The 56,075-nt window shown below is 64.4% G+C and carries 58 protein-coding genes and 1 pseudogene (2 of these 59 running past the window's edge); 26 read left to right on the top strand and 33 right to left on the bottom strand.

Annotated elements, in window-relative coordinates; genetic code table 11:
* Window positions 1–941 carry the end of an efflux RND transporter permease subunit gene (locus VEIS_RS11005; protein ID WP_011810007.1) on the top strand. 2,224 nt of this gene lie to the left of the window's left edge, so only the last 941 of its 3,165 coding nucleotides appear in the window; the start codon falls outside the window, past its left edge; it ends in the stop codon at window positions 939–941.
* A complete protein-coding gene (locus tag VEIS_RS11000) occupies window positions 934–2,397 on the top strand; it encodes an efflux transporter outer membrane subunit (protein ID WP_011810006.1) in 1,464 nt (487 codons plus the stop codon). The genes VEIS_RS11005 and VEIS_RS11000 overlap by 8 nt, the downstream gene beginning before the upstream one ends.
* Window positions 2,398–2,600: 203 nt before the next feature.
* Here the strand turns inward: VEIS_RS11000 and VEIS_RS10995 are convergent, their stop codons facing one another.
* The 23 genes from VEIS_RS10995 to VEIS_RS28635 all read right to left on the bottom strand — a co-directional run bounded on the left by VEIS_RS10995 (window position 2,601) and on the right by VEIS_RS28635 (window position 26,009).
* A complete protein-coding gene (locus VEIS_RS10995) occupies window positions 2,601–3,566 on the bottom strand; it encodes a GlxA family transcriptional regulator (RefSeq protein WP_011810005.1) in 966 nt (321 codons plus the stop codon).
* 87 nt (window positions 3,567–3,653) lie between these two features.
* Entirely contained in the window at window positions 3,654–3,806 is a 153-nt protein-coding gene (locus tag VEIS_RS28640; RefSeq protein WP_157048478.1) for a hypothetical protein, read from the bottom strand.
* A 30-nt stretch (window positions 3,807–3,836) separates the two neighbouring features.
* Window positions 3,837–5,207, bottom strand: coding sequence for an MmgE/PrpD family protein (locus VEIS_RS10990; protein ID WP_011810004.1), 1,371 nt, complete (start codon window positions 5,205–5,207; stop codon window positions 3,837–3,839).
* 3 nt (window positions 5,208–5,210) lie between these two features.
* Window positions 5,211–5,636, bottom strand: coding sequence for an enoyl-CoA hydratase/isomerase family protein (locus VEIS_RS10985; RefSeq protein WP_011810003.1), 426 nt, complete (start codon window positions 5,634–5,636; stop codon window positions 5,211–5,213).
* A complete protein-coding gene (locus VEIS_RS10980; RefSeq protein WP_011810002.1) occupies window positions 5,633–7,249 on the bottom strand; it encodes a class I adenylate-forming enzyme family protein in 1,617 nt (538 codons plus the stop codon). The genes VEIS_RS10985 and VEIS_RS10980 overlap by 4 nt, the downstream gene beginning before the upstream one ends.
* 45 nt (window positions 7,250–7,294) lie before the next feature.
* The gene (locus VEIS_RS10975) at window positions 7,295–8,467 is read right to left on the bottom strand and encodes an acyl-CoA dehydrogenase family protein (protein WP_011810001.1); all 1,173 of its coding nucleotides are present in this window, start codon (window positions 8,465–8,467) and stop codon (window positions 7,295–7,297) included.
* A 9-nt stretch (window positions 8,468–8,476) separates the two neighbouring features.
* Window positions 8,477–9,325, bottom strand: coding sequence for a nitrilase-related carbon-nitrogen hydrolase (locus tag VEIS_RS10970; RefSeq protein WP_011810000.1), 849 nt, complete (start codon window positions 9,323–9,325; stop codon window positions 8,477–8,479).
* Between the two features lie 22 nt (window positions 9,326–9,347).
* A complete protein-coding gene (locus VEIS_RS10965; RefSeq protein WP_011809999.1) occupies window positions 9,348–10,247 on the bottom strand; it encodes a glycine betaine ABC transporter substrate-binding protein in 900 nt (299 codons plus the stop codon).
* A gap of 14 nt (window positions 10,248–10,261) precedes the next feature.
* A complete protein-coding gene (locus tag VEIS_RS10960; protein ID WP_011809998.1) occupies window positions 10,262–10,993 on the bottom strand; it encodes an ABC transporter permease in 732 nt (243 codons plus the stop codon).
* Window positions 10,990–12,102 (bottom strand): ABC transporter ATP-binding protein, encoded by a 1,113-nt coding sequence (locus tag VEIS_RS10955; protein WP_011809997.1) that lies wholly within the window; start codon window positions 12,100–12,102, stop codon window positions 10,990–10,992. The genes VEIS_RS10960 and VEIS_RS10955 overlap by 4 nt, the downstream gene beginning before the upstream one ends.
* Entirely contained in the window at window positions 12,099–12,788 is a 690-nt protein-coding gene (locus tag VEIS_RS10950; RefSeq protein WP_011809996.1) for an ABC transporter permease, read from the bottom strand. Before VEIS_RS10950 ends, VEIS_RS10955 begins: the two co-directional genes overlap by 4 nt.
* A 752-nt stretch (window positions 12,789–13,540) precedes the next feature.
* Window positions 13,541–15,079 (bottom strand): phosphoric/sulfuric ester hydrolase PehA, encoded by a 1,539-nt coding sequence (gene pehA / locus VEIS_RS10945; protein ID WP_011809994.1) that lies wholly within the window; start codon window positions 15,077–15,079, stop codon window positions 13,541–13,543.
* 64 nt (window positions 15,080–15,143) lie between these two features.
* Window positions 15,144–16,067 (bottom strand): ABC transporter permease, encoded by a 924-nt coding sequence (locus VEIS_RS10940; protein ID WP_011809993.1) that lies wholly within the window; start codon window positions 16,065–16,067, stop codon window positions 15,144–15,146.
* A gap of 3 nt (window positions 16,068–16,070) precedes the next feature.
* Complete coding sequence (locus VEIS_RS10935) at window positions 16,071–17,003, bottom strand: ABC transporter permease (RefSeq protein ID WP_011809992.1); 933 nt, start codon at window positions 17,001–17,003, stop codon at window positions 16,071–16,073.
* Window positions 17,004–17,009: 6 nt separating this feature from the next.
* Window positions 17,010–18,230, bottom strand: a complete 1,221-nt coding sequence (locus tag VEIS_RS10930; RefSeq protein ID WP_232287898.1) for an ABC transporter ATP-binding protein — start codon at window positions 18,228–18,230, stop codon at window positions 17,010–17,012.
* On the bottom strand, window positions 18,227–19,210 hold the full coding sequence (locus VEIS_RS10925; protein WP_011809990.1) for an ABC transporter ATP-binding protein: 984 nt from the start codon (window positions 19,208–19,210) through the stop codon (window positions 18,227–18,229). Before VEIS_RS10925 ends, VEIS_RS10930 begins: the two co-directional genes overlap by 4 nt.
* Window positions 19,207–20,859, bottom strand: a complete 1,653-nt coding sequence (locus tag VEIS_RS10920; RefSeq protein ID WP_011809989.1) for an ABC transporter substrate-binding protein — start codon at window positions 20,857–20,859, stop codon at window positions 19,207–19,209. Before VEIS_RS10920 ends, VEIS_RS10925 begins: the two co-directional genes overlap by 4 nt.
* A gap of 149 nt (window positions 20,860–21,008) precedes the next feature.
* Complete coding sequence (locus VEIS_RS10915) at window positions 21,009–21,845, bottom strand: NUDIX hydrolase (protein ID WP_041950756.1); 837 nt, start codon at window positions 21,843–21,845, stop codon at window positions 21,009–21,011.
* A gap of 128 nt (window positions 21,846–21,973) precedes the next feature.
* Window positions 21,974–22,957, bottom strand: coding sequence for a quinone oxidoreductase family protein (locus VEIS_RS10910; RefSeq protein ID WP_041949969.1), 984 nt, complete (start codon window positions 22,955–22,957; stop codon window positions 21,974–21,976).
* A gap of 99 nt (window positions 22,958–23,056) precedes the next feature.
* On the bottom strand, window positions 23,057–24,025 hold the full coding sequence (locus VEIS_RS10905; RefSeq protein ID WP_011809986.1) for a DMT family transporter: 969 nt from the start codon (window positions 24,023–24,025) through the stop codon (window positions 23,057–23,059).
* 265 nt (window positions 24,026–24,290) lie between these two features.
* A complete protein-coding gene (locus tag VEIS_RS10900) occupies window positions 24,291–24,917 on the bottom strand; it encodes an argininosuccinate lyase (RefSeq protein ID WP_011809985.1) in 627 nt (208 codons plus the stop codon).
* A 71-nt stretch (window positions 24,918–24,988) separates the two neighbouring features.
* Window positions 24,989–25,825 carry a hypothetical protein gene (locus VEIS_RS10895; protein WP_157048476.1) on the bottom strand — a complete coding sequence of 279 codons (837 nt, stop codon included), beginning with the start codon at window positions 25,823–25,825 and terminating at the stop codon, window positions 24,989–24,991.
* A gap of 16 nt (window positions 25,826–25,841) precedes the next feature.
* On the bottom strand, window positions 25,842–26,009 hold the full coding sequence (locus VEIS_RS28635; RefSeq protein ID WP_157048475.1) for a hypothetical protein: 168 nt from the start codon (window positions 26,007–26,009) through the stop codon (window positions 25,842–25,844).
* Window positions 26,010–26,076: 67 nt separating this feature from the next.
* Between VEIS_RS28635 and VEIS_RS10890 the strand changes: the two genes are divergently transcribed.
* The 5 genes from VEIS_RS10890 to VEIS_RS10870 all read left to right on the top strand — a co-directional run bounded on the left by VEIS_RS10890 (window position 26,077) and on the right by VEIS_RS10870 (window position 32,077).
* Window positions 26,077–27,120, top strand: coding sequence for a sugar-binding transcriptional regulator (locus VEIS_RS10890; protein WP_198137986.1), 1,044 nt, complete (start codon window positions 26,077–26,079; stop codon window positions 27,118–27,120).
* 275 nt (window positions 27,121–27,395) lie between these two features.
* Window positions 27,396–28,727, top strand: coding sequence for an NAD(P)H-dependent oxidoreductase (locus tag VEIS_RS10885; RefSeq protein ID WP_011809983.1), 1,332 nt, complete (start codon window positions 27,396–27,398; stop codon window positions 28,725–28,727).
* The gene (pdhA, locus tag VEIS_RS10880) at window positions 28,724–29,764 is read left to right on the top strand and encodes a pyruvate dehydrogenase (acetyl-transferring) E1 component subunit alpha (RefSeq protein WP_011809982.1); all 1,041 of its coding nucleotides are present in this window, start codon (window positions 28,724–28,726) and stop codon (window positions 29,762–29,764) included. Before VEIS_RS10885 ends, pdhA begins: the two co-directional genes overlap by 4 nt.
* Window positions 29,754–30,752, top strand: coding sequence for an alpha-ketoacid dehydrogenase subunit beta (locus VEIS_RS10875; RefSeq protein ID WP_157048474.1), 999 nt, complete (start codon window positions 29,754–29,756; stop codon window positions 30,750–30,752). Before pdhA ends, VEIS_RS10875 begins: the two co-directional genes overlap by 11 nt.
* Window positions 30,753–30,754: 2 nt before the next feature.
* Window positions 30,755–32,077, top strand: coding sequence for an acetoin dehydrogenase dihydrolipoyllysine-residue acetyltransferase subunit (locus tag VEIS_RS10870; protein ID WP_011809980.1), 1,323 nt, complete (start codon window positions 30,755–30,757; stop codon window positions 32,075–32,077).
* A 55-nt stretch (window positions 32,078–32,132) separates the two neighbouring features.
* On the opposite strand, the gene VEIS_RS10865 is transcribed toward VEIS_RS10870, so the two are convergent.
* Complete coding sequence (locus VEIS_RS10865) at window positions 32,133–32,771, bottom strand: hypothetical protein (protein ID WP_011809979.1); 639 nt, start codon at window positions 32,769–32,771, stop codon at window positions 32,133–32,135.
* 186 nt (window positions 32,772–32,957) lie between these two features.
* Between VEIS_RS10865 and VEIS_RS10860 the strand changes: the two genes are divergently transcribed.
* The 8 genes from VEIS_RS10860 (at window position 32,958) to VEIS_RS10825 (ending at window position 40,204) form a co-directional block, all read left to right on the top strand.
* A complete protein-coding gene (locus VEIS_RS10860) occupies window positions 32,958–33,350 on the top strand; it encodes a transcriptional regulator GutM (RefSeq protein WP_198137985.1) in 393 nt (130 codons plus the stop codon).
* Between the two features lie 86 nt (window positions 33,351–33,436).
* Window positions 33,437–33,991, top strand: coding sequence for a PTS glucitol/sorbitol transporter subunit IIC (gene srlA / locus VEIS_RS10855; protein WP_011809977.1), 555 nt, complete (start codon window positions 33,437–33,439; stop codon window positions 33,989–33,991).
* 158 nt (window positions 33,992–34,149) lie between these two features.
* Entirely contained in the window at window positions 34,150–36,180 is a 2,031-nt protein-coding gene (gene ptsP, locus VEIS_RS10850) for a phosphoenolpyruvate--protein phosphotransferase (protein ID WP_011809976.1), read from the top strand.
* Window positions 36,181–36,337: 157 nt separating this feature from the next.
* A complete protein-coding gene (locus VEIS_RS10845; protein WP_011809975.1) occupies window positions 36,338–37,747 on the top strand; it encodes a PTS galactitol transporter subunit IIC in 1,410 nt (469 codons plus the stop codon).
* Window positions 37,748–37,823: 76 nt separating this feature from the next.
* Complete coding sequence (locus tag VEIS_RS10840) at window positions 37,824–38,282, top strand: PTS sugar transporter subunit IIA (RefSeq protein WP_041949965.1); 459 nt, start codon at window positions 37,824–37,826, stop codon at window positions 38,280–38,282.
* 15 nt (window positions 38,283–38,297) lie between these two features.
* A complete protein-coding gene (locus VEIS_RS10835) occupies window positions 38,298–38,585 on the top strand; it encodes a PTS sugar transporter subunit IIB (protein WP_011809973.1) in 288 nt (95 codons plus the stop codon).
* Window positions 38,586–38,731: 146 nt separating this feature from the next.
* The gene (gene srlE / locus VEIS_RS10830) at window positions 38,732–39,736 is read left to right on the top strand and encodes a PTS glucitol/sorbitol transporter subunit IIB (RefSeq protein ID WP_011809972.1); all 1,005 of its coding nucleotides are present in this window, start codon (window positions 38,732–38,734) and stop codon (window positions 39,734–39,736) included.
* A 90-nt stretch (window positions 39,737–39,826) separates the two neighbouring features.
* Window positions 39,827–40,204 (top strand): PTS glucitol/sorbitol transporter subunit IIA, encoded by a 378-nt coding sequence (locus tag VEIS_RS10825; protein ID WP_011809971.1) that lies wholly within the window; start codon window positions 39,827–39,829, stop codon window positions 40,202–40,204.
* A gap of 140 nt (window positions 40,205–40,344) precedes the next feature.
* On the opposite strand, the gene VEIS_RS10820 is transcribed toward VEIS_RS10825, so the two are convergent.
* The 4 genes from VEIS_RS10820 to VEIS_RS10810 form a co-directional block, all read right to left on the bottom strand.
* Window positions 40,345–42,051 (bottom strand): acyl-CoA dehydrogenase family protein, encoded by a 1,707-nt coding sequence (locus VEIS_RS10820; RefSeq protein WP_011809970.1) that lies wholly within the window; start codon window positions 42,049–42,051, stop codon window positions 40,345–40,347.
* On the bottom strand, window positions 42,029–42,439 hold the full coding sequence (locus VEIS_RS27670; protein WP_011809969.1) for a hypothetical protein: 411 nt from the start codon (window positions 42,437–42,439) through the stop codon (window positions 42,029–42,031). The genes VEIS_RS10820 and VEIS_RS27670 overlap by 23 nt, the downstream gene beginning before the upstream one ends.
* On the bottom strand, window positions 42,349–42,642 hold the full coding sequence (locus VEIS_RS28630) for a hypothetical protein (protein WP_083758606.1): 294 nt from the start codon (window positions 42,640–42,642) through the stop codon (window positions 42,349–42,351). The genes VEIS_RS27670 and VEIS_RS28630 overlap by 91 nt, the downstream gene beginning before the upstream one ends.
* A 79-nt stretch (window positions 42,643–42,721) precedes the next feature.
* On the bottom strand, window positions 42,722–43,474 hold the full coding sequence (locus VEIS_RS10810) for an IclR family transcriptional regulator (protein WP_011809968.1): 753 nt from the start codon (window positions 43,472–43,474) through the stop codon (window positions 42,722–42,724).
* A 100-nt stretch (window positions 43,475–43,574) separates the two neighbouring features.
* On the opposite strand from VEIS_RS10810, the gene VEIS_RS10805 reads away from it, so the two are divergent.
* Both VEIS_RS10805 and VEIS_RS28625 read left to right on the top strand, forming a co-directional pair.
* Complete coding sequence (locus VEIS_RS10805) at window positions 43,575–44,894, top strand: IS4 family transposase (RefSeq protein ID WP_011809967.1); 1,320 nt, start codon at window positions 43,575–43,577, stop codon at window positions 44,892–44,894.
* A 27-nt stretch (window positions 44,895–44,921) separates the two neighbouring features.
* Window positions 44,922–45,119 (top strand): hypothetical protein, encoded by a 198-nt coding sequence (locus tag VEIS_RS28625; RefSeq protein WP_157048473.1) that lies wholly within the window; start codon window positions 44,922–44,924, stop codon window positions 45,117–45,119.
* A 108-nt stretch (window positions 45,120–45,227) separates the two neighbouring features.
* On the opposite strand, the gene VEIS_RS10800 is transcribed toward VEIS_RS28625, so the two are convergent.
* Window positions 45,228–46,178 carry an IS110 family RNA-guided transposase gene (locus VEIS_RS10800; RefSeq protein ID WP_011808093.1) on the bottom strand — a complete coding sequence of 317 codons (951 nt, stop codon included), beginning with the start codon at window positions 46,176–46,178 and terminating at the stop codon, window positions 45,228–45,230.
* 230 nt (window positions 46,179–46,408) lie between these two features.
* On the opposite strand from VEIS_RS10800, the gene VEIS_RS30480 reads away from it, so the two are divergent.
* The 9 genes and pseudogenes from VEIS_RS30480 (at window position 46,409) to VEIS_RS10765 (ending at window position 53,020) form a co-directional block, all read left to right on the top strand.
* The gene (locus VEIS_RS30480) at window positions 46,409–47,560 is read left to right on the top strand and encodes a tripartite tricarboxylate transporter substrate binding protein (RefSeq protein WP_011809965.1); all 1,152 of its coding nucleotides are present in this window, start codon (window positions 46,409–46,411) and stop codon (window positions 47,558–47,560) included.
* Window positions 47,561–47,580: 20 nt separating this feature from the next.
* Window positions 47,581–48,459, top strand: coding sequence for an SDR family oxidoreductase (locus VEIS_RS10790; RefSeq protein ID WP_011809964.1), 879 nt, complete (start codon window positions 47,581–47,583; stop codon window positions 48,457–48,459).
* Window positions 48,460–48,462: 3 nt separating this feature from the next.
* The gene (locus VEIS_RS10785; protein ID WP_011809963.1) at window positions 48,463–49,611 is read left to right on the top strand and encodes an acyl-CoA dehydrogenase family protein; all 1,149 of its coding nucleotides are present in this window, start codon (window positions 48,463–48,465) and stop codon (window positions 49,609–49,611) included.
* A gap of 75 nt (window positions 49,612–49,686) precedes the next feature.
* On the top strand, window positions 49,687–49,959 hold the full coding sequence (locus tag VEIS_RS28610; RefSeq protein WP_011809962.1) for a hypothetical protein: 273 nt from the start codon (window positions 49,687–49,689) through the stop codon (window positions 49,957–49,959).
* A gap of 29 nt (window positions 49,960–49,988) precedes the next feature.
* Window positions 49,989–50,300, top strand: a pseudogene (locus VEIS_RS28605) (acyl-CoA dehydrogenase family protein); the annotation flags it as partial.
* Window positions 50,301–50,377: 77 nt separating this feature from the next.
* The gene (locus tag VEIS_RS10770; protein ID WP_011809960.1) at window positions 50,378–51,205 is read left to right on the top strand and encodes an enoyl-CoA hydratase/isomerase family protein; all 828 of its coding nucleotides are present in this window, start codon (window positions 50,378–50,380) and stop codon (window positions 51,203–51,205) included.
* A 65-nt stretch (window positions 51,206–51,270) separates the two neighbouring features.
* Window positions 51,271–51,402 carry a hypothetical protein gene (locus tag VEIS_RS31125; RefSeq protein WP_265259640.1) on the top strand — a complete coding sequence of 44 codons (132 nt, stop codon included), beginning with the start codon at window positions 51,271–51,273 and terminating at the stop codon, window positions 51,400–51,402.
* Complete coding sequence (locus tag VEIS_RS28600; RefSeq protein ID WP_157048472.1) at window positions 51,402–51,785, top strand: hypothetical protein; 384 nt, start codon at window positions 51,402–51,404, stop codon at window positions 51,783–51,785. Before VEIS_RS31125 ends, VEIS_RS28600 begins: the two co-directional genes overlap by 1 nt.
* A gap of 14 nt (window positions 51,786–51,799) precedes the next feature.
* Complete coding sequence (locus VEIS_RS10765) at window positions 51,800–53,020, top strand: CaiB/BaiF CoA transferase family protein (protein ID WP_011809959.1); 1,221 nt, start codon at window positions 51,800–51,802, stop codon at window positions 53,018–53,020.
* A gap of 144 nt (window positions 53,021–53,164) precedes the next feature.
* Here VEIS_RS10765 and VEIS_RS28595 read toward each other — a convergent pair whose 3' ends face one another.
* From VEIS_RS28595 to VEIS_RS26020, 4 genes are all read right to left on the bottom strand, one after another.
* Complete coding sequence (locus VEIS_RS28595) at window positions 53,165–53,536, bottom strand: hypothetical protein (RefSeq protein WP_157048471.1); 372 nt, start codon at window positions 53,534–53,536, stop codon at window positions 53,165–53,167.
* Between the two features lie 419 nt (window positions 53,537–53,955).
* On the bottom strand, window positions 53,956–54,432 hold the full coding sequence (locus tag VEIS_RS10760; protein ID WP_011809957.1) for an SEL1-like repeat protein: 477 nt from the start codon (window positions 54,430–54,432) through the stop codon (window positions 53,956–53,958).
* Entirely contained in the window at window positions 54,429–55,424 is a 996-nt protein-coding gene (locus VEIS_RS31120; RefSeq protein ID WP_011809956.1) for a tlde1 domain-containing protein, read from the bottom strand. Before VEIS_RS31120 ends, VEIS_RS10760 begins: the two co-directional genes overlap by 4 nt.
* Window positions 55,425–55,500: 76 nt before the next feature.
* Window positions 55,501–56,075 carry the 3' portion of a sulfite exporter TauE/SafE family protein gene (locus VEIS_RS26020; RefSeq protein WP_011809955.1) on the bottom strand. The gene runs 181 nt beyond the window's last position, so only the last 575 of its 756 coding nucleotides appear in the window; its start codon lies beyond the right edge, outside the window; the stop codon is at window positions 55,501–55,503.

The raw sequence follows: 56,075 nt of genomic DNA, 5'->3' as shown, positions 1-56,075 counted from the left end.
TCGATGCCATCAACTCGGCACTGTCCACGACCTTGGGCGCGAACTATGTGAACGACTTCCCGAACCAGGGCCGGTTGCAGCGCGTGGTGGTGCAAGCCGATGCCCCGGCCCGCATGCAGCCGGAGGATCTGCTGCAGATCAACGCCCACAACCGCCAGGGCCAACCGGTGCCGCTGTCCGCTTTTGCCAGCACCCGCTGGGTGACCGGCGCGCAGCAGACCGTGCGCTACAACGGCTACGCGGCAATGCGCATCTCCGGGTCCGCAGCCCCGGGCTATAGCACCGGCGCGGCGATGGCCGAGATGGAAAGACTCGCCGCCCAGTTGCCCGCAGGATTCGGCTTCGAGTGGACCGGACAGTCGCGTGAAGAAAAGCTGGCCGGCGCGCAAGCGCTGATCCTGTACAGCTTTTCGATCCTGGCGGTGTTCCTGTGCCTGGCCGCGCTGTACGAGAGTTGGTCGATTCCGCTGGCCGTGATCCTGGTGGTGCCGCTGGGCGTGCTGGGCGTGCTGCTGGCCACCTTGCTGCGCGGCTACGCGAACGACATCTACTTCCAGGTGGGGCTGATCACCATCATCGGCCTGTCGGCCAAGAACGCCATTTTGATCATCGAATTTGCCAAGGACCTGCAGGCCCAGGGTCAGGGCTTGATCGAATCGGCGCGGGCCGCTGCCCGGTTGCGCTTTCGCCCCATCGTGATGACCTCGATGGCCTTTGGCTTGGGCGTCATGCCGCTGGTCATCGCCTCGGGTGCCGGCTCGGCCAGCCAGCGCGCCATCGGCACCGGCGTGCTGGGCGGCATGATCACCGGCACGGCGCTGGCCCTGTTCTTCGTACCCTGGTTCTTCGTCATGGTCCGCGGCCTGTTCAAAGGCAGCGCGCGCCAGCAGCAAATGAACCGCCGCCACGCGCAAGCCGCAGGAGTCGAAACCCATGATTGAACGCCGCCAATCCATTGCCGCCACTGCCGCCATTGCGGCAACGCGCACATTGCCGCTTCGCCTCTGCGCCGTCGCGCTGCTGATGACCCAGGCCGGCTGCTCGGTCATGACCACCGCCTACGAGCGCCCTGCGGCACCGGTGCCGGCGAGCTACGCATTGGCAGCGGCAGACGCCCCGCAAGGCGCTGCCAGCCTGCTGCCTTGGCAGGACTACTTTGCCGACCCGCGGCTGCGCCAACTGCTGGACATTGCGCTGACCAACAACCGCGATTTGCGCGTGGCGATGCTGAACGTCGAACAGACGCGCGCCCAGTTCCAACTGCGCCGCGCAGACCTGTACCCCGGCGTCGACCTGAACGCCAAGGCCAGCCGCGCGCGCGCCACGGACGGCAAGCCGAACCCGTCGTTTGGCCTGGGCCTGGCCGTGACGGCCTGGGAGATCGACTTCTTTGGCCGCATCGCGCGCCTGAAGGATCAGGCCCTGGCCCAGTATCTGGCCAGCCAGGAGGGGCGCAACGCCGCGCAACTCAGCCTGGTAGCGTCCGTGGCCAACGGCTGGCTGAACCTGCTGGCGGATGAAGAACTGCTCGGCCTGTCGCGCCAGACGCTGGCCTCGCGCGAGTCCTCGGCGCGCCTGACCCGGATGCGTCTGGATGCCGGCGTGGTCTCGGAACTCGACTGGCGCCAGGCCGAGTCGCTGACGCAGGACGCCCGGGCCACATTGGCCCAACAGCAGCGGCAGCGAGCCGTCGACGAAAACGCCCTCGCCCTGCTGCTGGGCCAGGCCTTGCCGGACGACATCCGCGCCAGCCTGGCGCGCAGCCGGCTGGCCGATGCGCCGGCGCTGGTGCCACTGCCAGCGGGCCTGCCGTCGGAACTGCTCACGCGCCGCCCGGACATCCGCCAGGCCGAGCAGCAGCTGATCGCGGCCAAGGCCAGCATGGATGCTGCGCGGGCAGCATTCTTCCCGCACATCACGCTCACCGCCCAGGCCGGCACGGCCAGCGACGCGCTATCGGGCTTGTTCCATGGCGGGTCGTGGGGATTCTCGATCGCGCCGTCGCTGCTGCTGGCACTGTTCGACGCCGGCCGCAACCAGGCCCAACTCGAAGTCTCCGAGGCCGTCCGCAGCATCGCCGTCGCGCAGTACGAGAAAGCCATACAGACCGCTTTCCGTGAAGTGTCCGACGCGCTGGCCGGCCAGGCGACGCTGGGCGAACAGGTTCAGGCCCGGCAAAACCAGGCACAGGCGGAGGCGGCGAGCCTGCGGCTGGCCGAACTGCGCTACCTCAATGGCGTGGCCAGCCACCTGGACCTGCTCGACGCCCAGCGCTCCCTGTTCAGCACCCAGCAGGCCGTGGTGCAGACGCGGCTGGCGCAGTTGCAAAACCAGGTGACGCTGTACAAAGCGCTGGGCGGCGGCGCCCCGGATACGGTTGCCAAGGCGCCCTCCTGAGCCGAGGTTTACCCACACAAATACAGGCCCATTCACAGGCCCATTCGTTTTGTCTGGAGATGCGGTGCATTTCAGTGCATTCGTGCAAGGCAAGAAATTCACGCCACATGGCCGTGGGCACTGGAAGGTGGTTATCCTGGAAACGGCAGTCGAACGCGCCCGAGTGCGCCGTCATCGGCGCGCCGAAGGCGGTGCATGCCCTCTCAACGGGGCGTAGCGTTGCGTTCTTCGCCCGGTGTGCGATCAAATAATTTCCGGTAGCAGCGGCCAAAATGGGATGCTCCGGTAAAGCCGCAGCGCATGGCGATGTCGAGCAGCGACCAGGTCGATTCGTGCAGCAGTTTTTGCGCCGCCTTCAAGCGCAGCTCGATGTAGAACTGCGATGGGCGCATATTGAAGTGCTTCCACCACATCCGCTCAAACTGGCGCGGCGAGATGCCGACCAGAGAGGCGATGGTTTTCATCGGAATGGGCCGCTCGATGTTTTGTTCCATCAGCGTGATGGCGTTGACGATGCGCCGGTCTGCAACGCCGTAGCGCCATTCGATGGCCATCTTCTGGCTTTCTGCGGCGCTGCGTATGCGCGTGTGCAGGAACTGGTCGGCCACTTCGACGGCGAGTTGGCGGCTATGCTGGCGGGCGATGAGTTCCAGCATCAGGTCCATGGCCGCCGTGCCGCCGGCGCAGGTCAGGCGGTTGCCGTCGACGCAGTAAAGGTCGCGGCAGACCTCGATTGCCGGGAACTCGTCGGCCAGCGCTCTCAAGGCTTCCCAGTGTATCGTGCAACGCCGCTGGTCGAGCAGCCCGGCCCGCGCCAGGATCATGGAGCCAAGGCTGATGCCGCCGAGTGGCCGCCCGCTGGCGGCATAGCGCCTCAAGAACTGAAACACTTGCTGGTTGCGATAATCCGCCACGCCAATGCTTGCCACGACAAAGAAATGGCTAAATTCCGGCGCCAGGGTCATGGCAAATTCGGGCAGCAGGGCAAAGCCGGAGCTCGAGGGTACCGGCTCGCCGTCGGCACTGACCAGGTGCCAACTGTAGAGCGGCTTGCCTGCCACCCGGTTGGCTGCGCGCAGCGGTTCGGTGGCGGAACTGAGGGCCATCATCGAAAAATGCGGCACCAGAAAGAAACCCATGCGTTGGGTCAGGACTGGGTCGGGTTTCATGAGCGCGTGTTGGAACAAAGTCGTCTGCAGATGGCGCAGACTCTCACAGACGCCCGCGCAATGGGCGAAGGGGCGAAGGGGCGAAGGTCAAAAAACAAAGCCCTCCGCAATCACGAACACCGGTCGCGATCGAAGAACAGCCTCGATATCGAGAACCGTATGAACCACTGTCAACGCCATGTCATCTGCATCAATCTGCGGATGAATCGATTTTCCAATCCGCAGATGACGCAGGTTCACACAGATTTGGAAACGGGCTGCGCTGAATTTTTATGTCATCCCTCGATGCGAAGATCGATGGCGCTGAAGTTCGCCAAGCACCAGGTCGAGCAGGGGCGCGATCGGGGTGTCATCCGCGCCTAGCCGTTCAACCCGGTTTGCCAATTCCTGCGGTTTGCTGTGCACGCCTTCGGCAAAGCGCCAGAATTTTTGCCGAATCGCGCTGGCAGCAAGCGGCAAGTCCGGGTCGCCTGATGCCTGGGTCGGCCCGGAGTCGAAGTGGCGGCCATCGAATAGTTCGATCCTCACGTCGGCTACGCGTTGCTCGGGAAAGCGCGCACTGAATTCGGCGCGTTCCTCTGCGCGAATGGCGTGGCTCAAGCGCAAGACTTCGGCATCCTCGAGGGCCTCGCCTGTCAGCGCGTCGAATCTGACCGCGCCGTATTTCAGCGCCACTGCCACCGGGAAGGGCAGGCTGTATTGCGCCTGTTCGGTCGTGGCCGGCTGCGGGTGGGACAGTCGCGTTGCATGGTGAAAGGTGGCGATGCGCACCGAGCGGATCTGCTCGCTCGCAAGGCCGTGCCGGCGCCGCAGCGCCTGTGCCGCATCGATGGCGGGATGCGCCCAGCGACAGACCGGCTGCGGCTTGAAGTATTGCTCCAGGATGCGCCAGCGGGTGCCGAGATCGTCCCAATACACCTGGGCTGCGGGCTGCTCGAGGGTGAGCGCGGGTGCGCCGGTAAAGCCTCGCTGCGCCAGAAAGCCTGCGCTGAGTCCCGCCATGCAGCCCCAGCCTGAGCCATCCTTGACCATGGTCGGGTGGTCGATGCAGCGCATCATCTGGCTGCGCGGCCCGTGGTATTCGGCAATGCCGAGCGCCTCGCGGGTCTGTTGGATGTCCAGCGGCAACAGGCGGGCAGCGAGCGCGGCGGCTGCCAGCGCGTTCCAGGCGCCGGACGTGTGGTAGTCGCAGGCGCTGGCATGCAGGGCAATGCCGGCGCGCGTGCCGATCTCGTAGCCCAGCACCAGCGCGGTGAGAAATTCCCTGCTGCCCATGGCTGGCATGGCAGGCATGTCATGGCGCCGATCGGCCAGCGCCAGCAATGCCGGCAGCACGGTCACGCCGACATGCCCCTTGGTTTGCGCATGGCCATCGTGGCCGTCGCAGCTATCGATGGTCATCGCGCCCGCCATGCCTGCGCCGACAGGACTGGCGCTGCGCCCGTCGAAGAGAATGCGCGAGCGCAGCTTGCCAGCGCCAAAGAATTCGACCGCATGGTCGCTGGCGATGCGCGACAAGGCGGTCTGCCGGCCCGCCAGCGCCACGCCCAGGAGATCGAGCAGGCACAGCCTGCCTTGCTCGACGACCGCTGCGGGTAGGTCCTCGAATGCCAGGCGATGGATGAACGCGGGCGTGTCCATGCGCTAAGTCTCCGGCACGCATCGACGGGCGTTTTTGAAACGTCGCGGCGAGCGCCGCACGGTGGTCTGCCGTGCGGTGCGCAATGCCTTGAAATGCGGCTGACGATTCCAGCAGGCTGGGCAGGTCCATCCGCTGCCCTTCCCGCATGGGCCGTTTGGACATGCGCAAGACGCCGGGGGATTCTCGGCAATCGTTTGCAACAGGCCAAGCGCGTCGCGCATGTGCTCGATGTTGCCGCCCGACGAGAAGGCTGGCCCGGCGCCGGTCGGCACGATCATGCGCACGCGGGCATCGGCCTGCGCGCAGGACAGGCGCGCCGCCAGCGCATCGATCATCTCCATGTCGGTCAGGGCATTGCGCGTGGCTGGCCGGTGGAGGGTCGGCGTGACGATGGCTGCATCCTGCTCGTACAGCACAGCTTGGCTCATGCCGAGACTCCCGGTTGCGGTGCCAGTTCCCTGCGCAATATCTTGCCACTGGGGTTGCGCGGCAACTGGTCGAGGAAGAACACTTGTTTCGGGCATTTGTACGACGTGAGGCTGGCCTTGCAGAAGGCGATGACCTCGGCGGCAAGGAGATCGATATCGCTCTTGACCACGAAGGCCGTGACGGCCTGCCCCCATTTCGGGTCGGGCAGGCCAATCACGGCGGCCTCTTGCACGCCGGGGCAGTGGTACAGGACTTCCTCGATTTCGCGCGGATAGATGTTTTCGCCGCCGGACACGATCATGTCGTCGGCGCGTCCATGAAAGTGAAAATATCCGGCGTCATCGACGCTGAAAAGGTCGCCTGTGTAGAGCCAGCCATCCCTGAATTTTTTTTCCGTTTCAGCGGGGTCGTTCCAGTAGCGGGCAACCAGTTGCGGGCCTCGCACGATGAGTTGTCCGACCTCGCCGGCAGCCAGGGTCTCGCTGGCGGCGACCCTGCGTTCAGGGTCGTTCCTGATGACGCGGCAGGTGCTGATCAGGGTCGGCTTGCCGCAGGAGCCGAGATGCGCCAAGGCATCGCGCGGATGCAGCAGCAGGGTCAGACTGGCTTCGGTCATGCCATAGCCGTTGAAGACGCGGGGGCAAAACTCATGGATGACGCGCTGCATCGTGGCCGCAGCAATGGCGGCGCCGCCTGTGGTGATCATGCGCAGGCTGCTGACATCCATGGCGGCGAAGTCGGGGTGGAACAGCATGTCCTGAATTTGCGTGGGCACTGCGAACAAGGTGGTGACGCGATGGCGCGCAATCGCCTCCAGCGTGGTCAGCGCTGTGTAACGCGGCAAGATCACGTTGGCAGCGCCCACCACCATGTGCGGCAGGAAATAGGCTTGCATGCCGCCGACGTGATACAGCGGCGCGATATGCAGCGCCACGTCGGTGCAGGTCAGGCTGTACTCCATCACGCAGTTGGTCGCAATCGCCACATCATTGCCGTGGGTGTGAATCGCGCCTTTCGGACGCCCGGTCGTGCCGGAGGTGTAGACGATGGCCGAGATATCCTCCGCGCCCGGTTGCGGCAGCGGCGCATCGAGCCGTGTGGCGCCATCGATCAGCGCCTCGAAGCAATGATGGTGTTTTGGCAGGCCGGGCGCATCGGGCGCACCGGACGCACCGGACGCACCGGACGCACCGGACACATCGGACACATCGGACGCTGCGCTGCGCACGCGGATGAAGGTGCGCAGGTCCGGCAGCGCCAGCACCATCTTGCCCATGAGCGGCAGCATCGCATCGTCGTAGATCACGGCGCGGGCGCCGGCATCGCGCAGGATGTAGGCCGCCTCATCGGGCGAGAGCCGATGATTCATCGGCACGGCAATCGCGCCGAGCAACTGGCAGGCCATGTACGCGGTCGGTGTTGCCTCGGAGGTCTTTTGCAGGATGGCAACCCGGTCCATCTGGCGCACCCCCAGGTTGAACAGGGCTTGCGCAAAGCGTCGGACACGCGCATTCCAGGCGGCATAGGAAAGTGTGCTGGCGCCGCAGGCGAGGGCCGGGCGGTCGGGGTATTTGCTGACGGTGTTTTCAAAGAGGGAGGCGATGGTGGGCATAAAACGGCATAAGCTGAGTAATGAGCAGGGTGATGAGCCGGGTATTCAGAGCGTGATCCGCAGACCGGGCAAATCACGGCTGGCGATCAGGTACTTGGCCATCTCGGAGGTGCCGCCAACGATGGTGAGCGCGCGCGCGTCGCGGTAAATCTGTTCGGCGCGACCGAACTCCTTGGTGATGCCGTCGCCGCCGAGAATCTGCACGGTTTCATTGGCGCAGAAGTTTGCCGTTTCGGTGGCGACCAGTTTTGCCATGGCAGCTTCCTTCATCAGCGCCTTGCCGTCGCTGCCGGCGTCATACATTTTGCTGGCCCGATAGGTGAGCAGCTCTGCCGCATCGATTCTCCAGCTCATCTGCGCGATCTTGTCCCAGATCAGTTGTTTGCAACCGAGCGCCTGGCCGAAACTCTGGCGCTGCTGCGCATGCGCCACCGCGATATCGAATGCGCTGCGCGCAACGCCAAGACCTGAGCCGCCGAGGATGACGCGCTCGAAATTGAACATGCCGCGCATGATGCGCGACCCGCCGCCCGGCTCGCCGAGCAAGTGCTCAGCCGATACGCGGCAGTCCTTGAATTCAACTTCGCCCACGAGAGAGCCGCGCCGCCCCATGAAGGTGTAATTGCGCGGAAACCGGATGCCGGGCGCATGGCCCGGCACGGCAATGGCCGTCATCCCGGCGCTTGCCATGCCATAGACGATATACACATCGGCCACGGAAGCGTTGGAGATATAGCGCTTGAAGCCATCGATGACCCATTCATTGGTCTTGGCGTCAAACACCATGCGCGTTTCCATGCCTGCCGAATCGCTGCCGACATTGGTTTCCGTCACGCAGATGGCGCCAATCGCGGCGCCATCGAGAATCGGCGCCAGATAGGTGTCGCACAGGCGGCGGCTGGCATGGCGATGCAGGGGGTAGGCGCAACTCAACGCCGTTGCGATGGTGGTCTCGAAGGCGTAGTTGAGGTAGGCGGCTTCTTCGGAAAGCACGGTTGCATGGGTGAGGCCGGGCTGGGCCAGGCTGCCCTGGTACAGGTCGGCAAACATCAGCCGCAGGTAACCGGCCGCGCCAAGTGCGCGCACCACTTGCTTCACGGCAGACCAGTCTTGCCGGTCTTCGATGGCGACCGCTCGTGGCGCCAGTTCGCGCTGCAAAAAGGCGCGGACTTCGGCGCGGAACATCCGGTCGGCATCATCGAGAAGAAAATCCTGCATCGCTGTCTCTCAGTCCTGGGCCAGGGCGTGTTTTGCGGCCCGCTGGCGCAAGGCGCGCGCATCCCGCACGGTGGGCAACAAAAAGCGCGCCTGGCGCACCGACTCATAGTCGATCTCACCGATGATCAAGCCCTCTTCACTGGCGCTGCCAAGCGCGACCGTCTGGCCGAAGGGGTCGAGGATGCGCGAGCCGCCCCAGAAGCTCATCATTCCCTCGCTGCCTACGCGGTTGGCCATGACGATGGCTACGCCATAGGTGAGCGCGTAAAAGCGCAGGTTGATGTCCCAGGCGGAGGGATTGTCGAAGCCGGCTCCCACCGCTTCGCGGGCGGAACTGACCGGCGCTGCGAGCAAGGTGGCGCCATCGCAGGCGAGCGCGTGCACCAGCGCCGGGTTCCACAAATCCGCGCAGATGGGCGTGGCCATCTGCCAGCGCGCATCGAGCGGAAAACTCCCGCACACCGTGCCGGCAGCGTAGTACAGCCCATCCCTCAACTTGCCGTAGGTTGCCAGTTGCACCTTGCGGTGCACATGGATGAGCTTGCCATGGGCGACCGTCGCCTGGCTGTTGTAAAACTGGCCGGCGGGGGCTTCCTCGATGAAGCCGAACACGGTGTGCAAATCCGTGCTCGCCTCTGCAAGCGCGGCAATCACCGGGTCGTCGCGGGTCATGGCCAGCCTCAAGGCATCCTTGCCGGCGCTGTGCCCGCACAGCGACAGCTCAGGAAAGACCAGCAAGCCCACAGCGCCGGCGCGGGCCTGCGCAATGAGGCCGAGGTGGCGGCTCAGGTTTGCGCCGATATCGCCATAGGCGCCGTCGATCTGCGCTGCGGCGACCTTGATCAGGTTCTGGTTCATGATGATTTGCGTTGCAGGGTCTTCATCCGATCAGGCCCGACTGTTTCAGGAAGTCGCGGGCGACCTCGCGCAATGATTTGCGGGAGACATCGACACTCGCGTTCAGGCGCGCCATGGTGGGGGCATCGAGTTTTTCGGACAGTGCATTCAGAATGGGGGCCAGCGAGGGATTGGCGTCGAGCACGACCTTTCTGACCACCGGCGTCAATGCATAGGCCGGGAAAAAGCCCTTGTCGTCCTTCAATATCACAAAGTTGAAGGCAGGCACACGGCCATCGGTGGCAAAGACCAGCGCAATATCCACCTGGCGGTCTTTCAGGGCCTGATAGGTCAGGCCGGTGTCCATGCGCTTGAGCTTGGCGCGCGCGAAGTCGAAGCCATAGCTCTTTTCCAGCGGACGCAAGCCATCCGGGCGGGCATAGAACTCGGAATTGCAGGCGAAACGGAGCGCCTTGCCGCTGCGGATGGCCTGTGCCAGATCGCTGATGCTGACAATCCCCTGCTTGTTCGCCTCGTCTGCATTCATGGCGAGCGAGTAGGTGTTATTGGCGCGCGACGGGTTCAGCCACACCAGGCCCTTGGCCGCATCGAGTTCCTTGACCTTCCGGTAGGTGTCCTCCGGGCTGAAGCGTTCGCTCACTTTGTTGTAGGTGATGAGCGAGGTGCCGGTGTATTCCCAGTACAGATCGATCTGGCCGTTCTCCTGCGCCTGCCGCAGCACTGCGCTGCCCATGCCATCCTTCTTGACAATCTCAAAGCCCTTGGCCTCCAGCAATTGCGTGGTTATCTCCGTCATCAATTGCTGCTCGGTGAAATTCTTGCCGCCGACCACGATCGGCGCTGCTGACGAGGGGGTGCTCCAGAACGCCGTCAGCAGCACGCAGGTCAAGGCGAAGGCGCGTGCAAGCAATGGATTTTTCATGGTTTCCTCAACTTTCAGTTTTTTCCGTCGCAGGGGGTGACACCACGCGAGACCAGCTTGCGTTGCACCAGTCCAAGGACTGCATCGGTAAGGATTGCCAACAGGGCAATGGGTATTGCGCCTGCCAGCAACATGGTGAAATCGTTGAGATCGATGCCGGTAAAGATCAACTCGCCAAGTCCGCCGCCACCGATCAGAAAGGCGAGCGGCGCCGTCCCGACGGTAATGGCCAGCGCCGTCCGAATGCCGGCAAAGATGACGTACAGCGCATTGGGCAACTCGACGCGCCAGAGAATCTGCAGCGGCGTCATGCCCATTCCGGTGGCCGCCTCGATCAGTGCGCGCGGCACCGCCCGCAAGCCTTCATAGGTGTTTTGCGCGATCGGCAACAGGGTGGCCACCCACAGGCCAAAAATCGCCGGCACCGTGCCGATGCCCAGCACGCTCATCGCCAGCGCCAGCAGTGCCAGCTTGGGAATGGCCTGCCCGACATTGAGCACCTGCATGATGACGGCTGCGCGGCGCTGCGCTGGCCGACTCATGCAGATGCCGAGCGGCACTGCCGCCACGATGGCAAGCGCGCCGGCGATGGCAACCATCGTCATGAGCTGGATGGACTGGTACGCGATGTCGCTGCGAAATTGCATCAATCCGTCAACGATGTCCCGGCCCGCCGCATGGGCCGGCGTGCACACCGCCAGCGCAGTGGCCAGGCAAGGGCGCCAAGAATACTGCGCCAGTTTCATGTCTGCCCTCTGATGCGCAGCAACTCGACGACGCGCGCCTGACTGACATAGCCGACAAACCGGCCATCGTCGTCCACCGTGGGCAAGCACGCAGTGCCGCTGGCGAACATGGACGACACCACGGAACGCAGATCGTCGCCGGAATGCGCCATTTCCTGCATCGGGATGGCGTACGCAGCGCTCAGGGCGCCATCGGGCAACCCGGCGCGCGTCAGGCAACCCAGGGGCTTGTCGTCTTCGTCGAGAAGCACGATCTGGTCGCTGCCAAGCAGCGATGCGAATTCGGCCATCAGCGCCTTTGCGCGCGCGCTGCTCTGGCCGATGCGCAGCGCGCAATGGCAGGCCGTCAGCGCATCGCGGGCGCGCAGCAGGCGCAAGCGCTTGAGTGCGCGGTCGGCGCCAACGAAGTCGGCAATGAACGGGCTGGCCGGTCGCGCCAGGATGTGGTCGGGCGTATCGAACTGCTCGAGCCGGCCGCCACGGAAAATGGCAATCTTGTCGGCCATCTTCACCGCCTCGTCGATGTCGTGGCTGACAAAGAGGATGGTCTTTTTGACCTGCCGCTGAATCTGGAGAAATTCGTCCTGAATCAACTCCCGGTTGATCGGATCGATGGCGCCGAACGGCTCATCCATCAGCATGAGCGGGGGATCGGCGGCCAGCGCCCGCGCCACGCCGACGCGCTGCGCCTGGCCGCCCGACAGGTCCTTCGGGTAGCGCGCGAGGTAGATGGCCGGATCGAGCGCCACGATGTCGAGCAACTGCGCCGCCCGCCGCCGCGCCCGGGCCTTGTCCCACCCCAGCAGGTGCGGCACCACGCAGATGTTTTCCTCGACCGTCATGTTTGGAAACAGGCCGATCTGCTGAATCACGTAACCGATGCGACGGCGCAACTCCACCACGTCGAAGTCGTCGGTGTCCCTGCCTTCGAGAAAAATCTTGCCGGAAGTCGGTTGCACCAGACGGTTGATCATCTTGAGCGTGGTCGTCTTGCCGCACCCCGATGGCCCCAGCAGCACGCAGATTTCGCCCGCGCCCACTTCCATGTCGATGCGGTCCACCACGCAGGCCCCGCCATAGCGCTTGGTGAGTTCAGAGAGCCTGATCATGATGGCCGATATTTGCGAAAACCTGCCAGCCATGGTGCGGAGCGCAACCCTTTGGGCGTCAGCAGCCGCTGCAAGCAGCCCAGAGCAAAATCGGCTGCGATGGCCAGCACGCTGATCAGGATGGCGCCGGCGATCAACTGGCGCGGGTCGGATTGGGAGATGCCGCGGCTGATGAGCTTGCCAAGGCCGCCGGCGCCGATGTAGGCCGCAATCGCGGCAACGCCCACATTGATCACCACCGCCATGCGCACCCCGGCCATGATGATGGGCAAGGCAATCGGCAGCTCCACCTTGCGCAGCCGCTCGCCGGTCTTCATGCCCATGGCCTTGGCGGCTTCGCGCAGCGCCGGGTCGATATTGGTAATCGCGGTGTAGGTGTTGCGCACGATGGGCAACTGCGCGTAGAGAAACAGCGCGATCACGGTGGGCAAAAAGCCGATGCCCTGGCCGATGACGGAGAGCACCGGAATCATGAGGCCAAACAGCGCCACGGATGGAATCGTCATGATCATGGCCGCCGTGTACAGCACGACTTTCGCCAGGCCCGCGTTGCCGGTGATCAGAATGCCGAGCGGCACGCCGGTCAAGATGGCCAGGCCGATGCCGACACCGACAATCTCGATGTGCTGAACGGTCATGGCGGCAATGCTCGCCAGATCGGACCATATGAAATCAAATGTCTCCACTGTGTCTCCTTGTATCTTCTCTGATGTGACCATGCGTGATCTGGTGTGATCTGGTTACCCTGGAAACGGCAGTCGAATGCGCCCGCGTGCGCCGTCATCGGCGATCCAGGCACGATGCGGCGACGCTGCGCCCTGCCGGGCGCAAGAAGGAGCAACGCAGCATGGCGCTACCTGCGGCGATGCCATCGGGTGCATGGCGCTCTTACCTGATCGGTGCAAGCCCGCGAAGAGGAGAAATTCCAAGCACATGCGGTCTCCGGGATGCCGGGGAGCGGTCAACTGCCGTTTCTGGGGTTGCAGGATAGTCCGGGATCGAGCCCGCCCCTTAACATGGGATCGTCGTTGTTTGTTGCAAAAGCGACAGGCACTGCGCATGGCGGCAGATGCTCCCGTCGGAAATGCCCGGCCCCCCTGATGTGCGCGCCAAAAGCGAAGCGCCAGGAATGGGCGCAGATTCGCCCGCAGCCAAGGCAGGCGCCAAGGCGGCTGTTCTTCGTCGACCCCAGGGAAAAGACAAATGGAATGACTGCCTATCGACGCATCGACCCGTGGCGCCAATAGCGAATCCCTGAGCGTTTCCAATACTTTTCGCCCGGCCCGGCTTGCAGCACCTTCGGGCCTGATCTGACCAGCGGCGCGGAGTGGTGGCCAAACCTCAGTGACCTGGCTGCGGGCTGCGGGCCGGGCGCGCGTGCCGCGGATTCACGGACTCACGGACTCACCCGCGCCACTGCCGCGAGCGCCAGCGCGGCTCACCGCCGGCAGCGCAGCCCTTGCGGCGATGCGGCGTAGCCGGTCAATGTCCGCTCCGCGTGCTGCAAGCGCCAATTGAGCATTTTTTGTGCATAGACCAGTTGCTGCGCGGCGTATTCCGGCTGACCCGCGACGCTGTCGAGTTGCGACGGGTCACGCCGCAGATCGAAGAACAGGGGCGCCGAGGCTGCGAAGTGCACATATTTCCAGTTTTCGTCCTGCACCACCGCCAGCGCGCATTCGTCCATTTTCAGGCCCAGTGCGGTCTCGGGGCGGGAGTAGAAGATGTCGCGAAAGTCGTATTCGTAGTGGACTTCGGTGCGCCAGTCCGCAGGGGCTGCGCCGGCATGAACGAAGGGCAGCAGCGAGCGGCCGTCGCAGGCCCGGGGTGCGGGCTGTCCGAGCCAGTCGAGCAATGTCGGCATGGTGTCGATGGTCTCGGTGAAGTGATCGACCTGCGTGCCGCGCGTGCCATCGGCGGCGCGGGACGGGTCCCGTATCAGCATCGGAATGTGGTAGCTCTGGTCGAAGTACCCGATCTTGCCCAGCAGATGGTGATCGCCCAGTTGCTCGCCATGGTCGCTGGTCAGGACAATCAGGGTGTCGTCCCACTGCCCCGTCTCCTTGAGGTAAGCAAAGACACGCCCGAGCTGGGCATCGATTTCGGTCATCAGTCCATAGTAGGTCGCGCGCATCTGGCGCACTTCGGCGTCGTCCATCTGGCTGCCCAGACCCTTGCCATTTTGAAAGAAGCTGCTGCGCTGGATGTTTTCCAGGTAATAACGCAGCAAAGGGTGCTGCTGCGCTTCGGCCTGCGCACTGGCCGCGCGCACGGGCGCAGGGCATTGCGCGGGGTCGTACATCTCATGGTACGGCGCCGGGGCAATGAATGGCGGGTGCGGCCGCCAGTAGCCCAGGTGCAGAAACCAGGGCTTGCGCCGGGCGCCGTGCAGGTAATCCAGCCCCCGGTCGGTGAACCAGACCGTATCGGACAGATGCGCAGGAACGCGGCTGGCTTGCCGGCTCGCGCCGATTTCACCGGGGCCCATGTCTTGGGGCAGCCAGATGTCCCAGGGGTTCTCGGGCAAGGCGTAGCCCTGTGCAGCGAGCCACGCGAAGTAAGCCTCCATCTTCAGGCCCCAGGAGCCGACGGGCCGCCAGCCCTCCATGTCGGCGCCGAGCACGGTAAAGCGCGGGTCTGAATGCGCGTTCACGCGCGGGTCGGGGGTGGTGGTGGTGTACCCGACCAGGGCCGGATCGTAGCCGGCTTTGCGCACTTCGAACGCGATGTTGGTGTGGCGCGCATCCAGCGGTATGGTGTTCTGAACCGCCCGGTGGTTCATCATGTACAGCCCGGTGAGCAAACTGGCACGGCCCGGGCCGCAAGGCACCGCCTGGGTGTAGTGGCGCCTGAAGGTGACGCCTTCATCGGCCAGGGCCGCGATATGGGGCGTCTTGACCACCGGGTGCCCGAGCATCGGCAGGGTGTCCCCCCGCCACTGGTCCACGACGATCAGCAGCACGTTCTTTTTTCTCATGATGGTCTCCGCTCGGGAAAATGGAAATCGATGGCAATCGATGGCAATGCCGACGCGCTTTCGGTCAGCGCAAGGTGGGGTCCAGCCGATCGCGCAACCAGTCGCCCAATGTGCTCACCGAAAAGGAGGTCAGCACGATCACGGCGCTGGGAATCAGCAACAACCAGGGCGCCGTCTGCAGGTATTCACGGCCATAACCGACCATGTTGCCCAGACTGGTCATCGGGGGTTGCACGCCAAGGCCCAGGAACGACAGGCCCGACTCCAGCAAGATCACTTCGGGAAACGTCAGCGTGACACTGACGATGAGGGTGCTGGCGATGTTGGGCAGCACATGCACCAGGTACACCCGCATCGGCGAGGCGCCGATGTCGGCAACCGCAGCGGCATACCCCTGCTCATTGGCGGCGATGGTCAGCCCCCGGGTGATGCGGGTGGCGCGCTCCCATCCGTACAGCCCCATCAGGGCGATGAACAACGGGAGCGTGTTGCCCAGAAAGGCCAGCACGGCCAGGGCAATGATCATGAACGGCATCGACGCCTGAAAATCGACCAGGATCAGGATGAGTTGCTCCACCCAGCCCCTGAAGTGGGCCGCCAGGAATCCCAGAAAGACCCCCAGCGTGGCCGACAAGATGGTGCTGATGAAGGCCACCAGCAAGCTGATGCGGATGGAGGCCAGCAAACGCGACAGAACATCCCGGCCCAGTTCATCCGTGCCCAGCCAGTGGCTGGCCGATCCGCCCATGAAGATCGGCGGGGACAGCCTGGCCTGCAGGTCGATCTGGCTGTGGGCATAAGGGGCCAGTTCGCCGGCCAGCAGTGCGACGCCGAGTATGGCCAGCGTCCACAGGCCGCACAGCAGCACCAGCGGCGGATAAGACCGCAGCAGGCGGCGCAGACGCTCGGGCCGGGACGAGGGCGCGCTGCCCGGCGTCCGGGCCTGGGCCTGGGCCTGGGCTTGGGCCGAAAAGGGGATGACTTTCATGTCTCAAGCCTTTGCCGCCGAGCTGCGGCGCAACCGGGGATCGATCCACCCGTACAGGGCGTCGACGATGAGATTGGCCGTCACCATGGTGGCGGCCACGAGCAATAGCAGGCTCTGAACCACCGCCAGATCGCGGTTGGCGACAGCCGTGACCAGCAGCCGCCCGACGCCGGGCCAGGAGAAAACGCTCTCGACCACCACCGCGCCAGCGACCAGACTGCCGACCATGAAGCCAACGATCGTCACGGTCGCAATGGCGGCATTGGGCAAGGCGTGCCGGAGCACGACCGCGCGCCAGAGCAAGCCCTTGGCCAATGCGGTCCGGATGTAAGCCTGGCCCATCACCTCCAGCATCGCCGAGCGGGTGAAGCGGGCCAGCACGGCAGCGCCCCCCAGGCTCAGGGTCAGCACCGGCAAGATGGCGTGTTGCCAACCGGCATTGCCGCCGCTGGGCAACCAGCCCAGGCCGACGGCAAAGACCAGCACCAGCACCAGTCCGAGAACGAAGCCGGGGATGGTGTGGCCGGCGACGGCCAAGCCCATCACGCACCGATCGATGGCCGAATTGCGGTGCAAGGCAGCGAACATGCCGGCGGGAATGCCGAGCGCCAGCTTGAGCGCAAAAGCCGGCAGCGTGATGGCCAATGTGGCGGGCAGATGCTGCATGACCAGCGCCATCGCGGGGCTGCGGTCGCGCATCGAGTAACCGAATTGGCCTTGCAGCAGGTTGCGGAAAAACCCCAGGTACTGCTGCCACAAGGAAGCATCCAGTCCCCAACTGCGGCGAAACGCTTCGATCGCTTCGGGCGGCACATCGGGCGACATGATCAGCAGGGCCGGATCCCCCGACAGCCGCAGGATCACGAAAGCAAAGCTGAGGACGAGAAAAACCGTCACCAGGGCCCGCAGCAGACGCGCAACGATGTAGGACGACATACCCGATCAAGCCCGCGCAAGGAGGTGGCACGCGGCTGTGCGGCCGGGTGCGATGGGTTGCAGTTCGGGCCGCACGACCCGGCACGATGGCATGGCCTGCGCGCACCGGCTGTGGAAGGCGCATCCCGCAGACAGCGCGCCGGGGCGGGGCGGATCACCTTGCAGCACGATGCGGGGCAAGCCCGCGCTGCGCCATGGCGACGGGACGGCCGACACCAGGGCCTGCGTGTAAGGGTGCGCCGGGCGGCGGAACAAATCTTCGGCGGCGCCTTGCTCGACGATGCGGCCCAGGTACATCACGGCCACTTCATGGCTTACCTGGCGCACCACCTTGAGGTCGTGGCTGATGAACAGGTAGGCCACCTGCCGCCGTTCCTGAATGTCTTGCAGCAGATTGATCACCTGCGCCTGTATCGACATGTCCAGCGCCGAGACAGGCTCATCGCAGACCAGCAAGGACGGCCCGAGGATCAATGCCCGTGCCAGCACCACGCGCTGGCGCTGGCCGCCTGAAAGCTCATGCGGATAGCGGGTCATCAGGTGCGGCGTCAGCCCCACCGATGCCATCATTGCGCGTGCGCGCTCGTTGCGCTCGGCCATCGAACCCTGCCGGAAAATCGTCAGCGGCTCGGCCACCTGGTCTTGCACGCGCAGCCGGCGGTCGAGTGCATCCAGCGGGTTCTGGTAGACCATTTGCATCCGCTGGCGCAAAGCCCGCCAGCGGGGGCCGCGCACCGATGGCACCGGTTGCCCCTCGAAAAGCACCTGTCCGCCGCTGGCCGGCAAGAGCCCGAGCACCATGCGGGCAGTGGTGGATTTTCCGCAACCCGATTCGCCCACCAGACCCAGGGTTTTGCCCGCAGGCAAACGCAGGGAAACACCGTCGACCGCGCGCAGGCTGACCGATTTGCCCCAGGGCCATGGGGAGTTGCGCACCGGGTAGTGGCGCGAGAGTTCCCGGATGTCGAGCAAGGCGCTCACGGGAGTACCTTCGCCTCCGCCTTCGGCTGCGGTATGAGCGCCTTCGGGCGGCCGGGCGGCACTCACTGGAGCACCTTCGCCTTCGGCTGCGGTATGAGCGCCTTCGGGCGACCGTGCGGCATTCACTGGAACACCTCCGCCTTCGGCTGCGGTATGAGCGCCTTCGGGCGGCCGGGCGGCACTCACTGGAACACCTTCGCCTTCGGCTGCGGTATGAGTGCCTTCGGGCGGCCGGGCGGCGCTCATGCGCCCGCCCGATGACACGCCACATGGTGCTGGACACCGATCTGGCGCTGGACAGGGGCATGCAGTTCGCAGCCGGGCTGGAACTGCCGGCAGCGCGGCCCAAAACTGCAACCCCGTGGCATGTGGGCAGGCTCGGGCACGTTGCCGGCGATCGGAACCAGTCGTTCGGGCGCCCGGTGCAGGTCGGGCAGCGCTCCCAGCAAGCCCTGTGTGTAAGGATGCTGCGGGTGCTGAAACAGGCGCTGGCTCCGGGCCTGCTCGACCACCCGGCCGGCGTACATCACCAGCACCCGATCGCACATGTCGGCGATCACCCCCAGGTCGTGCGAGATCAAGACCAGCGCCATCGCGCTGTCCTGCCGGATTTCGGCCAGCAGCGCCAGAATCTGCGCCTGTATCGTGGTATCCAGGGCCGTGGTGGGTTCGTCGGCCACCAAAAGCTCGGGCTCACCGGCCAGCGCCATCGCGATCATCACGCGCTGGTTCATGCCGCCCGATAGTTCGTGGGGATATGCGTCCAGCCGCTGCCTGGCGTCCGGAATGTGCACCCTGTCGAGCAGCCGCAGCGCCTCGGCCCTGGCCGGCGCGCCCCGCAGCGCACGGTGCAGCGTCAGTGCCTCGGTCAATTGGCGGCCAATGCGCTGCACCGGGTTGAGTGCGCAGGACGGGTCCTGGAAGATCATCGCGATGCGCTTGCCCCGAATCGGCGCCAGTTGATCGCCTCGCAGCGTATGCAGCGGCTCTGCGCGCAGGTATACCGTTCCACTGACCTGTGCCCGCGCGCCGAGCAGGCCCAGCACCGCCAGCCAGGTCACGCTTTTGCCGCAACCGGACTCGCCGACGATGCCCAGCGCTTCGCCCGGGTCGATATCCAGGTCGATGCCGTGCAGCACCGGCACTTTGGCCTTGCCATCGTCGAATGCGACGCGCAGGTTCCGGATGGACACCAAGGCATCGGCGCCGTTGTGCGGGGTGTTCATTTTCCGGGCATGCGCAGGTTGTCGGCGCTGAAGTCCATCGCGAATGTCGGGGACCATTTCCAGTCAATGTCCTTGCGCTTGCCGTAGAACTGCGCACTGCGGTGCAAGACGGTATAGGCCGGGTCTTGCCGCTCGGCAATCTCCAGCATGCGCCGGAAAACCCGGCTGCGGTTGGACATGTCCGTGGCGTTTTCCAGCAAGGTCGCCAGCGTGTTGAACTCGCTGTTCGACCATTCACCCATCTGTTGCTGCTGACCGTTGGCGCCATGCTGGTCGACGATGGAACTGACGGGGTCATTGAACGGCGAGGAGTTGGACCAGTCACGGATCCCGCGCGGCGCACCCTGATCGAAAATCTGCTGCCAGTTTTCCTTCATTTGCAGTTGGATGTTCAGACCGACTGCGCGCCACATCTCCACCAGAATCTGGGCGGTTTGCACTTGGTTGGTGTAGTAGTTGTTCAGAACGCGGTAAGGAATGGGCTCGCCTTTGTAGCCCGCTTCGCGGACCAGCCGGGCTGCCAGTTGGGGGTCGTAGCGCGGCACGCTCCAGTCCTTGTGGAACATGGGGCCGTAGTATTCCCATTGCAGACCTGCGGGAACGCTGGTCCGGGCGGCCCACAGCGTGCTGACGATGGCGTCGCGGTCGATGGCGTGGGCCAGCGCCAGGCGGATTCTCGGATCGGCCAGTTGCGGATGGTGCTTGTCAAACGCGATCAGGCGGTGGTTCAGCGCGGGGCCGCCGACCACTTCGAACTTCGGATTCGCCTCGATGGTCTTGATCTGGTCCGGGGGCACATCGGCCACGAAGTCGTATTCGCCGCTGAGCAGGCCATTGACCCGTCCCGATACCTCGGGAACCACCTGATAGCGCACTTCGCGCACCGGGGGTTTGCCGCCGTAGTAGGCATCATGTGCGACCAGAACCAGCAAATTGTCCGGCCTGAGTTCCTTGACCTTGAACGGCCCTGCCGCAACCGGGCTGCGCGACCAGGAGGCCCAGTCTTTCGCCGCAAGGAACGCGCGCCTGGAAATGATTTCCGAGCCGGAGCGGGCAATGCGCCCCTCCATCGTGACATCGGGCACGGCATTGACGAAGCGCACGGTGTGCTTGTCGATGACCTTGACCTGCTCCAGCGATGGCCACAGCCGTCTGGCGATGGCCGGCACTTCAGGGGGCAGCGCCAGCGCTTTGCCTGCCGTCTGCGCACCTGCGGCAGAAGCATCGGTCTTGATGGTGACCGCTTTCTGCCCGGCGCGCCGCGGCTCGGTCGCGGCAAACATATACTCGGGGCCGAACGTGAAGGCCACGTCTTCGGCGGTCATCTCGTCGCCATTGTGAAACTTCACGCCCTTGCGCAGTTTGAGCTCCACGGTGCGCTCATCGATGCGTTTCCATGACGTGGCCAGACCGGGTTTGAGCGACAGATTCCCTTGCCGGTCGATTTCGATCAGGCCGGCGTAGATCATCGGAAAGCTGCGGGACCCCACATTGCTTCGTTCCCGCAAAGGGATCAGGGACCCGGTATTGGTGACTTGCTGAACGGCGATCCTGAGCACGGGGCGGCTGTCCGTCTGCGCCAGCGCCGTGGTCAACGTCATGCAAGCCATGGCGGTTGCCATCAGCCTGCCCGAGGAAATATCCGGCATGGGTTTACTCCAGAAGAAACCCGTGCATGGTACGAGCCAAAAATGTCGGCGTGAAGATGCTGGCATGAAGATTCGATGACAGAGTTCGATGACAGAGGGCTGCGCCGACTCCGGGGCCATACCGTCGATCTGCACCGTGACGACCGGGGTCACAGCCCGAGAAACCCCGCAATCACCAGGCCGGCTTCGAGCGTGAACCACTCTTGCGCCAGGCGCTGACGCAAGGTGCCCATGGTCAGCAGGTCAAACCGCTCGACCTCGCCGTCCCGGTTGCAGGGCCGCAGACCTTCGGGCAACTGCGCATGGAACCAGTCGATGCGCTCGACCATCTGGCCTGCGCCATGCCCCTCGGCGCTGGGGCGGCAAAGCTGCAAATGGCCGCCATGGGTGATGCCGGCCAGATCGTCCAGCCGCAGCCCGGCCTCCTCCCAGGTCTCGCGCGCCAGCGCCTGCGCCAGCGTGTCGGCGGCGCAGACCATGCCGCCCATCAGCGTGTCCCACAGGCCCGGGTCGTTGGGCTTGCTCAGCGCGCGCTTTTGCACCCACATGCGGCCATCGGGCGCCAAGCCCACCAGATGCACCGCGCGCGTGCCCACGCCCAGCACGCGCACGGCCCCGCGCTCGACCGTGCCCACCGGCTGCCCCTGCGGGTTGCACACGGCCAATTGCTCGTTGCGCCACGGTCCGCACAGCCCTTCTTCGTGCAGCGCCGCAGCCAATGCGTTCAGCGCCTCGGTCGTGGCCTCGGGGGGCGCGTCCAGATGCCAGGCCCAGGCCCCTGAATGCCCCTGTTTCGATAGCCTGTAGCGCATATGGATCGATCGCCCGGGGCTGATCTGGTCCAGGAAACCCTGGGCCACCGAACCGAGCACCTGCCCCGCCACCAGCAACGGTTGACGGGGCCGCAGCGCCGGTTGCTGCGCCCTTTGCCGGGCCGCTGCGAGCCAGTGCCCGAACGACGCGTGGGGCTGCGCTGGGCCGGGCAACGCCGCGCTCACTGGAGCACCACCGCCTTTGGCTGCGGTGTGAGCGCCTTCGGGCGGCCGGGCGGCGCTCACTGGAGTACCTTCGCCTTCGGCTGCGGTGTGAGCGCCTTCGGGCGGCCGGGCGGCGCTCACAGCGTGAAAATGGTGCTGCCGATGGTCTTGCGTGCTTCGAGGTCGCGGTGCGCCTGCTGCACATCGGCCAGCCGATAGCGTTGCTCGATGCGGATTTTGACCTGCCCGCCGGCCACCACGGCAAACAGGTCGTCGGCCATGGCCTGTGTGCTGGCGCGCGTGGCAATGTGGGTGAACAGCGTCTGGCGCGTGACGTACAGCGAGCCTTTGGTTCCCAGCAGGCCCGGCGCAAACGGCGGCACCGGGCCCGAGGCATTGCCGAAACTGGCCATCAGGCCCAGCGGGCGCAGACAGGCGAGCGACTGCTCCCAGGTGTCCTTGCCCACCGAGTCGTACACCACCTTCACGCCCTTGCCGCCGGTGATCTGCTGCACGCGCTGCGCGAAATCTTCGCTGCGGTAGTTGATGGCATGCGCCGCGCCGTTGGCCAGGGCCAGTTGGCACTTGGCATCGGTGCCTGCGGTGGCTATGAGTTGCAGGCCCAGCGCCTTGGCCCATTGGCAGGCAATCAGCCCGACGCCGCCGGCGGCGGCGTGAAACAGCACCTGGTCACCGGGCTGCAAGCCTTGCACCGGCAGGGTTTTCTTGAGCAGGTACTGCGCCGTCAAGCCCTTGAGCATCATCGCCGCGCCGGTTTCAAAACCGATGGCATCGGGCAGCTTGCACACGCACTTGGCGGGCATCACGCGCAGTTCGCAATAGCTGCCCGGCGGCGGGCTGGCATACGCGGCGCGGTCACCCACCTGCAAATGCGTGACGCCCTCCCCCACGGCCTCGACCACGCCTGCGGCCTCCATGCCGATGGTGGCGGGCATGTTCAACGGGTACAGGCCGGTGCGGTGGTACACATCGATGAAGTTCAGACCGATGGCGTGATGGCGGATGCGAATCTCGCCAGGGCCGGGGTCGCCCACGGGCAGATCGACCCACTGGAGTTCTTCGGGGCCACCATGCTGGCGAATCTGGACGGTGCGGCTCATGAGGCTCATGAAAAGATGCTCCTGCAAGGGGAATAAAGGGGAAGCAAGGGGGATGGAAGTGTGATCCGGGACAGACCCGGGCATCCTGCCATGAATCGATCAGCGGCGCTGCCGCGCCATGCGGGTGAACACGAAAATGCCGGCAATCACCAGGACGGTTCCGGCCGCCACCCAGACCGTAAAGGGTTCGTCCAGAATCCACACGCCCATGACAATGGTCGACAGCGGCCCCACCATGCCCGTCTGCGCGGCCACGCCGGCACCGATGCGCTCTACGGCCATCATCACCATCAGCACCGGCGCGGCAGTGCACAGCGTGGCATTGAGCAGGGACAGCCAGATCACCTCGGGCGCCACCACCGCCGCACTCAGGGGGCGCAGCAGCGCAAACTGCGCCAGGCAGCACAGGCAGGCCACCGTGGTCGCCAGCCCGACCAGACGCAGTGACCCCAGGCGCTGCACCAACTCGCCGCTGTAGACCAGGTAGATGGCGTAGCTGACCGCACTCAGAAACACCAGCAAGCTGCCCCAGGCCGCGTTTGCTCCCTGCAAATGGGCCTCATGGCCAAACACCAGGACGACGCCGCAGTAGCTGAGCAGCATGCCCGCCGCCTGCCCCCAGCCGATGCCCCGTCGATACAACAGCCAGCCGAGCAGCACGACCAGCGTGGGGTTGAGATACAGGATCAGCCGCTCCAGGCCCGCACTGACATAGGCCAGCCCGGCAAAGTCCAGAAAACTGCCCAGGTAGTAACCGGTAAACCCCAGGCCCAGCACCCCGAGCCAGTCTTTGCGCGTCAGCGCCGGCTGGCCCCGACCCGCCCACCAGGCCATCGCGGCAAAGATCGGCAGCGCGAACAACATGCGGTACATGATGAGCGTGACTGCATCCACCCCATGGCGGTACGCCAGTTTGACGATGATGGCCTTGCCGCTGAAAGCGATCGAGCCAAGAAAGGCCAGTGCGAGTCCGGCGGTCAGGCTTTTCCCGGTGCCGGGCGCCGGTGTCGCTGGTGTGGGTGTCGCCGGGGCTGGTATGGATGGGGCGGAGGACACGTTGGCGCACATTCCTGATTCCTGCTGCTGACCGATGCCATTGTAGGGGTGCGGTGCCGGCCTTCTGCGCGCGATCGAAGCGCTGCGCGGGCGCCAGCGCCATCGACCATCGGCCAGGTGGTGAATGCGCGGCGGGGCCGGTCCGGCGGCGCGCAGCCGGTAGCGCGCGGGCATCGGGCCGGCCTTGGCGGGAGGCTCCGTCGCCTGTGATTTTTCTGCCCATCGCTGCGCCGGCGCGCCGCTCCTTTTTCTGCCCGGGTTCCGGCTTGCAGCGCGTCTACTGGCCCAGCGCGTAGAAAATCCGATCCAGATTGGCAAAGGCCTGCGCCAGTTTCTGACGTTGCTGCTGCAACCACGCCGCATCCTTGGCCAGCTTTGCCTTTTCCACGCCCGGCATGCGCACGACTTCGGCGCGCTGCGGGCCGCCCAAGCCTTTGCTCGACGCCAGCATGTTTTGCGCCGTCAGCGAGTTCTGGTATTGCTCCTGCGTCAGCGGGAACTGCGTGCGCTCGAAGATGTCCTGGCGACTGCGGCCGGAGTGCACGCGCGAGCCGTCGGGGCCGGTGATGGCAAGGATCAGCGGCTCGTATTGCAGGTCATCGGACGGCCGCTTGGCGCCCGGCTGGTCGCCGTTCTTGATGACCCGATCGACGGCCGGTGCAATCTTCTTGCCCAGGTCGGGCGGCACGATCCCGTTCTCGATCACCACCACGGTCGAGGCCTTGTTCATCTCGCCGAGGAAGTAAAAATAGTCGTGATAGCCTGGCGTCTCGTCGGCGGCCATGGCGACCGTCGCGCTGCCGATGGCCATCAGCGCCAACGGCACGCAGGCCAGCACGCAGGCCCATGTGGCAACGCGGCGCGCCAGCGCGGCGCGAAGGCAGGGGGATGGGGTCGGAGTCATTGTCTTTGCCTTGGGTACGGATGCTGGTCGGGGTGGGCCGGTGTTCACCAGATGGAGGCCGCTGGTGCTGCTTACAGATGCCGCAGCACGAAAGCGAGCCATTGGGCGATGGCGGCGGCGGGCGCGGCACCGCGCAGACTCTGCGCCCAATCCGGGCGCTGCGCCACGGCGATCTCGTCGGCCAACGCCAATGCGGCTTCCGTCTGGTGCCTGTGATCGGGATGCGTCAAAGTCGCGGCGATCTCCCCCGCCAATACGGCGCATATGGCGGCGCGCCATGCAAGCTCGGCAGGAGCACTTGCCTCCTCTTTCGCCATGCAGGCCGTCGATGCGAAGATTTCGGCAGATCCCAGGGCAAGGATTGCATCGGCGAGACGCCGCCGATGCGCGTCGCCCTCGGCGCCGGGCGCGACCGATCCATGGTCTGCGGCGCGCAAGGCGCCCAGTCGTTGGCCGGCGCGCTGGAAGCCTTGCTGATGCACAAACAGGTCCGACCAACCCTTTGCCCGCAACCAATGCCTGTAGCGCCAAAAGTGGTCCTGGGTAAAAAGGCGAAGCTCATCGGGCGTCGATGCCCCGCTGAAATAGGCAGCAGACGAGCACAGCGGCACCAACATATCCCGAAACGACTTGTCTGGCGCGAAAAGATGAACGGCCGCGCGGTCCGCCGTCAGCAACATGCGTGTCGTGGCGCTCACTGCCTTGCCGATCGGCTCGGCAAGAATGGACAATGGCCCGCTTGCGTCCGCGCCCTCGCGATGCTGCATCGCCGCTTCCACACTGTTGGCCAGATTTTCAGCGCTGCGGCGCAGGTTGAATCGAACCCCGCGAACCACATCCTTGACAGCCAGCGAAACATCCCCCGGACTCGGCGGGATGGATGGGGGCGGAGGGTGTTTTTCCGGCATCATCGACTCCTGTGGATCAGGCTGGTGTCGCGTCACCGATCAGATGTCGTAGGCTGCGCGCAGCCATCGGAGCGCAGCGCAAGGCGCATCGCTTGCCCATACCGAGCTGTATTGGCAAGCGATGCAACGCCGCGATGCGCTTCGATGGCCAGCGCAGACCGACAGATGATCGGTGACGCGACACTGGCATCGGTTGGCGTAGTCAAACCGGCCCGCGACAGGCATCGGTTCGTCAAAGTAAGGATACCCCCTTGAGCAAGAAGACGAAGCCCGCGATGGGCGAGGACACGGCGATCGGGAACGGGGCGCCGGCGGCGGAGCGCAACCTGGGCAACGCGCGCAACCGGCGCATGCGCTTGCGTGCCGCCTGGATGTACTTCATCGAAGAGATGACGCAAAACGAGATCGCCCAGCATCTTGGCGTCGGGCGCGTGACGGTCGTGCGTTTGCTTTCCGACGCGCGTGAACGACGCGAAATCAAGTTCAGCATCGAAAGCGGGCTGCCCGAATGTGTGGGCCTGGAGCGGGAACTGGAGCAGCGTTTCGGGCTGAGCGAGGCCGTGGTGGTTCCGCTGGTCGCCACCGAAGCCGATGCCACCAAGTCGATCGGTGCGTCCACAGGGCTGTACCTTTCCAATTTCGTGCGTTCCGGCATGAAGATCGGCGTCGGTTGGGGCAGGACGCTGTGGGAGTCGCTGCGCTACATCCAGGAGTCCCCGATGTCCGACATGTCGGTGGTGTCGCTGCTCGGCGGCATCACCAGGGTCAAGCATTTCAATCCGTCCGAGTTTTCCTGGCGGTTCTCGAACCTGTTTCAGGCCGAGTGCTATCTCATGCCGGCGCCGGCGATCGTGGATACGCCGCAAACGCGCCAGTCCTTGATCGAGCATTGCGGGCTGGGAGAAGGGTTCGAGCGCGCCAAATCCCTCGATGCGGTGCTGCTGAGCGTCGGCCATCTCGAGCCCAGTGGCACGGCCTATCGCGACGGCTTCGTTGCGGATCACCTGCGCCGTTCGATGATCGGGCAAGGCGCTGTCGGCGAAGTCCTGTTTCATTACTTCGACGCGCAAGGACGACTCGTCGAGCATCCCATTCACGATTGCGTGATGGCGGCGCCTGTCAGCACCCTGCAGCGTGTGCCCCAGCGCATCGTCGCCTCTGGCGGACTGCACAAGGCAGAGGCGATGCTGGGCGCGCTTCGCCTGGTAAAGCCGACCGTCCTGATCACGGACGAAGCCGCCGCCACACGCATCATCGAGTTGGATCGCGGCACCGGGGCGCGCTCGAAGTCGTAGCAGCGCACAGACCCGGGCCGTGCGCGGCCCTGGCACCGGCCCCGGCACCCGTTGGTCGCTTGGGTCTTCCATTTCAGATTGGCTCCTGTGGATGGCGCCTCCAGATTCGGCTCCCCCTGGGATTCCATGGCGGCCGAAGGCTTGCGCTTCGTATGAACAGCTTGCGCCTTCTATGAATAGCTTGCGCTTTGTATGAACATTATGCAAAATAAAAATGCAAATGTGCAAACAAGGTCCGCTGCTTTGCTTCGGGCCGCTACCTTTCGGAGATCCCCTTGGACGGATTCATTCCCAGTGGCCTTGCGGCCGATTTACAAGCGCGCGGTCTGTCAGGAAAACCCATCCGGATCGGCCTGATCGGCTCCGGAATGATGGGTGGCGACATCGTCACCCAGGTGCTGCAAATGCGCGGCATCGTGGTGGCGGCGATCGCGGACATCCACCTGCCTGCCGCAGTGGCGGCTTTGAAGGCAGCGGGGGGCGCCTTGGACAGCCACCGCATCGTGCAGACGCAGGGCGCGTTCGACCAGGCCGTGCACGACGGCCGCATCGCCGTGACACAGGATGCGCAGTTGGTGTGTCGCAGCGGTCTGATCGACGTGGTGGTGGATGCCACGGGCAAACCGGCGGTGGGCGCCGAGATCGGGCTGCTGGCCATGGAGCACGGCAAGCACCTGGTGATGATGAACGTCGAAGCGGACGTCACCATTGGCGCCTACCTCAAACGCGAGGCCGACCGTCTGGGCGTCGTCTACTCGCTGGGCGCCGGCGACGAGCCCAGTGCCACCATCGAACTGATCGGGTTTGTCTCCGCCTTGGGCTATCCGGTCATCGCTGCCGGCAAGGGCAAGAACAATCCGCTGAACTTCGACGCAACGCCCGACGACTACGCCGCACAAGCGCGACGCAAGCACCTGAACCCGCGCTTGCTGGTGGAATTTGTCGATGGCTCCAAGACGGCGGTTGAAATGTCTGCCATTGCGAACGCCACCGGACTGGTGCCGGACATTCCCGGCATGCACGGCCCTGCGGCCAGCCTGGACGATCTCCACAAGGTTCTGTGCCCGGTGGCGGATGGCGGCCTGCTCCAGCGCAAAGGGGTGGTCGATTACACCATTGGCAAGGGCGTGGCGCCGGGGGTGTTCGTGGTGGCCGAAATGGCCCATCCGCGCCTGCGCGAGCGCATGGACTACCTCCAGCTCGGCACCGGCCCCTACTACACCTTCTACCGCCCCTACCACCTGTGCAGCCTGGAAGTGCCGCTGACCTGTGCACGCGCCGTGCTGTACGGACGCGCCGACATGGCGCCCATCGCCAAGCCGACGGCGGAGGTATGCGCCGTGGCCAAACGCGACTTGTACCCGGGCGGCCGTCTGGATGCGATCGGCGAGTACACCTACCGCGCATGGGCCATGACCGTGGCGGATGCCCGGCGTCAACGGGCCGTGCCCTGCGGCCTGTTGGAGCAAGGCACCGTGTTGCAGCCCATCCGCAAGGGGGAACTGCTGACATATGCGAACAGCGCCGTCGACGCTGGCTCACGCATCGTCGAGTTGCGTCGTCGCCAAGACGAATTGATCCACGGCAAGCAAGGAGCGGCCGCATGACCGCCGATGTGGGCAGTGAAGGCATCCCCCGGATTTCTGAGCGCTTCAGCCAGCAGGCTCTGCACGGGTTCCTGCGGCAAATGCACCTGATCCGCCAGTTCGAAGAGGGCGCCGAGCAGGCTTACATGCGTGGCCAGGTGCACGGCACCATGCATCTGTCCATCGGCCAGGAAGCAAGCGCCACGGGCGTTTGCGCCGTGTTGCAGCGCGCGGACTACATCACCTCCACACACCGCGGCCACGGCCATTGCATTGCCAAGGGCGCCGAGCCCAAATACATGTTCGCCGAGTTCTTTGGCAAGGACAGCGGGTACTGCCGGGGCCGTGGCGGCTCGATGCACATTGCCGATATGGCCACCGGCAACCTGGGCGCCAACGGCATCGTGGGTGGCGGTCTGCCGATCGCGGTGGGCGCGGCCTTGGCCCTGCAGCAGGAACGCCGGCCCAACGTGGTGGCCTGTTTCTTTGGTGACGGAGCGAACAATGAAGGCGCTTTCCATGAAAGCCTGAACATGGCCGCCCTCTGGAAACTGCCCGTGGTGTTCGTGTGTGAGAACAACCAGTACGGCATGTCCACCTCCACGCAGCGATCGACTGCCGTGCAACGCATCGCCCAGCGGGCCCAAGCCTACGACATGCCTGGCGTGACGGTCGATGGAAACGACTTTTTCGCCGTGGCCGAGGCCGCCGCCCAGGCCGTCGAGCGCGCGCGCAGCGGGCAAGGCCCGGCGCTGCTCGAATGCCTGACCTATCGCCATCGCGGCCACTCCAAGAGCGACCGCAACCGCTATCGCAGCAAGGAAGAGATCGAATCATGGATCGCACGCGACCCGATCGGGCGCTTCCAAGATGCGCTGTTGGCGCGCGGATCGATCGACCAGGCGCAGATCGCCGCGCTGGTGTCCAGCGTGGAGCAGGAGATCGCGGCCGGCATCGAGTTCGCCAAAAACAGTCCCGCGCCCGAACTATCCAGCCTCACATCCTTTGTCTACACGCAAGCTCCCGGGGGGCCTCGCCATGACCGCCATGACCGTTGAAAGCCGCGAGCTCAGCTATGCGCAAGCCATTCAGGAAGCCCTGGCAATGGCCATGGAGCGCGACGAGCGCGTATTCCTCATGGGCGAGGACATCGGCGTGTACGGCGGGGCCTTCCAGGTCACCGGGGATCTGGTGCAGCGCTTCGGCGAGTCGCGCGTCATCGACACGCCCATCTCCGAATTGGGTGGCGCCGGCGTGGCCGTCGGTGCGGCCCTGCTAGGCCGGCGTCCGGTGTTCGAGTTCCAGTTCTCCGACTTCGCGACGCTGGCGATGGAGCAAATCGTCAATCAAGCGGCCAAGCTCCGCTTCATGCTTGGCGGCAAGGTCTCCGTGCCGTTGGTCATGCGCTTGCCCGGCGGCTCCGGCACTGGCGCTGCGGCCCAGCACAGCCAGAGCCTGGAAGCCTGGCTGGCCCATGTTCCCGGCCTGAAAGTGGTGCAACCATCGACGCCCCACGACGCCAAGGGCATGCTGCTTGCCGCCATCGAGGATCCGGACCCCGTGATGTTCTTCGAGCACAAACTGCTCTACAAGATGAAAGGCCCGGTGCCCGAAGGCTACTACACCGAACCCTTGCACGAAGCACGGGTGCGCCGGGCGGGCGGGCAAGTCACCATCGCGGCCAACTCGATCATGGTGCACAAAGCGCTGGAAGCCGCCGAGCAGTTGGCGCGGGAGGATATTTCCGCCGAGGTGATCGATCTGCGCTCGCTGCGGCCGATGGACTACGGCACCCTGATCGACAGCGTCAGCAAGACGACACGCCTGGTCTGCGTGTACGAAGGCACCAAGCAGTTCGGCATCGGCACCGAAGTCAGCGCCGCCATTGCGGAAAGCGCAGCCTTCTACCGTCTGGATGCGCCCATTTTGCGCCTCGGTGGCGCCGACTGCCCGTTGCCGTACAACCCCGACCTGGAACGCGCAGCCGTGCCCCAGGTTCCTGACATCGTTGCGGCAGTGCAGCAAACCGTCCGTGGGAGCGCCTGAGCATGGCCACCGAAGTCATCCTGCCCCGTGTCGACATGGATATGGCCGAGGGCAAAATCGCCTGCTGGTACGTGAAGAACGGCGATCAGGTGCGCAAGGGCCAGGTGCTGTTCGACATCGAGACCGACAAGGCGACGATGGAGGTGGAGGCTCCGGCGAGCGGCGTGATCGACAGCATCGATGGCGCGATCGGTGTGACGATGCCGGTGGGTCAGGTGGTCGCCTGGATCAGGGCGCCCGGCGCTGCACGGGTCGAGGGCACTTCGGCGCCGCCTGCCGCGCGCCAAGCCGCCGGCACGGCCGCGACGGCAGCCGTGCCTGAACCCGGCCATGCAACGGCAATGTCCCCACCCGCCCCCATGGCGAGCACCGCTGCGCAACTGCCGTTCCGATCCGATGGCGCATCTTTGCGCGCCACCCCGCTGGCCCGCAGCCTGGCTCGCGAACGGGGCGTGGACTTGCTCAGGCTCAGGGGCAGCGGCCCTGGGGGCCGCATTGTGGAACGCGATGTACCGGCAACTTCCGCGTCGTCCCCTGGCGCCGCCGATACCAAGCCCAAGCCCAAGCTGCATCTTCACTGGTGGCGGCACGGCAAGGTTCCTGTGCTGCTGTTGCACGGCTTCGGCGCCGACCATGCATCCTGGCGGCCATTGGTCGAACAACTGCCGCCGGGCATCCCGTTGGCCGGTGTCGATCTGCCCTGCCACGGCAAGTCCCCGGTGCAATCCGCCGGGTCGATGCAGGCCATGGCACAGGCAGTGCTCGATCGGTTGGAGCAGGAGGGCATCGCGGCCTGTCATCTCCTGGGCCACTCGCTGGGCGGCGGCGTGGCATTGGCACTCGCTGCGGCCCAGCCGCAGCGCGTCCGCTCACTGAGCTTGTTGGCGCCTGCGGGCCTGGGGCCGGAAATCAATGGCGAGTTCATCGATGGCCTCACCCGGGCGGAGACGCAAGCGGCGTTGAAGTCGACGCTCGCCCTGCTCTTGCACGATCCGGCCGCATTGACTGGCTCCTTCGTCGCCACGGCGTTTCACCTGTTGCAGGCCCCGGCACGGCGAGCGGCCTTGTCTGGCATGGCATTCCAACTGATGCCGGGGGGAATTCAGCAACAGAGCCTGCGCCGCGAACTCGACGCCCTGCAAATGCCCACCAAGCTCATCTGGGGAATCGCGGATCGCATCATCCCGGCCTCGCATGGTGCCGGCGTGCCGGGTGGGGTCGCCCTGCATCTCTTGCCAGGCGTGGGGCACCTGCCACAGGTGGAAGCGACCGCCCTGGTGGCGCGGCTGCTGCAGCATCAGTGGCGCGCGGGCACGGCGGCTTGAGCGCGGGACAGGCCGGGCCGGCGCGGGCGATCGATCGACGCGCCCTCCCCCGCCATCAGGTCGCGGCGTCGCGGGCTGCGCCGCAGCCGATACGCCGTGGATGGCCGTCTTGCGCACCGTCGTGCCGGGCCTTCAATGCGCGGCGCATCGCAGGGCGTTCACGGATCATCATTGGAAAGCGCCATACCGGCTCCAGGCCGGTGAACGAGTCCAGAAATGCCGTGGCCATCGCGGGATCTTCGGCCACGTTCTCCAGATAGCTCGCCCACGGTGCCGAATGCCGCTCGGGTAACTGCATCGCCCATGGCGTCGCGCCCAATGCCTGGCGCCAAGCGGCCAAAAGCGTCACGACGGTGCGAGAAAGCGCGAATACCGCTTCATGGTGCTGCCCGGCTGGAAGTTGCAGAGGCTGCGCGCGCAGCAGTTGGCACAGCAGTTGGCCGGCCGCGAAATGGGCAAAGTCCAGGCTGTCCAAAGACTGGAAGCGGCGATCACGTTCGAGCCCCGACACCCAAGGCCAAAAAGCGTTGGCCAAAGCCTGCATGTCGACCTGCACGGTCGGCGCTGCGCCCGCCCCGATGGCCGAATGTACGACAAGCGGGGGCAACTCCTTGCGACACCACATCCATCGATCGATGGATTCCGGAAACAGTGCTTGCGCACCCCATCGCTTCACCGTATCGAGGTCCCACATGACTCATGTCTCCTTGACGATCCAGAAACCCATTTTGATGCCGCTAAGTGAACACCCTAGGTGTGAACATATTGACTTATGAAAACACAAATGTACCATTCATCCCATCGCAACCTCGATCGGCACCGATCCATGGCGGCGATTGCGCAAGCCCCCCAAGCACCGTATGCATTCGAGGAGAGAGCCATGGAGTTCACACAAAGCGCCTTGCTGTCGTTGCTGTTGTTTTGGACCCTCCAAACCACGGGGGCCTGGATTCAGTGGCGGCAGTACCGACACACGCTGGGCCAGGCTACCCGGCGCTGGAGCGATGGCTACCTCGGCATGGGGCGCGCACAACCGCGCTTTGGCTTTGGCGTCATCGCGCTGCTGGAAGTGTCGCCCGATCTACAGGTTCGTCGCCTCCAGATCATGTCGGGCATCACGGTGTTTGCACGGTTCAAGACTCTCGATGCAGTGCAGAACTGGCCCTTGAGCAAGCTGGGGACACATTACGCGCCTGGCCCGAAAGACACCCGACTCGCACGCGCCGTGCGTCAGGCGATCGCTCAGATCGAGGCGGTGCGCGCGCGACGATGATGATGAACACACCCGCCCGCCTTCCCTTCCTTGACGACCGCACAGGTCCCGCCCGCCAACCCACTGACCCAGAATGATGGAGACAAATGGAGACGTTCGAATTTCTCGCACGCGGCGCCGAAGCATTCATCGGCGTCTTCAATGCTGGTGGCAAGACCTTCGTTGGCTTTGTGACTGGCATCCTGCCCACGCTGATCGTCTTGCTGACGGCGGTCTACACCGTGATCGGTCTGGTTGGCGAACAGCGCGTGCATCGTTTGGCCAGGTTCGCCGCCGGCAATGTCCTCACGCGGTACACCGTGCTGCCGCTGTTGGCGATGTTCTTCCTCACGAATCCAATGGCCTACACCTTCGGCATGTTCGTGCAAGAAAAACACAAGCCCGCCTTCTATGACTCGGCGGTGTCCCTGTGCCACCCGATAACCGGCCTTTTTCCCCACGCCAACCCCGGGGAATTGTTCGTATGGCTCGGGGTGGCCGCAGCCATCACCAAACTGGCCGAAGCAGGAAATGCCCCGTTTTCGCTGGCCAAACTGGCACTGGCTTATTTGTTGGTGGGCCTGTTCGTGAACCTCCTCAAGGGCATCGTGACCGAATGGATCACCACCATCATCGCCAGGCGTGAAGGTGTGGACATCTGATCGCCAGGGCGCTGCGCAACGGAACGATGCCGCCACAGAGATGCCGTTGCCCCACCGACGATCGACGCTCGACGAACGGGGCGCCATGGAAATCGTCGCCGCCGGAACGACACTCGCGTCATTCGCCGCCACCCACGGGAAATTGCAAAGGTACCGCCATGTTGGAAGCCCAAGTCATCGTCAAGGTACGCGAGGGTCTGCACGCGCGCCCTGCGGTGCAGCTTGCAAAACTTGCCAGAGAATTCAATAGCGCGCTGAAAATCGGGCGTGGCGATACCTGGGCAGATGCCAAGAGCGCCGTGAAACTGATACTGCTGGGCGTCAAGCACGACCACCAGATCATGCTTCGGGCGGAAGGCGAAGACGAACGCGAGGCCGTCGATCGGCTGACCCGGTTCCTGTCCGATGCCGGCGCAATGGCGCAGGGCGCTGCCGATCAGGGTGCGCCGGCGGTGAACGGGCATGGCCCGGCCAATCGCCCGCCGGATGCTCAGCCCATGCCCGGACATGGGGTTGGGGCGCCCGACACCGTCGCGCCCCTGTCTGCGTCGGCGCTGAGGGGCGTTCCGGCCAGCGAGGGGCTCGCGTTCGGCAGCGCGCTGGTGTATCTCGGTGAGGAACTCGCCATCGACCGGCAGTTCGTGCAGCAGCACGAGATCGAGGGCGAATCGACGCGATTCGCTGCGGCGCTGGAAAGCACATTGACGGCGCTGGCCGAGCCCGGCGGCGGCGCGGAGCAATGCGCAATGGGCAGTGAAATCCTCCAAGCGATAGCGCAGATCGCGCGGGGCGACGACTATGCGGGCGCGATTGGCGCTCTGATCGCAGCCAAGTGGAGCGCGGCGGCGGCCACGCTCCAATGCGGGCAGGATCTGGCGTTCGCGTTCGAATCTTTGACGGACGAATATCTGCGCAGCCGTGCCGACGATATTCGCGGCCTGACCCGCGCGATCGCGGCCGTGCTTCTGGGCAAGCAGCAAAAATCGCTGAGGGATATTGGCGCGCCGAGCATCATCCTCGCCGACGAGTTGTCCGCACCGGATCTTGCGCGCGCCAATTGGCGCAACATTCTCGGCATCGTGTGCCTGTCCGGCAGCGCGACATCCCATGTCGCAATCATCGCGTGCGCGCACGGTATTCCTGCGGTGCTGGGCTTGCCGCTGGACAAGGAAAGACTGCGCTCGGTATCGCGCTTGTCAATGGACGGCAGCAGCGGCGAAGTCTGGCTCGATCCTTCCGACGAGCACGAAAACGAGATGTCGCGCCGCATCGATGCGCAGCGCGAGCAGCAGTCCGGGCTTCTTGCATATCGGCACGTCGAGCCGGGCACGCGCGACGGACGCAAAATCCAGGTCGCTGCCAATATGGGCTCGCTGTCAGAGCTGGAGTCGGCGCAGCAGGCCGGCGCAATGGGGGTGGGACTTTTCCGCACCGAGCTGCTGTTCATGGAGCGCCAGCGCGTGCCGACCGAGGACGAGCAGTACGAGGTTTATGCGCGGCTCGCGCGGGCGTTCAGTCCGTGGTCGGTCATCATCCGGACGCTGGATGCCGGGGGCGACAAGCCGCTGCCGGGCATACGCTTGCCGAAAGAAGAAAACCCGTTTCTCGGCTGGCGCGGCATCCGGATGAGCCTTGACTGTCCCGAAGTTTTCGAGCCGCAGTTGCGCGCGTTGCTGCGGGCGGCCGCCCACGGAAACCTCTGCGTGATGCTGCCGATGGTGGCCGACCTTCAAGAGATTCGACGCACCAAGGCCATCATCGGGCGCCTGGCGGCAGAGTTGAGCAGCGCCGGAATTCCTCATGCGATTCCAAAGCTGGGCATCATGATAGAGACGCCGGCGGCCGTGCTGACGGCCGATCTGCTGGCGCAGGAGGTCGATTTCTTTTCGATCGGCACGAACGACCTCACGCAATACATCATGGCCGCCGACCGGATGAACCCGCGTCTTGCGCCGCTTTACAAAACCGGGCACCCGGCAGTCATTCAAGCGATCCGGTTGGTGTGCGAAGCGGCGAAACGGGCACACATCAGCGTCGGGGTGTGCGGCGAAGCCGCCTCCAGTCCGCACATGATCCCGATTTTCGTGAATCTGGGTGTCGACGAACTGAGCATGAGCCCGAACGCGATCCTGCGCGCAAAGAAAATCATCATGGAAATGCCGCCGCCTGGTGAACCTGGTAAAGGATGAGCGATGGCCACGATCGGGGATCGGTCTGCCCAGCCCGATGGGCCATGCCGAACCATCGGAAAGCCGCGACAAATGTTTTTGCCCCTATTTTTACCCATGTCCGACTGGCTCGACCCTTCAGAGGGTGGGCACAGGAAAAAATGAAGGAGATCAGAGCATGTACGCCATCTTGACTGGAGTAAAAGCGGCAATAGACGCTTTGGGCCCGACGGTGCTGATGCCCATCGTGATCTTCCTCATTGCCGTCATCCTGGGCGCCCAGTGGGGCAAAGCCTTCCGCGCGGCCGTCACCATTGGTGTGGCTTTCATCGGCATCAACCTGGTGCTGGGTCTCATGTTCACGTCCATTGGGCAGGTGGCACAGGCCATGGTTACCAATACCGGCATCGAGCGCGATATCATCGATGTGGGTTGGCCTTCGGCGGCTGCCATCGCCTTTGGCTCTTCAGTGGGACTGTGGGTGATTCCGGTCGGCATTCTGGTGAATATCGTCTTCCTGCTCATGCGCTGGACACGCACGCTGAATGTGGATGTGTGGAATTTCTGGCATTTCGCCTTCGCCGGTTCACTGGTCGTAGCGGCAACCGACAATCTTGCCTACGGCATTGCTGTCGCGGCGGCCGTGGCGGCGCTTTCGCTGCTTTTCGCAGACTGGTCGGCGCGCGCGGTGCAGCAGTTTTACGGCGTGCCGGGCATTTCCGTCCCGCACCTCGCTTCGGCGCAGATTCTGCCCATTGCGATCGTGCTCAATTGGCTCATGGAGCGCATTCCGGGTGTCAAAAAGATCAATATCAGTACCGAAACCATCGAGCGCCGCTTCGGCGTTTTCGGAGAGCCGGTGGTGCTCGGCCTCATCCTCGGGCTGGTGCTCGGCCTCATCGCCTACTTCAATGCCGGAAAATGGGAAGTCGTGCTCGCCAAGGTCCTGGGCACTGGCGTCACGCTGGCCGCAGTCATGCTGCTCCTGCCGCGAATGGTGAAAATCCTGATGGAAGGTCTGCTGCCTGTTTCCGATGCGGCACAGGAGTTCGTTCGCAAGCGCACAGGATCGCGCCATTTGCTCGTCGGGCTCGATTCGGCCATTCTGATTGGCCATCCTGCGGCCATTTCATCGTCGCTGATTCTGGTGCCGATCGCCATCATCTTGTCGATCGTCTTGCCCGGCAATCATGTCATCCTGTTTGCCGATCTCGCGGTGATTCCCTTTATCGTCGCATTGACTGCGCCGCTCCTCAAAGGCAATGTTTTCCGCATGGTCGTGGTCGGCACCGTGACACTTGTCATCGGTTTTTATGTCGCGAACGCCCTTGCACCGCTCTTTACACATGCGGCTGTGGCATCGGGGTTCAAACTGCCGGCCGGAGCATTGCAGATCACTTCGGTGGTCGATGGTTTCCTGTGGGTACCCGGCCTCATTGTCTGGAGCGTCCAGTGGCTCGGCGCTGGCGGCATCGTTCTTCTCGTCGTGGCAATTGCCGCCCTTTTCTGGCTATACCGACGCCATTCCCCCGGCTGGGAACGGGCCGCAGGCGTTGACGACGAGCCGTTGGAACAGACTGCCACATGATCGCCGATCGTATGGTTGCAGGTATCGAGGATGGAATATGCATGCTGCGGCAAGGTTCATTCAAGGAGGGCGCGATATGAATAGTCTGATGGCAGTTCTGGCGCCGGAAGCGGTAGTATTTCAGAGCGCAGCGAAGACCAGCCAAGAGATCGTCCTGATACTTGCCCGAAAACTTGAACGGCTTGGCTATGTGAGGCCGAGTTTCGTCGATGCCGTGGCAGAGCGTGAAAGGACATTTCCAACCGGTCTGAAAATGCAAGGCGGGGGCAATGTCGCGCTTCCACATGCCGACCCTTGTCACGTTCTCAAGGCCGGGGTCGCGCTGGCGACACTCAAAGAATCCGTGGCGTTCGCCAATATGGAAGATCCCGGCGAGCGCGTTGGCGTCGATGTCGTTTTCCTGCTTGCCATCAATGATAAAGACCAGCAGATTGAAGCCTTGCAGACGATCATTGCAACGATTCAGGACGCGGCGGCGATGAGGGCCTTGAAGTGCGCCAGGACGCTGGCAGAAATCAAATCGGTGTTTGGATGATGGAGTGGAACGAAAATGACCAGGATCAAAACGATTCTATTTGTCTGCGGCACCGGCGTTGCAACGTCTACGGCAGTGAATGTGGCCGCGACGGAAGCCATGAAGCAAAGAGGCTTGACCTTCCATGCCCGGCAGGCGAAAGCCACCGAGGTTCCCTCGCTGGCCGACGATGTCGACTTCATCGTGGCAACGACGCCAATTTCCGGTTCCGTGACAAAGCCGGTGATCAAAGGACTTGCCTTTCTCACCGGCATCGGCAAAGACAAGATTCTCGACGAGATCGAGGCGGAACTACGAAAATAGCAGCGTGAAGGTGCTCCGCTTGCGATGATTTACCTCCGGGTTTTGCGGACACCCATTGCAACATTTTTGGGAAGAGTATCTCTGCGGGCAGCCGGCATATTCGACGCCCGCCAATACTGAATGACCATGCATTCCAGGAGACACAGATGCCAGATGACCATGCATTCCAATCCGTCAGGGTCGGCAGCGGCCCCGGCGGCTGGGGCGGCCCCTTGGTGATTACCCCGACCGCCGAGCGCAACAAGATCATGGCCGTCACCGGGGGCGAGATCCCGGAAGTCGCGCGCCAGCTCGCCGCGATGACGGGTGCAACGGTGGTGGACGGCTTTCGCGCCCCGCCGCCCGAAAGCGAAGTGGCCGCAGTCGTCGTGGATTGCGGCGGCACGGCGCGCTGCGGCGTGTACCCGCGCAAGAAGATTCCGACGATCAACCTGACCCCCGTCGGCAAGTCAGGCCCCTTGGCCGACTTCATCACCGAAGATATCTATGTGTCTGGTGTGACCTTGCAAACCTTGTCCTTGGCCCAGGGGCCGGGGCCTGCGTCTCCCGGCCCATCCGCAGCCTTTGCAGGTTCCCCTCCAGCCGTCCCGCTCCGGCCTGGTGTCGAGGATCGTCAAGGCGGACTGGTCGGCATGATCACATTCATCGGCCGCAGCATGGGCGGCGTGGTCAACGTGCTGTTCAACAGCGGGCGCAAGTCGATCGATCAGGTGCTGCGCAACGTGCTGCCGTTCATGGCTTTCGTGACGATGTTGATCGGCATCATCAACGCGACGGGCGTCGGCACCGTTCTGGCGCATCTGTTGGAGCCGCTTGCCGGCAACGTCTTTGGCCTGCTGGTGCTGTCGGCCATCTGCGGCCTGCCCTTTTTGTCGCCGATATTGGGCCCTGGCGCGGTGATCGCGCAGGTGATCGGTGCGGCCATCATCGGCCCGGCCATTGCCACTGGCACGATTCCTCCCGCGATGGCGCTGCCCGCCTTGTTTGCCTATGACACGCAGGTCGGCTGCGACTTTGTGCCGGTCGGCCTGGCGCTGGGCGAAGCCAAGCCGGACACCATCCGCGTGGGTGTCCCCGCCGTGCTGATCTCGCGTCAGATCATGGGGCCCGTTTCGGTGGCGATTGCCTGGGCCGCCAGTTTCATGCTCTGAATGCGTTCTGATGCCATTCCCAAATCGTTCGTGAACGCGAAACCGACAAGGTGCACGGATGATTTGGCAATGGAATGACAAGGAGGCCCCGTGATTTATTACTCGACCACCGTGACCGGGATCGGCGCAGAAGTTCCTGACCTGCTCGATGGCGGCGTGCTGATTTTGTACGCCGACGGCGCGCCGCCAGCGCTCGCCGAGATTTCGGTCCAGCATCGTGTGGACGGCGCCGTCCCGGCGCTGGCGCCACCCGTTGGCGCGTCGATCTTCGTCGGCGACCTGTCCACGCGCGTCAGCGCGGTGGGGTCGACGGCCTGGAGCAAGGTGCGCGAGTTGGGCCATGTGGTGCTGAACTTCAATGGCGCTCGCCTGGCCGAGCGGCCAGGCGAGATCTGCGTCGAGCCGTGCGACCTGATGGCGGTGCGCCGCCAGATGCGCTCCGGCAACACGATACGGATCACTGACTGATCCCTTCCAGAACGGCGTGGCGCGCCAGAGCGCGGCGCGTCCGGCAGGCCATCGCGCCGGTGCTCGACGGACCGTGCCCGCCACTGGCTCGCCATCTGCGGTGTAACGCGCTGGCGCGCCGCAACCACCTCGTTACTTCGTCAATCAGCCACTCCCGCCCGACGCATGATCTGCTGTGCCGCAGCCTGGGTGACGGGCGCGGCCAGCGTCCCGTAGTGCGAACCCCAGGAACCGCCCGGACTGCGCGTGCCCAGGAACACATCCGCCACCTCGCGAGAGCTGTGACGGATGAGTTCGGCGCCTTGCAGCACACGCGCCACGGCCTCGGTCATGGGGCGCGCCAGGAATTCGTCTTTCACTGCCTCGTGCACCAGCCGCTTGGTGTGCCGGACCTGCACATCGAAGCGCGCGTCCTGGTTGGCCAGCGGCTGCAACTCGTCGAACAGGGCCTCGACCGTCCGGGGGTCTTTGGTCATGGCGCGGCGCACGTCCATGCACATCATGTTGGCCGTGCCTTCCCATACGCTATTGAGCGGCGCTTCGCGGTACAGACGGGCCATCGGATTTTCTTCGATGAAGCCGTTGCCGCCATGGCACTGCAAGGCCTCATAGGCGATGGACGGCGCGCGCGAGCAGTTGAAGAACTTGGCGGCGGGAGTGGCGATGCGGGCCAGCAGCTTTTCGTGCTCGCTGCATGCCATCAGGTCGGTGGCCTTGGCAACGCGCAGCGCCATCAGCGTGGCGGCTTCGACTTCCACGGCCATGTCCGCCAGCACATTGCTCATCATCGGGCGGTCGGCCAAGGGCGTGCCGAAGGCGCTGCGGGTCGTGGTGTGTCGCAGTGCCAGGGTGAGCGCCTGGCGCATCAGGCCCGCCGAGCCGACCGCGAAATCCAGGCGCGTCAGGTGCGCATGCGACAGGATTTCGCGGATGCCGCGGCCCTCTTCTCCGACACGAATGGCCAGGGTGCCGGCGTACTCCACCTCGCTGGACGCATTGGACTCGTTGCCCGCCTTGTCCTTGAGGCGCTGCACGAAGAAGCGGTTGTAACTGCCATCGGGCAAGGTGCGCGGCAGGAAGAAGCAGGTCACGCCGCCATTGACCTTGGCGAGCGTGAAGAATCCGTCGGACTGCGGCACGGAGCAAAACCACTTGTGGCCAGTCAGTTCGTACCAGTGCGCCATCGCCCCGTGGTAGTCGCCCGAATGCGAAAAGCGCGCCGTGGTCCGGGTCTGGCGCAGATCCGAGCCGCCCTGCTTCTCGGTCATTGCATAGCCGATCACCACGGCGGGCTTGTCGCCGACTTCGCGGCGGCTGAACTCGTAGGTCGTGCCTTTGGACTTTTCCTTCCAGATCGCAAGCGCTGGCTCGGCCTCGAAGCCGGCATGGGATGCGTAGGCCATGCCGGTGGGGCAGGCGGTTCCCTGTTCCACCTGGTTCCAGAGGTAGGACAGCACGGCGCGCGCGAAGTGGCCGCCCTTTTCGGTGGTGCGCCACGTCAGGTTGGGCACTTCGTGCTGCCACGCCAGCGACATCAGTGCGTGCCAGCTTGGATGGAACTCCACCCAGTCGATGCGGTTGCCGAAACGGTCGTGCGTCTTGAGTTCAGGCGTGTGGCGGTTGGCCAGGCGCGCCAGCTCTTGCACGTTTTCGTCGCCGACCACGGCGCCAAGCGCTGCGCAGCGGGAAGCCGCCCACGGGGCTTCGCGCTCGATGGCCGAGCGCAATACGGCGTCCCCGCCAAAGGCGTCGTACCCGCTGGCGGGCTGGGCCTGGTTGGCAACCTGGTGCGTGCTGTAACGGTCTGTGGACACCGCGAGGAGGTCAGGGGTCAGGGGCTTGTTCATGCGCGTCTTTCGTGAAAGTCTTTGAAGCGTGGCCCCGATGGATCGCTCTCCACGCTGGCGCAAGCCAGCCGGGCGACTCGATCAGCCAGCGCGGCCACGTCGTGTGCTGGCAGTCATCCGTGTCCTCGTGCTGCTGACGGCTCGCGGGCGGCCCTTCCATGAACCCGCCCGCGATGACGGTGGCGGCAATGTGGGGCTGCCTGTCGTCCCGCATTTCGCCCGCCGGCCGGCCCGCAGCGACGATGGCGCGGATCGCCCCGCCGATGGTAGCGCGGCAAGCCAGCCGGGTCAGCCGGGTCAGCCGGGCTTGGTCGATTTCCTTGTCGCATGGTTCGGCGGCGTAGGCCAGCCGTGGGGTGCGCAGGGCGCGCTTGGCGGAGGTCGCCACGGCGGCATGCAGCCGACATGTTCCGCAACGCGGAACGGCGCTAGTGTCGTGTCACCGATCAGATGTCGTAGGCTGCGCGCAGCCATCGGAGCGCAGCGCAAGGCGCATCGCTTGCCCATACCGAGCTGTATTGGCAAGCGATGCAACGCCGCGATGCGCTTCGATGGCCAGCGCAGACCGACAGATGATCGGTGACGCGACACCAGGGCCGGTCAGCGCATCGGGCCTGGCCGGGTTGACGCCAGGCCCGCATGGATCGACGGCGCGCTGGCGTCGGCAGCGTCAAAGCCGCGCCAGTTCCTGGCGTAGCAGCGCCGCCAATGCCGGTCCGCGCGAGCGGGGGATGCGCGCAGTGGGCGCGACGAAGCCCAGCGCCGCGTCGCCGCACGAGCCCAGCGCAAAGCGCAGGCCGACGCCGCTCAGCCCCTGGGCCGTGATCTGGGCGTAGCCTTGCTCGCGCGTCTGGGCGATCCAGCGCTGCAGCTTGGGCCGCGTCAGACGGTGCTCCTGGTACTCGCCGGCATGGCGCGCGTAATGCGCTGCGATGGCTGCGTCTTCCATGCGCGCCAGCAGCGTGAAGCTCGGCACTCCCAGGCCCAGCAGCCGCAGGCTGCCCACGGTCTTGGCAAAGGAGCACACCGGGCGCGGCCCTTCTTCCAGGTGCAGGCAGTGGCTGTAGTCGCCCGAGCGGGCCACCAGGAACACCGGCTCGCCGGCGCGCCGGGCCAGAGCCTTCATCACGGGCCGGCACTGCTCGATCAGCGGCGGGCGCTGCAACGCAGCCAGGCCCAGCGCCATGGCCTCATTGCCCAGCCGGTAGGCGGCCGCCCCGGGTTCGCGTTGGAGCAGCCCGGCCGTCACCAGCGCAGACACGAGCCGATAGACCGTGGTGCGCTCCAGGCCCGAGGTCTGGACCAGTTGGCACAGCGGCAGGCCATCGGCATGGCGCGCTGCCACCAGGCGCAGCAGCGCCAGCGCGCGATCGACACTTTGCGTACCGCGCTTCGGGGCCGGCAGACGAGACGCAGACACCATGCGGGCCATGATACTTGGCTTGCCTGCGACCCGGGTCAGGCCATCCGATTGCACACATCTTGAAGATTCGGCGGTAAGCTGTTGATTTTTCGAAGAGAAGATGGAACGGATGAGCTGGGCACAAGAGGAGTTCGCGGACCTGGACCTGGGCGACAAGCGCCTGAACCGGCGGCAGGTGAAACTGGCCGAGACCTTCAGCCGGCAGCCCACACCCAGCATCCCGGCTGCCTGCGGGGGCTGGGGCGACACCCGCGGTGCCTACCGCTTCTTTGCGCACGAGGACATTGACTGGCAGGACATCCTCAAGCCGCACTGGCAGGCCAGCGCCCAGCGCATGGCCGAGCACCCGGTGGTGCTGTGCCTGCAGGACACGACGGAGCTGGACTTCAACGGCCAGGGCATTGCCGGGCTGGGCCGGCTGAGCTACGACGCGCAGCGCGGGATGTACCTGCATCCGACCTACGCGATCACGCCCGATCGCGAACCGCTGGGCGTGATCGATGCGTGGATGTGGGCGCGTTCGGCCAAGAAGGGGCAGGCTGCGAGCGATGAGGTGCTGGAGAGCACGCGCTGGATCGAAGGCTACGAGCGCATCGCCGAGCAGGCGGCCAGCCTGCCTGGAACCCGGCTGGTCTATGTGGCCGACCGCGAAAGCGACCTGCTGGCGCTGATGCGCCGCGCTGCCGAATTGGGCCATCCGGCCGACTGGCTGGTGCGCGCCAAGCACAACCGGGTTCTGCCCGAAGACGGCAAGCTGTGGGCCACAGTGACAAGCGGCCACCCTCTGGGCCAGATCGTCTTCACCCACGCGCCGCGCGGCCAGCGCGCCCGGCGGGTGCACCAGACGGTGTGGGCCAAGTCGGTGCGGCTGGCCCAGGGCGTCACCGTGACCTGTGTGATCGCTCGCGAAGAACACCCGCCGAGCGGCGTCAAACCCATCGAATGGCGCTTGCTGAGCAACCGCCCAGCCGGCGACTTGCAGGCAGCCACGCAGTTGATCGAGTGGTACCGCGCCCGCTGGGAGATCGAACTGTTCTTTCACGTCGTCAAGAACGGCTGCCGGATCGAGGCACTGCAATTGAGCCGCATCGAGCGGCTCGAGCGCGCCATCGCCCTGTACCTGGTGATAGCCTGGCGCATCGCGCGCTTGATGCGCCTGGGGCGCAATGGCCCGGATCTACCCGCCGAACTGTTCTTCGAGCCCGACGAATGGCGCGGCGTGCACTTCCTGCTCAAAAAGCCCATCCCCAAGCAGGCGCCGCGCCTGAACACCGTCATCCGGATGGTTGCCACGCTGGGCGGCTTTCTGGGGCGCAAGTGCGATGGCGAGCCCGGCGTGAAGACGTTATGGATCGGCATGCAGCGCGTGGCCGACTTCGCTGCCGGACTGGACTACGCCAGGGAAATCCAGGCGCTGTGAGATGTGTGCAATCGGATGGGGTCAGGCATGGCGCGCCGGAGCAACCCGAACGGCCTGGTGTCGCGTCACCGATCAGATGTCGTAGGCTGCGCGCAGCCATCGGAGCGCAGCGCAAGGCGCATCGCTTGCCCATACCGAGCTGTATTGGCAAGCGATGCAACGCCGCGATGCGCTTCGATGGCCAGCGCAGACCGACAGATGATCGGTGACGCGACACCAGGGTAAACACCAGGATGTGCACATCGTGCACATTTCGTCAGCGAGTGTTTGCGCCGGACCGGCGGCTCGATTGCAATCCGTCACCAACGTCAGCAACCATCTTGAATGACAAAGTCAAACCGCTTCAGCAAGCTCGTTGCGCCAAGGCGACTTGGTGCGAGCGATGGCGTTCAAGATGACCAACAACTTGTGCATGCAGGCGACCAGAGCGACCTTTTTGGGCTTGCCGGCGGCCAGCAGCCTTGCATAGAAGGCTTTGAGCACGGGATTGAAGCGCGTGCCTACCAAGGCGGCCACGAACAGCACGCGGCGCACGTCGGCGCGACCACCGAAGATGTGGCGCTGCCCACGCAGCGTGCCCGAGTCCCGATTGATGGGGGCCAAGCCCACCAGCGAGGTGATCTGCTTGCGATTGAGCTGGCCCAACTCGGGCAGTTGCGCCAGCAGCGTGCTGGCCGTGGTGGGACCCACGCCCTTGACCGAGGTCAGCAAGGCCGCCAGATCGGCGTGGTGTGCCAGGACATGCTCCTTGAGCTGCCCGTCCAGGTCGTTGAGTTGCTCGGCAATGGTAGCCATGATCCGCAGGATGCTGGGCTTGGCCTTGGGATGTGCCAGGGCCAGTCGCTGGCGTTCGGCCACCAGCATGGCCACGAGTTGGCGGCGGCGCACCACCAGGGCGGTCAACTCGCGCTGCTGCTCGTCGGCCAGCATGCGCGGCTCGTGACCCTGGGCGTCCAGCAAGGCTGCAAAGCCGCGCAGCGCCTGCGCATCGATGCGATCGGTCTTGGCCAGTTTGCCCATGCAGCGGGCAAAGTCGCGTGCTTGGCGCGGATTGATCACCGACACACGCAAGCCTGCCGCGGACAAGGCAAGCGCCAGGTCCTGCTCGTAGCCGCCAGTGGCCTCCAGCAGCACCAGGCGCGGCGACAGCGGCGCCAGCAGTTGGCACAACTGGGCATGCCCGGCCTCATCGTTGCCAAGACTGAAGGTCTGTGCTTGACCAGTGGTGGCCACCTCGAAGGTGCGCTTGGCCACGTCGATACCTACATAAACGGGTTCACTCATACAAGTCCTGTGGCTCCCAGCCTTATGAATACGAAATGTGTTCGGTCAACCATTCGGGATGCGGCAGAACAAACAGACCACCACCGTGCGCCCTGGGCTGAAATTCGAGCTCGGGCTCGCAGGAGACACAGGCTGCACGGTGGTGAGTCAACCAGTTCAGCAATCAAGGCTGGCAACCACGCCTTGACCACTGAAGTTTGAATGATCTGAAAGATATAAGGAGACATGCCATGCCATCGATCCCGCGCCGGCGCCTGGTCCGCTGCCTTGCGGCGAGCGCCATGCTCGCGGCTGCCGCTGCCTGGGGCCGCGCGTCGGACTTTCCCGCGCGCCCCGTCACCCTGTTGGTGCCGTTTTCGGCCGGCGGCGCCACCGACGGCATCGTGCGCCACCTCGCCGACCTGGCGGGCCGCGCGTTGGGCCAGCCGGTGATCGTGGACAACAAGCCCGGCGCCGGCGGCGTGCTGGGCGCCAACCAACTGGTGCACAGCGCGCCCGATGGCTACACGCTGTCGATCTTGCCCGAGACCGTGTTCCGTCTGCCGCATTTGCAGAAAATGCAGTTCGACCCGCTGCGCGATTTCAGCTACGTGATCCACCTGTCAGGCTATGCGCTGTGCATCGCCACGCGCCGCGATGCGCCGTGGACAGACTGGGCCGCCGTGGTGGCCGATGCGAAGGCGCGCCCCGGCCAGATCAGTTACGGCACCACGGGCATGAACAGCACCATGCATCTGACCGTCGAGAAAATGGCCCAGCTCTCGGGTATCGAACTCAACCATGTGCCGTACAAGGGCGAGTCCGAGATCATCGCGGCGCTGATGGGCGGCCACATCGACCTGGGCATCACCGCCGGGTCGATCGTCCCGCTGGTCGACGATGGCAAGGCCCGCGTGCTGGTGTCGCGCCACCGATCAGATGTCGTAGGCTGCGCGCAGCCATCGGAGCGTAGCGCAAGGCGCATCGCGCAGCCAATACCGAGCGTATTGGCAAGCGATGCAACGCCGCGATACGCTTCGATGGCCAGCGCAGACCGACAGATGATCGGTGACGCGACACCAGTGCTGTGGACCGCCCGGCGCGTCCCGCGCTGGCCCGATGTGCCGACGCTGCGCGACATAGGGCTGGACATGGTGGCCACCTCGCCGTTCGGCATTGCCGGCCCCAGGAATCTGCCACCCGCCGTGGTCAAAACGCTGCACGATGCGTTTCGCAAGGCGCTGGATGCGCCGGTCACGCAAGCCCTGCTGGAGCGCCTGAACCAGGAAAGCGCCTACCTCGACAGCGCCGCTTACGCCGCCTTCGCCCGCGAACGCTTCGAGGCGGCGCGCAGGCAGGTCGCGCGCATGAGTCCGTCGCCCGGTCAGACGCGCCATCAGTAAAGGAAGTAAAGGAGGCCCGCATGCATTACCGTTCCGTCTTTCGACCCCGGCTCTTCGAGGGCCAAGTGATCGTCATCACCGGCGGGGGCAGCGGCATCGGCCGCTGCACCGCGCACGAGTTGGCCAGCCTCGGCGCCCGGTTGGCGCTGGCGGGCCGCACCGGCGCCAAGCTCCAGGCGGTGCAGGCGGAGATCGCCGCTGCGGCACCCGGGGCCGCCGAGCATGTCAGCACCCATGTCTGCGACATCCGCGACGAAGACGCCGTGCGCGACACGGTGGGCGCCGTGCTGGCGCGGCATGGCCGCATCGACGGCCTGTTCAACAACGCCGGCGGGCAGTTTCCCGCCCCTTTGCGCGCCATCAGCCGCAAGGGCTGGGAAGCGGTGCTGCGCAACAACCTGACCGGCGGCTTTCTGATGGCCCGCGAATGCTTCACGCAATGGATGGAAATGCACGGCGGCGCCATCGTCAACATCATTGCCGACATGTGGGGCGGCATGCCCGGGATGGGCCACTCGGGCGCGGCGCGCGCGGGCATGTTGTCGTTCACCGAAACCGCCGCCTGCGAATGGGCCGCAGCGGGCGTGCGTGTCAACGCGGTGGCGCCGGGCTGGATCGCTTCGAGCGGGCTGGAGACCTATGACGCGGCTTTCCGGGAACGCATCAAGGCGCTGCGCCGCAAGGTGCCGATGCAGCGCCTGGGCACCGAGGCCGAGGTGGCGGCGGCCGTGTGCTTTTTGCTGTCGGAGGCGGCCGCCTTCATCACCGGCTCGACCCTGCGTGTGGACGGCGGCGTGCCGAACGCGCGCCACACCTGGGCGCTGCCCGAGCACCGCAACTCGCGGCCGTACAACGGCTTTGCGCTCTACCAGAGCCCGGCTTTTCTGGACCAGCCCTGAACCATGCTGCAAGCACCGAACCCCCGCTACTACAGCGCCGGGCACGAGTCCTTTCGTACCACCGTGCGCCGCTTTTTCGACACCGAGGTCGCCCCCCATGCCGACCAATGGGACGAGGCCGGGAGCTTTCCGCGCGCGCTGTACCACAAGGCGGCGCAGGCCGGCCTGTTGCAGCCGGGTTTTCCGCAGGACTACGGCGGCGTGCCCTGCGATGCGTTCTTTCGCATGATCTTGTGCGAGGAGCGCGCCTGGGGCGGCTCCGGCGGTGTCGCCTCCGGCCTGTTTTCCCACACCATCGGCGCGCCGCCGATCGCCGTGGCCGGCAGCCAGGCGCTCAAGGCCCGTGTGCTGCCCGGCATTCTTTCGGGCCAGAAAATCTCGGCGCTGGCCATCACCGAGCCATCGTGCGGCTCCGACGTGGCGCAACTGACGACCACGGCGCGGCGCGCGGGCGCGTTCTACATCGTCAACGGCGGCAAGACTTTCATCACCTGCGGCATGCGGGCGGACTACTTGACCGTCGCCGTGCGCACCGGCGGGCCGGGGGCCGGCGGCATCTCGCTGCTGCTGGTCGATGGCGACACGCCCGGTCTGGCGCGCAGCCCGCTCAAGAAGATGGGCTGGTGGGCTTGCGATACCGCCGAGCTGTTCTTCCAGGACTGCCGCGTTCCGGCCGCCAACCTCATCGGCGCGCAAGACCAGGGCTTTGGCGTGCTGATGCACAACTTCACGCAAGAGCGCCTGGCCCTGGCGGCGGCGGCGTGCGGCTACGCGCGCGTGTGCCTGCACGACGCGCTCGAATGGGCGCGCCAGCGCCACACCTTCGGCCAGCCATTGGCGCAGCACCAGGTGATTCGCCACAAACTGGTGGACATGGCCACGCGCATCGAGGCCACGCGGACGCTGCTCGACGATGTGGCGGCACGGCTCGACGATGGCCAGTCGCCCGTGGCGCAGATCGCGATGGCGAAGAACTTCGCGGCGCAGACCTTCCAGTTCTGCGCCGACCAGGCGGTGCAGATCCTGGGCGGCATGGGCTTGATGCGTGGCACGCGCGTCGAGCGCCTGTACCGCGAAGCCAAGATCATGGCGATCGGCGGCGGCGCGCAAGAAGTGATGAAGGAGTTGATCGCCAAGCGGCTGGGCATCTGATGGCTTGGCTGCGCGCACCCATCCGCTGCGGCACGGCCCATCGCTGCCGCGCGCACTCATGGCGAAATTTCTGTCATGACCCCATTCGAATCACGTCTGCATCCGGATTCCGGGTCCTTTCAGGCGCACTTTCAGGCGCAGCGCACGGGCATGCTTGCGCTGATCGACGGGTTGCGTGCGCCGGGGCAGCGCGTGATCGACGCTTCGGCGCGCGCGGCTGCCCGCTTCGCACGGCGCGGCGCACTGCTGCCCGCGACACGCGCCGTGCCGGCCCCCGTGCTGGCGACCATGCGCGAAGCCCGGGCACGCACACCCCATGCGGTGCGGTTCGGCGTGGCGCGCTTTTGAGAGCCTCTTTGGACTCTTTGGAGATGGCCATGCGCTACCCCCGCGAACACCATGAACCGACGGCCAGCATCCGCCGCTTCATCGCGGCCGGGATCGACCCCTTCGTCGACGAGTGGGGGGCCGACGCGATATTCCCTGCGCACGAACCGCTCAAGAAGATGGGCCGACCCGGCTTCCCGGGCAGCACCCCACCCGAGGAATACGGCGGCATGGGGCTTGATTTTTCCTATGCGCTGGCCGCTGCCGAGGCCATCGGCTCGGCGCGTGCGCAGGGCGTCGGCATGGGCGTCGGCATGGGCGTCGTCGTGCAGTCGAACAAGGCCACGGCGGCGCTCGCGGCCGCTTGTCCGACACCGCCAACGCCACCGACACTTCCAACACGCGCTGAAAAGCACCCCTGCCACTGCACGCCACGGCCATGAACCACGACCACTTCCAGCATCTCCTCGTCCGGCGCGGACACGATGTGTTGTTCGCCACCCTGAACCACCCCGAAACACGCAACGCGCTCGCGCCCGGGATGGTCGCCGAGCTCGCGCAGGTGGTGGGCTGGGCCGAGTCCGACGCCGCCGTGCGCGCGCTGGTGCTGCGCGGCGCGCAAGGCTTCTTCTGCGCGGGCGGCGACGTTGGCAGTTTCCAGGCGCGCTGCGAGGCCCAAGCCGGCGCGCAAGACCCCGTGGCGGCGCGCAACCGCGAGTTCGGCCATTTCATGCAGCGGCTGAGCGCGCTGCCCGTGCCGGTGATCGCTGCGGTGGAAGGCGCAGCGATCGGCGGCGGCATGGGGCTGGCCTGCGCGTGCGACCTCGTGCTGGCCACCGCCGACGCGAAGTTCGCGCTGAGCGAAACCTCGCTGGGCCTCATCCCCGCGCAGATCGCGCCCTTCGTCGTGGCACGGCTGGGCCTGCGCACCGCGCAGCGGCTGGGCCTGTTCGGCGAGCGCGTGAGCGGCCCGACGGCCGTGGCGCTGGGCTTGGTCGATGAACTCGCAGCCGACAGCGGCACGCTCGATGCGCTGCTGGCGCAGTGGCTCACGCGCCTGTGCGCCTGCGCACCGGGCGCCAACCGCGTGCTCAAGCCCCTGCTGCGTCGCTGCGGCCAGGAAAACCAAGGCGCGCTGCTCGACGACGCGGCCCGCCTGTTTGCCGCCTGCATGCGCAGCGAAGGCGCCCAAGGCATTGCGGCGCTGCGCGAAAAGCGCCCCGCCGCCTGGCGATGCAGCTTTGACGTCCAGGCGCTTCGCCCCTGAAAGAAGCAGGCCCATGACCATGACCTGCTGCTACCGTTGCCCAACAGATCCGCCCCTTTCATGCCGTGCTTGTCGCCCACTGCGGCGCGCTCGCCATCCGCGTGATCGCCCGGCGCCCGGAATGCGTGCCACACCTGCCCGCCCAACCCACACCCGAACGTGTGCGGGTCTATTTCACGCACCTGGCGCAAGGCTAGTGTCGCGTCACCGATCATCTGTCGGTCTGCGCTGGCCATCGAAGCGCATCGCGGCGTTGCATCGCTTGCCAATACGCTCGGTATTGGCTGCGCGATGCGCCTTGCGCTGCGCTCCGATGGCTGCGCGCAGCCTACGACATCTGATCGGTGACGCGACACTAGGTCGAGCGCTTCGAGGCGCCCGGGCTGCACGCGCTCGACTTCGTGCTGCGCGGTGCGCTGGGGGTGGCGGAGTTTGCGGCTTGCGCTCGGACCCACCGGGCAAGTCCCTCGCCCAAAGGCCGATCGGCCTGGATATCGAGGTGCCGCAACGCTGGCCAATCCACCGCGCCGTGCCTGTTCCCGGGGCGGGGGCTGGCATGATCGAGACCATCGGCATCTGACAGGAGCAAACGACATGGATTCCATTTTTGACGGCATCAAGGTGCTGGACCTGACCCGGGTGATTGCCGGGCCTCTGTGCACGCAGATCCTGGCCGACATGGGCGCTACGGTCTACAAGATCGAAAAACCCGGCGAGGGTGACGACACGCGGCGCATGGGGCCTTTCTTGCCCGACCCCGGGCATGGCGGCCCCAGCAACGAATCGGCGCTCTACCTGGCCTACAACCGGAGCAAGCATTCGATCACCCTGGACATCGCCACGCCCGAAGGAGCAGCGCTGGCGCAGGACCTGGCCGCGCGCTGCGATGTGGTGGTGGAAAACTACAAGGTCGGAACCCTGGGCAAGTATGGGCTCGATGAAGCCAGCATCCGCAAGCGCCGACCGGACATCATCTACTGCTCGGTCACCGGATTCGGGCAAAGCGGGCCCTATGCCGCGCGGCCGGCCTACGACTTCGTCCTGCAAGGCATGGCCGGCGTAATGAGCACCTGCGGCCAGCCCGACGGTGCGCCAGGCGCCGAGCCGATGCGCACGGCCATTCCGATCGCCGACATAGTGACCGGGCTCTACGCCGCGATCGGCGTGGTCAGCGCGCTCTACCATCGCCGCGCGACCGGCCAAGGCCAGCATCTGGATGCGGCGATGCTGGACGCATCGGTGGCGCTCAACGGCCACCTGGCCATCGGCTACCTGATGACGGGCGTCGTGCCTGCGCGCGCAGGCAACACCAACTCGGTCGTCTCACCCTCGGAGGTGCTGGCCTGCGCGGACGGACAACTGATCGTGGCGGTGGGCAACAACGGCCAGTTCCAGGCCCTCTGCCGCGTGCTCGGACAGCCGCACTGGGTCAACGACGAACGCTTTCGCAGCAACGCATTGCGCGTGGCCCACCGCCAGGCACTGCGCGACCTGCTGGTGCCGTTGCTGGCAACGCGCTCCCGCTCCGGGTTGTTGGCAGAGTTTGAGCAGGCCGGCGTCCCCTGCGGGCCGATCAATGACATGGCGGGCGTTTTCGACGATCCGCAAACCCGCCATCGTGAACTCGCACTCCGGCTTGCACACAGCCGTGGCGTCCACGTGCCGGCCGTGCGCAGCCCGCTGCGCTTTTCCGCGACCCCGGTACGGCACAGGGCCTCACCGATGCTCGGAGAGCACAGCGCCCAAGTGCTCGCCACAGAGCTCGGTCTGGATCAGGGCCAATTGCAGGCGCTGCGCGAGCGGGCCATCATCTGATCCCATTTCTGAATCGTTCGCGAAGGCGCAGCGCAGACGGCACAAATGTGCGGCAAGCGAAGCCGGCAAAGTGCACGGATGATTCAGGAATGGAATCAGCGGCGGGCATGTCATCACCATCCCACTTCAGGTATCCCGGATTCGTCATCCTCGTAGAAACACGCCCGGATAGAGATCATACAATATGGATCCCAGCATAGCCACCACCATGTAACTCGACGTGCAAATCAACAAAGGCACCAAATTCACCGGAAATGTCAGCGCAAACAACAAGACCAATGGAAGGAACTGCGACTCGACCCTTTCATAGGGCACAGCATCAGACCATGATAACCATGCAAGCCACGCTGATCCGGCACTGGCGGTAATGTACAGCACCCGAGTCCACCACCTGCGCATTCGCGGCCACCCCAGCCGGTTGCAAAGTAAACGTGGCACAAACACAAACCACTGCCAGTACCCGATTGCAGTGAACGAAATCCACAGTACGAACAAATAAACAAAAAAATCACTCATCTCGTCAACCCTGTTTGGGGATGCCAATGGTGCCATTCGCGTATATCGAATGAACACTCAAATTCACCGGGGTAATCATCAAAACTTGAAATCGGATGCCGGTGCTGCTTTCAACTCACATCCGAATCGCGCCCCATTCGACAGCGAGACTTCCGGAACACAAAACACCTGTGCCAGCCTGCGCAGCGCAGGTTGCCGAAGCATATCTACAGAGCAGGCCACTACCGGGGCGGCCTGCCGTCTTATTTGGTACATCCGCAGTCACTCCCTGAAGAGGCTGCGTCCCATGCTGCCTTTCCGATGACAACCCGGTCATGGATAGCGCCGGTAAGGGACTGAGCGCTTCCGCCTTGATCAGATTGCAAGATGTCATGAACAGACCCAGTCCATCAGCGGCACCTTTGCCAATCTGCCGGCCTTTATCGTGTGTTCCCCTTGCCTGAGCGTGCGGCAAGCATGGCAATAGCCTCTTCGTTGCCACCTTTGGCCGCCAACTGTAACCATTTCTCACTTTCCGCCGGATCAGCGGCGAGGCCCAGACGTCCCTCTGCATAGGCCCGGGCAACATTCAGTTCGCGCAATGCAGCCAGATCAACACCATCTTCATTAAACGGCCAAGGACCACATCGCCGAAACCAGTAAATAGCATTGGCGTCATTTTTCGGTACGCCGTACTTGCCTTCAACGTACATCCAACCGACGAGGAGCTGTGCGGTTTTAATACCCAGGTAGGCGAGCGGTTTCAGATTTTCCAATGCAGCAATGCGCTTTTCCGATTTTTCTGCCGATATTCCCACCATCAGCTGATGATTCTTCAATATCTGCAAACTCGTTCCCATGACAAGGAAAACGGCAACAATCAGTGCCAAGCGAAATAACTGTAGCAACTTCCTCATGGCACTACTGTCAAGGTATTACTACCGTTTTCCCGATTCAGCAGATCATTAACGGCGCGATACTGTTCCATCGTGTCGGGAATTGTTTTGTCAGTCGTAATGCATCCCAGAGAATTTCCGCCAGGATGCAACTGAAATCCACATCGTTTATAAAAGACACAACATTTCCAGCCAGCAATTTTCGGATTCGGCTCAAGACGCCAGAAACCTTTCTTTTCTGGTCGGTCGTCCCGATTCATATTGTAGTTACCAGGAACAATTGGCCCGGAATCGGTATCATCCACGCAATTTATGTTGTTGATGCAGTCGTCCTTTCCAGACCACACACCATTCGGACCAAGTGTCAAAGGATCACCGCCATTATTCGGCACACATCTCAATGTATGTGCAGATACTGAATATGTGCAGACTGCCAATCCGAGTGGATCAATACGGCTTAACGGATTTCCCCCTACATAAGCATAAGCATTCATGCCTCCAGCCAACCCGATCGGGTCCTTTTGAATATATCTCCCGCTTTCATGATTCTTGCCTGAGCGTGCGGCAAGCATGGCAATAGCCTCTTTGTTGCCACCTTTGGCCGCCAACTGTAACCATTTCTCACTTTCCGCCGGATCAGCGTCGAGGCCCGGACGTCCCTCTGCATAGGCCCGGGCAACATCCAGTTCGCTCAATGCAGCCGGATCAACACCATCTTCATCAAAAAGCGGCCAAGGACCACGTCGCCGAAACCAGTAAATAGCATTGGCGTCATTTTTCGGTACGCCGTACTTGCCTTCAACGTACATCCAACCGACGAGGTCCTGTGCAGTTTTAATACCCAGGTAGGCGAGCGGTTTCAGATTTTCCAATGCAGCAATGCGCTCTTCCGATTTTTCTGCCGAAATTCCCACCATCAGCTGATAATTCTTCAATATATGCAAACTTATTCCCACGACAAGGAAAACGGCAACAATCAGTGCCAAGCGAAATAACTGTAGCAACTTCCTCATGGCACTACTGTCATCTCATTTATATCTAACCTATTGTTGTCCATTTGCATTCCTTGATGAGTAGCGTACAAAACAATTAGCCATTAATGTAATGGCTTATTAAAAACAGCCCAGAAAACAAAGTCACTACATTTATCAACCGGATAAATTGCTCGCGCGTCAGTCTTATTGTAATATGTCTTCCGATGAGCACACCGCACAACATGGCGGGAGCGAGTATCAGAGTCAGCATTAACAAGTGAACATCTCCATAGATGCCGGCTAATCCAAACAAAATTACCCTAGTTAAGGTGCTAATGCCTATCAATGTGGTTTGAGTCATTCGTAGATTCTCATTTTTTTCGATGCGGCCGGATAGATAAATGGCATAAATAAAACCTCCGCTGCCAAATAGCGCACTGAACACCCCGCCTATTATACCGAATGGAATTGCCGCACGAGGTTGAAATTTCTTCTTTGGACTCAAACCGCTGAGAGAATAAAGAGAAGATGCTACTACAAATATGCCCAATCCTAGAAGTAATATATCAGGTCGAGATTTAAGAAGAATGGCGGATCCGATTAAACTGCCAACCATCATCAGTGGAATTAATCGTTTCAGTTCATCTACATCTGCCTTGCGGCCATCACGAAGGATGTTATTTAGTGCGG

It is taken from the genome of Verminephrobacter eiseniae EF01-2 (genome assembly GCF_000015565.1).
Taxonomy (GTDB): Bacteria; Pseudomonadota; Gammaproteobacteria; order Burkholderiales; family Burkholderiaceae_C; genus Acidovorax; species Acidovorax eiseniae.
Note: the sequence above shows the minus strand (reverse complement) of the source record. Positions and strands in the feature narration are given on the sequence as shown.

Excerpts from the sequence above, each read along its gene's own strand:
- VEIS_RS10990 (WP_011810004.1), bottom strand. The coding sequence starts at position 5,207 with ATGGACACGCCCGCGTTCATCCATCGCCTGGCATTCGAGGACCTACCC.
- VEIS_RS10955 (WP_011809997.1), bottom strand. The coding sequence starts at position 12,102 with ATGATCAGGCTCTCTGAACTCACCAAGCGCTATGGCGGGGCCTGCGTG.
- VEIS_RS11000 (WP_011810006.1), top strand. The coding sequence starts at position 934 with ATGATTGAACGCCGCCAATCCATTGCCGCCACTGCCGCCATTGCGGCA.
- VEIS_RS28625 (WP_157048473.1), top strand. The coding sequence starts at position 44,922 with ATGGCGCGCCGGAGCAACCCGAACGGCCTGGTGTCGCGTCACCGATCA.
- pdhA (WP_011809982.1), top strand. The coding sequence starts at position 28,724 with ATGACCGCCGATGTGGGCAGTGAAGGCATCCCCCGGATTTCTGAGCGC.
- VEIS_RS30480 (WP_011809965.1), top strand. The coding sequence starts at position 46,409 with ATGCCATCGATCCCGCGCCGGCGCCTGGTCCGCTGCCTTGCGGCGAGC.
- VEIS_RS10845 (WP_011809975.1), top strand. The coding sequence starts at position 36,338 with ATGTACGCCATCTTGACTGGAGTAAAAGCGGCAATAGACGCTTTGGGC.
- VEIS_RS10930 (WP_232287898.1), bottom strand. The coding sequence starts at position 18,230 with ATGAGCGCCGCCCGGCCGCCCGAAGGCACTCATACCGCAGCCGAAGGC.
- VEIS_RS28595 (WP_157048471.1), bottom strand. The coding sequence starts at position 53,536 with ATGAGTGATTTTTTTGTTTATTTGTTCGTACTGTGGATTTCGTTCACT.
- VEIS_RS31120 (WP_011809956.1), bottom strand. The coding sequence starts at position 55,424 with ATGAGGAAGTTGCTACAGTTATTTCGCTTGGCACTGATTGTTGCCGTT.
- VEIS_RS10965 (WP_011809999.1), bottom strand. The coding sequence starts at position 10,247 with ATGAAAAATCCATTGCTTGCACGCGCCTTCGCCTTGACCTGCGTGCTG.
- VEIS_RS10805 (WP_011809967.1), top strand. The coding sequence starts at position 43,575 with ATGGAACGGATGAGCTGGGCACAAGAGGAGTTCGCGGACCTGGACCTG.
- VEIS_RS10865 (WP_011809979.1), bottom strand. The coding sequence starts at position 32,771 with ATGTGGGACCTCGATACGGTGAAGCGATGGGGTGCGCAAGCACTGTTT.
- VEIS_RS28610 (WP_011809962.1), top strand. The coding sequence starts at position 49,687 with ATGACCCCATTCGAATCACGTCTGCATCCGGATTCCGGGTCCTTTCAG.
- VEIS_RS10935 (WP_011809992.1), bottom strand. The coding sequence starts at position 17,003 with ATGTCGTCCTACATCGTTGCGCGTCTGCTGCGGGCCCTGGTGACGGTT.
- VEIS_RS10895 (WP_157048476.1), bottom strand. The coding sequence starts at position 25,825 with ATGCCGGAAAAACACCCTCCGCCCCCATCCATCCCGCCGAGTCCGGGG.
- VEIS_RS10800 (WP_011808093.1), bottom strand. The coding sequence starts at position 46,178 with ATGAGTGAACCCGTTTATGTAGGTATCGACGTGGCCAAGCGCACCTTC.
- VEIS_RS10970 (WP_011810000.1), bottom strand. The coding sequence starts at position 9,325 with ATGAACCAGAACCTGATCAAGGTCGCCGCAGCGCAGATCGACGGCGCC.
- VEIS_RS10820 (WP_011809970.1), bottom strand. The coding sequence starts at position 42,051 with ATGAACAAGCCCCTGACCCCTGACCTCCTCGCGGTGTCCACAGACCGT.
- VEIS_RS10875 (WP_157048474.1), top strand. The coding sequence starts at position 29,754 with ATGACCGTTGAAAGCCGCGAGCTCAGCTATGCGCAAGCCATTCAGGAA.
- VEIS_RS10860 (WP_198137985.1), top strand. The coding sequence starts at position 32,958 with ATGGAGTTCACACAAAGCGCCTTGCTGTCGTTGCTGTTGTTTTGGACC.
- VEIS_RS10905 (WP_011809986.1), bottom strand. The coding sequence starts at position 24,025 with ATGTGCGCCAACGTGTCCTCCGCCCCATCCATACCAGCCCCGGCGACA.
- ptsP (WP_011809976.1), top strand. The coding sequence starts at position 34,150 with ATGTTGGAAGCCCAAGTCATCGTCAAGGTACGCGAGGGTCTGCACGCG.
- srlA (WP_011809977.1), top strand. The coding sequence starts at position 33,437 with ATGGAGACGTTCGAATTTCTCGCACGCGGCGCCGAAGCATTCATCGGC.
- srlE (WP_011809972.1), top strand. The coding sequence starts at position 38,732 with ATGCCAGATGACCATGCATTCCAATCCGTCAGGGTCGGCAGCGGCCCC.
- VEIS_RS10765 (WP_011809959.1), top strand. The coding sequence starts at position 51,800 with ATGGATTCCATTTTTGACGGCATCAAGGTGCTGGACCTGACCCGGGTG.
- VEIS_RS10810 (WP_011809968.1), bottom strand. The coding sequence starts at position 43,474 with ATGGTGTCTGCGTCTCGTCTGCCGGCCCCGAAGCGCGGTACGCAAAGT.
- VEIS_RS10925 (WP_011809990.1), bottom strand. The coding sequence starts at position 19,210 with ATGAACACCCCGCACAACGGCGCCGATGCCTTGGTGTCCATCCGGAAC.
- VEIS_RS10900 (WP_011809985.1), bottom strand. The coding sequence starts at position 24,917 with ATGACTCCGACCCCATCCCCCTGCCTTCGCGCCGCGCTGGCGCGCCGC.
- VEIS_RS10940 (WP_011809993.1), bottom strand. The coding sequence starts at position 16,067 with ATGAAAGTCATCCCCTTTTCGGCCCAAGCCCAGGCCCAGGCCCAGGCC.
- VEIS_RS10995 (WP_011810005.1), bottom strand. The coding sequence starts at position 3,566 with ATGAAACCCGACCCAGTCCTGACCCAACGCATGGGTTTCTTTCTGGTG.
- VEIS_RS10975 (WP_011810001.1), bottom strand. The coding sequence starts at position 8,467 with ATGCAGGATTTTCTTCTCGATGATGCCGACCGGATGTTCCGCGCCGAA.
- VEIS_RS10980 (WP_011810002.1), bottom strand. The coding sequence starts at position 7,249 with ATGCCCACCATCGCCTCCCTCTTTGAAAACACCGTCAGCAAATACCCC.
- VEIS_RS10960 (WP_011809998.1), bottom strand. The coding sequence starts at position 10,993 with ATGAAACTGGCGCAGTATTCTTGGCGCCCTTGCCTGGCCACTGCGCTG.
- VEIS_RS10985 (WP_011810003.1), bottom strand. The coding sequence starts at position 5,636 with ATGAGCCAAGCTGTGCTGTACGAGCAGGATGCAGCCATCGTCACGCCG.
- VEIS_RS10870 (WP_011809980.1), top strand. The coding sequence starts at position 30,755 with ATGGCCACCGAAGTCATCCTGCCCCGTGTCGACATGGATATGGCCGAG.
- VEIS_RS10790 (WP_011809964.1), top strand. The coding sequence starts at position 47,581 with ATGCATTACCGTTCCGTCTTTCGACCCCGGCTCTTCGAGGGCCAAGTG.
- VEIS_RS10920 (WP_011809989.1), bottom strand. The coding sequence starts at position 20,859 with ATGCCGGATATTTCCTCGGGCAGGCTGATGGCAACCGCCATGGCTTGC.
- VEIS_RS10760 (WP_011809957.1), bottom strand. The coding sequence starts at position 54,432 with ATGAGGAAGTTGCTACAGTTATTTCGCTTGGCACTGATTGTTGCCGTT.
- VEIS_RS10785 (WP_011809963.1), top strand. The coding sequence starts at position 48,463 with ATGCTGCAAGCACCGAACCCCCGCTACTACAGCGCCGGGCACGAGTCC.
- VEIS_RS10770 (WP_011809960.1), top strand. The coding sequence starts at position 50,378 with ATGAACCACGACCACTTCCAGCATCTCCTCGTCCGGCGCGGACACGAT.
- VEIS_RS10910 (WP_041949969.1), bottom strand. The coding sequence starts at position 22,957 with ATGAGCCGCACCGTCCAGATTCGCCAGCATGGTGGCCCCGAAGAACTC.
- pehA (WP_011809994.1), bottom strand. The coding sequence starts at position 15,079 with ATGAGAAAAAAGAACGTGCTGCTGATCGTCGTGGACCAGTGGCGGGGG.
- VEIS_RS10840 (WP_041949965.1), top strand. The coding sequence starts at position 37,824 with ATGAATAGTCTGATGGCAGTTCTGGCGCCGGAAGCGGTAGTATTTCAG.
- VEIS_RS10835 (WP_011809973.1), top strand. The coding sequence starts at position 38,298 with ATGACCAGGATCAAAACGATTCTATTTGTCTGCGGCACCGGCGTTGCA.